Source organism: Reyranella massiliensis 521 (assembly GCF_000312425.1).
In the GTDB taxonomy this organism is placed as follows: Bacteria; Pseudomonadota; Alphaproteobacteria; order Reyranellales; family Reyranellaceae; genus Reyranella; species Reyranella massiliensis.
Genome location: NZ_HE997181.1, coordinates 2424869 through 2482539, shown reverse-complemented (window position 1 = coordinate 2482539; position 57671 = coordinate 2424869). Strand labels below are relative to the sequence as shown.

The window sequence follows — 57671 nt, the reverse complement described above, 5'->3', positions numbered from 1 at the left end:
GCGGCGAATGGCGCACCGCGACGAAGCTGTTCGACGACGCGGTCGGCGCTGCGCTTGCCCTCGTCGGCGCCGTCGGCGCGATCCACCGGAATGAAGATTTCGGCCACGCGCGTTTCGGTCTTGCCGACATTGCCGCGCATGCGTGCCAGCGCGTCGTCGATCTCGCCTTCCGAGACATCGACCTGACTACGCACCTTGCGACGGATGATCTTGCCCCAGGCGATCTGCGCTTCGATCTGCTGCACGGCGATGTCGGGTGCGACGCCGACGCTCTGCAGATACTGACGGAACTGGCCGCGGCCCATGCCGGCGGAACGTTCGATCTCGGCAAAGCGATTCTGGATCTCGCCATCGGTGGGCTTAACGCCGAGTTTCTTGGAGTCCTGCACCTGCAGGCGTTCGTCGATCATCTGGCGCAGGATCTGCCCGGCCATGCGCTGGCGCAGGTCGGCGCTGTCGGCGAGGCCGCTCGTCCTGATCGCAAACAGCACGCGCTGCTGAAGATCGAAGTCGGTGATGGCGTCGTCGTTGACGCGGGCGACCACGCGCAGACTGTGAGTCGGCGCAGCCGCGCCGGCAGCGGGCTGCCGTTGAGCCGATGCCGCGGCGGGCAACAGCAGGAAGGCGATCGCAACAAAGGTGCGGAGGACAGACGCGGACATTTCACCGGCAGATTGAGAGAGGGACATCCATTATATTCCGTAGCAGGTCTGCTGCAACGCATCGACCTACGGGCAGACTATGGCAACACACAGGCATTGCTTGACGGTCGGCAGTGGGTGGTTTAGCCGAACACGGCACAGTGGGAGCGTAAAAATCGGCATGACGACGGCCCAAGGCCCGATCAGCATTGCCAGCACCTGGGACCGGGTGTGCTCCGGCGTGGGCTATCACCTCGACAATATGGGTCGTTGGTTGATTATCCACGCGCCGGCGATCGGTGTTGCCTATGCGGGCGTTCTGGCGCCGCGGCGGCCGAGCCTTGAGCCGCGCCCGGGGTGGCGCTTCGCCGAGGAATATTACGATCAGCGTCGCTGGCTGGCCTGCCGGCGCGGCGCCCTGTGGGAAGCGGCGCGCGAGAAGGACCTGGCCGTGCCGCTCACGGTGCGCTGGCACGGCGGCACCACGGTCGATTTGACGCTGGGCAACGACAACAGCCTCTGCCTCTACGTCTGCGGCTCGTTCGAGCCCAACGAATTCGCCTTCGTCGACCGCTTCCTGAAGCCGGGCATGGCGTTCGTCGATGTCGGCGCCAACGACGGCTACTACACGCTCTTCGCCGCCCGCCGCGTGGGCTCTCTCGGCAAGGTGATCGCCGTCGAGCCGAGTTCGCGCGAGAGGGCGCATCTGCAACGCAATCTCGGTCGCAACGGCCTCGACAATGTCCATGTCGTGGCGGCGGCGCTGGGCGCGACGGCGGGGGTCGTCGACCTGCATCTGGCCCATGGCGTCCACGCCGGACACAACACGCTGGGCGACTTCGCCCACGACGATGTCGTTCGCGCCAGTTCCGAACGCGTGCCGCTGGAGACGCTCGACTCGGTGGTCGCACGGCATGGCCTGTCTAAAGTTGACGTGGTCAAGATCGATGTCGAGGGCGGCGAGGCCGGCGTCGTTGCCGGTGCCAAGACCGTCCTGAAGTCGATGCGCCCGCTGCTGCTCATGGAGTTGAACGAGCGGGCGCTGCACGCCCAGCATCAGAGCGCTTCAGCCTTGCTGCAAACCCTGCGGAGCGATCTCTCCTACGAGGTCCTGGTGTTCTCGCACACAACGGGGCTGATCGAGCGCCCGCCCGCGGGTTCGGCCCTGTCGCCGAACGTGGTTGCCGTGCCGATGGAGCGGTTGGCGGAGTTCGTCAAGTAGCTGCCGGCGGCTTCGCCTTTGCCCTGACCGCCGACAGGGTGAAGGCTGTGCGCGTTCCCTCTGAAGCGACATTGCGGAACACCAGCGATTTCGCTTGAGCGGCCGGAGCGGCGACGACGACGCGCTGCCGGCCGGTCATGGCCGAGAGCGTGCGTTCGGGAGAAACGAACGTGGAGGGATCGGCGCCGGCAATGCCGATGCCGAGCTTGCCTTCGCTGACTTCGACGTCGATCTCGACCGCCAGCGATCCGCCCGCCGGCACGGTCGCTACTACGCCGGGGTCGAAAGCGAGCGACAGGGCGTAGCTCCATATCGACGGCGATGTTTCGATGGTGCGGCCGGTGAGGGCGGAGAATTCATGCCGCCCGGTACCGCTGCCGGCGGCACCCGAGATCAGCTTGCGCATGGCGCGCGAGACGGCGCCGACCAGCGACGTCGACGGACCGGCGTCGCGGTCGTTGCGGAACTTCGCCTCGTTCTGCAGTTCGCCGGTGGCCAGCGGCTGGTCGAGGATCGTTCCGGCGACGGCGTCGAGCGACTCCTCGAAGCGCATCGGCGGCGGGAAGACCAGCTCCAGCGTCGCGCCACCCGCGACCTTGAGCTGTTCGCGGTCCCGCTGGAGCACGAAGTTGTCGTTGTCCAGAACGAGCGCCTGGCGATAGCCGCGCTGCGCCAGCCAGGCCAGCGCCTCGCCGGCGCTCTGGTTGCGCTTGGCCAGCGCATGATTGAGTTCGACCACGATGACGGGATTGTGCCGGGCCAGTGTCTGCTCGGCGCCGCGCAGAACCTCGAAGTCGAAGCTGTCGACGTCGATCTTGATGCAGTCGACGCGGGCCGGCTTCTTCTCGGCGACGAAGTCGTCGAGCCGGTAGAACGGGTAGTCCTTCACGTCGCCGTCGCCGCCCCACATGCGGAAGATGCGGTCCTGATGCACGCCGGTCACGGCCCCGAGGGCGACGTCGTGGACCTCGGCATTGGCGATCCCGTTATGCTGCAGGTTCTCGCGCAGCATCGTCGCGGTCGAGGTCGGCTCGAAGGAGAGAACGCGGCCCTTGGGCGCCAGCTGGCCGAACAGGATGGAGTAGTAGCCGACGTTGGCGCCGATATCGAAGATCCACCAGTCCGGCTGCACGTTGTCGACGAACCAGCGCTTCGTCTCCAGTTCGCAGAGAGGATAGTAGCTGCGGAACTCCTCGTAGAAGGAAACCAGCTCGATGGCCGCCCGCCCCGGGATGACCGTCTCAATACGCTCTTTGATCGTCGTCCCTGGCATCGTCGTCCCTAGGTGAGTTGGCTGCTGGGCGTTGTCGGCATTCAGCTGGCGCCCGGTCATTTGGCGCTCGGTCACTTCGCGCCGAGCCCGACCAGGATCCAGCTCTTGCGAATCCAGAACAGCCGGTCGAAGCGCGCCCGCCAGGCGTCGAAGTTTTCGACCACGGCCTGGACGACGCCGAGAGGCGCCAGGTTTCGGCTGAGCGTGTCGGGGTCTGGACAGAAATCGTGCCAGACGCAGGTTCCGCCTTTCCTGACGACGCGCAGCGCCTTCTCGGTATCGCTGGCGACGACATCGGGCGTATGGCCGCCATCGATCAGCACGGTGTCGAAAGGCTCCCGCTCGAACGGCCGCGTATCGAAGTCGCGGCTGTCGCAGAGGACCTGGTGTACGCGCGACGCAAAGCCCGCCTCGCGATAGAGCCGGCCAATGAACTGGCCCGAATCGGTGGAGGAATAGAGCGTCTCGCCGTCGGCGCCGGTCTCGCCTTCGGGAAGGTTCAGCGTCCAGATCTCCGCGTCGGTAACGCGCGCGACGAGCGTCGCGCCGAAGCCTTCCCAGGTCCCGAATTCGAGATGGCGGCGCGGCGCGACGGCACGCCAGAGCTGTTCGAGGATGGGGGCGTCGTCGGCCTCCATCTTCCAGTCGGCCAGCGCCTTGCCGTTGGCGGCAATCGGCTGGGCCTGGCCCGCGACGCCAAGCACCGAAGGAAGGTCTGCGGTATCGACGATCTCGAGCGAGGCGGATGTGGCGGCGAGCGGACGTGCAGGGAAGGGCTGGTCCCACGTCGTCCCGGCCCAGGCGAGTGCGCGGCCAAGCTCGGCGAGCGGGATGCTGCGGCTCTCGGGGGAGGACCAGGAGGCCTGGAAGTTCCTGCCGCCCGGCATCCTATGCGCGCGCAGGCCCAGGATGGCGAAGCGGGTTGCCGTCCCGTCGGATGCAGCGTTGCGGAACAGGAGGTGACTCGCCTTGCCAGGATCGCGCAGCCACACCCGAACGGTTACCGGGGCCGCGTTCGCGCGCACCGTTCGCTCGCGAGAGGCAAAGGACGAATAGTCGGCGCCGATCGCGACAATGCCCAGGTCGCCTTCATGCACCCGCACCCGGCATTCGATGATCAGCGCGTCGTCGGGCGCAAGGCCTTGCAGCGACTCTTCGTGCAACGGGTACGAGAGGGCATAGCTCCACTGTTCGGGAGCCGTCGTCGCCTCGATGAGGGCAATATCTGTGTTCCAGGGAACGACGTTGCGAAGGACACGAGAGACGCCGGAAGGGACCCTGACCGGCGAGTCGTTGTGAACGTTCGGCCGGTCCTGGATTAGTCCTCTGATCTGCTGGGGCATCTTTGCGTTGAACTGGGTGGCGCTGCGGGCGATATCAATCATCGCCCGGGCCTGCCGTCAAACATTGACCGGCTTTGGGGCGCGAGTGATGATCCGCTGTATTCGGGGCGGTGGATAAGTGTCTTGCACACTATGTCGGAAGGAAACAACGCCTGATGATCGACCGGCTGGCCGGACTGTGGCGCACGACGCGGCGCCCCATGGGTGCTGAGGATACGGAAACCGATGGTTTCGAGCTGAGTCGATACACGCTCCACGGCGACACCAGGACTGCAATCGAAAGGCCGCCGCGTTTCACCGCGTCCACGCAGGCATGGTCCTATCTCGCGAGCTGGCCAAACCAATGGCCTGTCGGCCACGCCATCAACCGCGGCCTGAAAGTGGAAGTCGACGTTCGCCTGCTGGCCGGCCGGGCCGAGGTCGGATTGGTTGCCGGCGATCGGGAGACGTTCGTCAGTCGGGCGGAACTCGCCGACGGGGCGCAGAAAGTCGTCCTCGAAGCGCCCGACGCCACGGCCGTGGCGGCTCTGGTCATCCGCAGCAGCGCGGAGGGCCGGGTCGCGGTGGAAGTGGTCGGGCTGGGCAGCACGATGACGGCGACGGCCAAGGTTCGGGAGAGAGGCTTCCTCAACAAGAACGCGACCGACGATCTGGTCGCGCGGCTTGCGGGGCCGACGCCCGTCATCGTCGATGTCGGCGCCAACAAGGGCGATACGGTCGCCCGGTTCATCGAGACGTTTCCAACCGCCGAGGTCTGGGCGCTGGAGCCGCATCCGGACACCTTCGCCGGCATGGCGCAGCGCTTTGCCGGGAGCCCGCGCGTGCGGCCGCGCCGGCTGGCGCTCAGCAGCCGGGCCGGCACCTCGACCATGCACAGCTACACCAACGCCGCCATCAATGCCCTCTCGCCGATCGCGCAGGGTGCCGAGGGGCTGATCGACGGTTCGGTCGTGGCCTCGGCGGCGGTCGAGGTGGAACTTCAGTCCCTGCGGCAGTTCTGCGCCAACGAAGGGCTGGAGCAGATCGACATCCTCAAGCTCGACACTCAGGGCCACGAGCTGGAAATTCTGCAGGGGGAAAGAGAGCTTTTGCGCAGCGGCAAGGTCCGCTTTATTTTGGTCGAGCTGCTTTTTTCGCCGCTCTATGCAACGCAGGCCAGGGCTGGAGAGGTTATAGGACTGCTCGAGAGTTGCGGTTTCAAACTGTTCGATTTCTATGACTTCGTCTACGACGAGCGGAGCGGTCTCAAATGGGGGGATGCGCTCCTGGAGTTTGCCTCTGCGTCGTGAACTTGTGAGGGGCTGTGCGCAATAATGTTGCGTAACTGCTTGACGGCAGTCGGTCGGTACGTTAGCGGGGCGCGTCTGGACCTGCCCGGCAGAGATGAGACTTTACGCCAAGACCTCCATAAGGGTTTACGCATCGATTCTCTCGGCGACCCGCCACAGGGGTCATTACGGTTGGGAGCATTCGTGTGAGTGACGTAGGTATCTTGTCGAAACTGTCGGAATCCCTTCGAGTTAAATGGCGAGAGCGCGGCGGTCCGAACCGGATCCCGGCCGCAGCGAAGCCGAATGCCGATACGGAAGCCGACCAGCTCTATCTCCGGGCGCGCGTGATGGCGCGCGGCGGCGATGCCGAGATGGCGGTGCGCCTGTTCGAGGAAGCCACGGCGATCGCGCCTCAGTTCGATGCCGCCGTCGAGGCCCAGGCCGAACTGCTCGACATGATCGGCCGCAGCGAGGCGGCGCAGGCGAAGTACGCCCAGGCGCGCAATATCCGGGCGGCCACCCGGCCGGGCCCGCCGGATCGGCCGTTCGCCGTCCGCCAGCGCGGCAATTTCCGGTCGGAGATCAACGCCTACGATACGGTCCTGCGGTCCCTCAAGAAGAACGCGCTGCCCTACATCGCGCGCGGCAATGCCTATCTGGCCAGCGGCAAGCCCGCCCAGGCGCTGGCCGACTACGAGCGTGCGCTCAAGCTCAAGCCCGGCCTGCTGGATGTGCAGGCGATCAAGGCCGAAGCGCTGGCCGCCATGGGCAAGTACGACGAAGCGTTGACGACGATCGAGGCCGTTGTGACGGCGCGTCCGTCGGACGCCGAGGCGCTCAGCACCCGTAGCGTCATCCTGATGGGCCTTGGCCGTCCCGACGATGCCAATGCCGATCTCAACCGGCAGCTCGCCCTGCTGCCGACCAGCCAGGCCGCCGCCCGCGCCTGCATCGCGCTGCGCCTGGCCGCCTACGAACTGGCCTTCGCCGAACTCGACAGCGTGATCGCCCGGCAACCGCACGATCCTTACTGGCGCCTCTATCAGGCGACCGCGCGTCTGCGCCTCGGCCAGCCGCCGGCTTCCGTTCAGGCGGCGGAGCAGGGCGCGTGGCCCGCGATCCTTCTGGCGCTCCATGCCGGCCATGCCACCGAGCAGGAAGTGATGGCCCAGGCCGACACCGATTGCCGTCGTGCCGAAGCGTGGTTCCAGCTCGGCGCGCTCGCCGTCGCGCGGGACCCCGAAGGTGCCAAGCGTCACTGGCGGCAGGTCGTCGACCATGCGTCGCCGTCCCTGATCGAGCATGCCGCCGCCCGCAACGAGCTGAAGCGGATCGGCGCCTAAACGGTTCTTCGCAGTCACATCATCTGGACGAGGCTTCGATGTTCTCGGTTATCCTGTACGGCCGCAACGACAGCCACGGCTACAACCTCCACAAGCGCGCGGCGATCAGCTTCAACGCGCTGGCCGAGGTGATGTCCGATCCCGACGACGAGATCCTGTTCGTCGACTACAACACGCCGGAAGATCATCCGACCTTCCCGGAGGCGATCCACGATACGCTGACCGAGAAGGCGAAGAAGGTCATGCGCGTCCTGCGGGTGCGCCCCGAGCAGCACGCCCATCTCAAGTCGAAGACCCATCTGGTCGCGCTGGAATGCCAGTCGCGCAACGTGGCATTGCGGCGGTCCAATCCGAACAACCGCTGGATCCTCTACACCAACACCGACATGCTGCTGGTGCCGCGCACCGAGGGCGAGTCGCTGAGCGACATCCTGGGCGCCGTGCCCGACGGCTTCTACCAGATCCCGCGCTTCGAGCTGCCCGAGATGCTGTGGGAGGCGGCCTTCGACCGCCGCGATCCGGCCGAGAACCTGCGCAAGCTGCGCGACTGGTCGGTGCGCTTCCACCTGAACCAGGTGGTGCACAACTTCATGCCGATGAAGTACGACGCGCTGGGCGACTTCCAGGCGGCGCTGCGCGAGGACATGTTCGCCATCCACGGCTTCGACGAGGAGATGATCCTCGGCTGGCACTGCGACTCGAACCTCGCGGCGCGTCTCGCGCTCTATCGCGGCCGGGTCGATACGCTGATCGACAAGCTGTTCGGCTATCATTGCGACCACACCCGCGTCGCGGCGGCCAACAACAAGGGCCGGCAGACCAAGATGAACGACCAGGATCGTTACATCTGGGACGTGTCGACGCCCTACCTGCCGGCGCAGGCCGAGACCTGGGGCTGGCCGGACGTCACCATCGAGGAAGTGCGGCTTGACCGCGACACCTCCTACCAGCGCTTCACGGCCGGCCTCGACGCCGCCATGGAGCCGGCGACCGTGCCGTACACGACGACGAGCCTCGAATGGCAGCTCTACGACGATCTGAGCTACGACCTGCCGCACACGCTGCCGTTCGTCTGCGATCAGGTCGTGACCTTCCCGCGTTCGACGTCGGTGATGATCGTGGCGACGCGCGCCGAGTTCGTGACCCGCTTCGCCAAGGCGTGGCAGGGCATGGGCTTCGTTGGCCCCCTGCTGGTGCCCGACGAGTGCGAGGGCCTGCCGACCGACCTGCCGGGCGTGAAGCGGGGACCGTTCAAGGAGCTGATCGGCCAGGCGCACATGTTCATTTTCGAGTTCGGTCTGGCGACGCAGCGTCCCGATGAGCCGGTGCGCCGCGGCCGGCTGGCGAGCGCCGTCGACGAGAAGCGGCTGAAGGCGGTCGCCAAGCTGTTCCGCCAGACTGCCTCGACCGAGCACGAGACACGCCCCGCAGGCCGTCGCCTGCCGCGCCGCTTCATCGGCGTGAACGTGATCTACAACAAGTACTGGCCGCTGTTCACCGACCACATCGGCGCCAACATCAACCCGTTCTGCAGCCAGGTGCTGGCCGGCATCCCGCGCGAAGATCCGTCGCTGCGCGGCAAGGTGCTGCGCTTCCGCGGCCGCCACGCGGTCTGATCCGACGGTCGACCCGGCAGGCGCCGCAGCCCGCGGCGCCTATTCGTCGCCCAGGACGACGTTGTCCGGGTTGCGGAAGGACTGCAGCGCTGCCCGCAGGCGGCGTCCCAGTGTGCGCGGCGGCGGGGGCGGCGGCGGTGGTTCGGGCGGCGGCGGATAGAAGGCCGGCGTGTCGGCCTCGTAGGAGGCAATGTACTCGGCGTAGCTCAGCGCCGGCTCGACCTCTCCCTGCGTCTGCCTGGCAAGCATTTCCAGTCCGTTCTGGACGTCGATGACGGTGCCGAGCTTGTCGGGATAGGCGAGCAGCAATTCGGCGGCGGCGTCGGGTTGCTGCCAGATCGAGAAGATCGCCGCGAGCTTCGCCATTTTTTCCGCCGGCATGGCGTCGCCCATCGCCCGTTGCTGCGGCGAGGCCGGATCGCGCGCATAGAGCGCATCGGCCTGGACGGGCCTGCCGGTGACGGTCTGGGCCGGCGACGTAATGGCAAACGGCGAGGGCAGGGCAGCCATCGCGTAGGTGCGGACGTCGAGGCCCAGCAGCTCGAAGCCGCGGTCGCGCATGAAGCGATCGGTATTGTGGAAGACGTGCTCGGTATCGTCCGTGCCGCCGTAGAAGTTCACTTCCAGACGGGCCGCCAGCAGGCCGAGGTCGTCGAACTGGCCGTCGAAGGAATTCAGGACCTGATAGTCCGGGCCGTCGATGTCGATCTTGAGCAGGTCGACGTCGCTCCAGCCCAGTTCCTTCAGCACGTCGGGCACGACCACCGGCTTCTCGGGATCGGCGAGCTTGGTCAGGCTCCACAGATTGTCGCGAAGCTTTTCCTCGAGGCTGGCCGCTTCGAGCCGCGCCTTCCTGAGCTGCAGCGTCCGCCACGCGCTCGTGCGGAAGATCGGATTGACCGTGAAGAGGGGCTTGCCGGCGGCACGGCGGGCGAAGGGATGGTCGGGCGACAGGCCGACGAAGCCGCCGATGTATTTGATGTCGGCGTGCGTTTCCTCGCGCGCAAGGCGCTCGCATTCGTCGAGGCTGGCGTCGAAGGCGACCGCACGCAGCCGCGGACCGAACACCCGCCAGACCGGATCGATGCCGCCGGAACACCCTACATCGATGAGCGTGAACAGCTCTGACTTGAGACTGTCGCTGACATATGCCGCAAAGGCGGTGCTCATGTCCGGATAGATATCTGTCGTTGAGCGGAGCGTCAATTTGCCGGCAGCGCGCAGCCGCAGCGCTCCGCAGACAAGCAAAAAGCCCGCTGGCGCGGGCTTTTCACGATGTTTCGGAAGGGAGGCGCGGTCCTAGCGGCCCGAGCCGAGATAGAGGATGTCGGCCACGTCGGCGAACTTGTCGGCCGGCAGCGTGCGCCACAGGTCGAGCACGGTGAGGCGCTGGCCGTTGTTGCGCTTGCACCAGGCCGAATCGATGTCCTTGTACTCGGGCCAGCCGGTGGCGACGATCAGCAGGTCGCTTTCGCGCACCGCGCCCTCGATCGAGGAGGCGCCGACCACCTTGTCGCCCAGCACGGCGAGTGCGGCATCCTGCGCCAGCGGATCGTGCACGGCCACGACATAGCCCGCATCGGCGAGCTTGGCGGCGAGCTTCACGCTGTGGCTTTCCTCGACCACCGGCGTCTGCGGCTTGTAGGAGAGGCCGAGTATGGCGATGCGCGTGCCGGCCTTGGCGAACTTGGCGACCAGGTTCGTCAGGCGCTCGACCTGGAAGTTGTTGATGCGGTCCGTCGCCTCGGCCACGTCGGCGCGGGCGCCGAGTTTGCGGGCCAGTGCGGCGAAGGCCACGTTGTCGCGCGGGAAGCAGGGGCCGCCATAGCCCATCGCGCCCTTGAGGTACTTCGCGCCGATGCGGGTGTCGGCGCCCAGCGCCTTGGTCACGACATCGACGTCGGCGCCCGGCAGGCGGTCGCAGATGTCGGCCAGCATGTTGGCGTAGGAGATCTTGGTGGTGACGTAGGTGTTGACCGAGATCTTCGTCAGCTCGGCGCTCACCCAGTTCATGCGCTGCACCGGCGGCTTCTTCTCGCACATCTGCAGGTAGATGGTCTGCAGCATGTCGCCGGCCTTGCTGTCGCTCTCGCCGATCAGGATCGAGTCGGGGAACAGCATGTCGCGCACGACCGAGCCCAGCGCGATGAATTCCGGATTGTAGCAGAGGCCGAGGTCGGGACCGACCTTGCGGCCCGAGGCGGCTTCGAGGGCGGCCTTGATCTCGCTGCCCGTCGAGCCCGGCATCACCGTCGAGGTGATGACCACCATATGGTAGCCCTTCTTGTTCTTCAGCGCCTTGCCCAGCGTCTCCATCGCCTGCAGCACGAAGCGGTTGGAGAAGAAGCCGGTGCTGTCCGACGGCGTCGGCACGATCACGAAGCTGGCGTCGCTCTTCTGGACCGCCTCGTTGGCGTCCATGGTCGCCGTGAGGCGCTCCCGGTTTGCGGCGATCAGCTCGTTGAGTTGCGGCTCGACGATCGGCATCTTGCCGGCGTTCATCGCATCCACGAACGTCTTGTTCACATCAAGGCCGATGACAGAGAAGCCGCGGCTGGCGAGAACCGCCGCGAGGGGGGCTCCAAGCTTGCCAAGACCAACGACCGAGACGCGAGGCAGAGTTCCTGTGGTCATTTCCATGTCCGTTTTGAGGGCCGGTACTGATACTGGCGCAGGCGTTCGGACGCCACCCCGAATTTGCACTCTGGCGCCGGCGAAACATCGCTTGCGCCGTCCCGTCGCAGGGGCGAAAAATCGGCGCCAAACACGCGCCAGGAGCGAGGGAATCGAATGAAAGTAGAGTTTTCGGCCTTTCCAAAGGCCTTTTCCGGCAATGTTGCGGTCTTCGTTGCAGCCGATAAGCAACTCCTGGCGTCGGCCCAGGCCGCAGACAAGAAGTCCGGCGGTACCCTGACGCGCGCCATGGCGGCGGGGCGTTTCACCGGCGCCAAGGGCCAGACGCTGACCGTCCTCGGCAATACCGGCGGCGCCGACCGCCTGCTGCTGCTGGGCGTGGGCAAGGGCCAGGAGCTCGACGCTCGCGCCGCGGAAGGGCTGGGCGGGGTCATCGCGGCCGAAGCCAATGCCGCGGGCCACAAGGCCGTCACGGTGGTCGTCGATCCCGTGAAGGGCAGCCGCCTGTCGCCGGGCGAGATCGCCGCCCGCATCGCGCTGGGCGCGCGCCTGCGCAACTACCGCTTCGACAAGTACAAGACCAAGGACAAGCCCGAGCAGAAGCTCTCGCTGACCAAGCTCACCGTCGCGGTGAGCGGCGGCCCCGCCGAGGCTCGCAGGGCCTATGCCCAGCTCGAACCTACGGTCGATGCCGTGTTCTTCGCGCGCGACCTGGTGAGCGAGCCGGCCAACGTGCTCTATCCCGTCGAGTTCGCCCGCCGCGCCAAGGAGCTGACCAAGCTCGGCGTCAAGGTCGAGATCCTGGGCGAAGCCGAGATGAAGAGGCTCGGCATGCATGTACTGCTGGGCGTCGGGCAGGGCAGCGAGCGCGAGTCGCAGCTCCTCGTCATGCGCTGGATGAACGGCCCCAAGACCCAGGCCCCGGTCGCGCTGATCGGCAAGGGTGTGTGCTTCGACACCGGCGGCATCTCGCTGAAGCCGGCCGGCGGCATGGAAGACATGAAGTGGGACATGGGCGGCGCCGGCGCCGTCGTGGGCGCGATGAAGGCGATTGCCGGTCGCAAGGCCAAGGCGAACGTGGTCGCCGTCTGCGCGCTGGTCGAGAACATGCCGGACGGCAATGCGCAGCGGCCGGGCGATGTCGTGAAGTCGATGTCGGGCCAGACGGTCGAGGTCATCAACACCGACGCCGAGGGCCGGCTGATCCTGTGCGACGCCATGTGGTACGCGCAGGAGAAGTTCAAGCCGCAGGCGATGGTCGAGCTGTCGACCCTGACCGGCGCGATCATCGTGTCGCTGGGCCACGAGCGCGCGGGCCTCTTCTCCAACAACACGCCGCTGTCGGACAAGCTCCGCGACGCCGGCTCGCAGATCGGCGAGAAGCTGTGGCGCATGCCGCTCGGGCCGAAGTACGACAAGCTGATCGATTCCGAAATCGCCGACATGAAGAACGTCAGCAACGGCCGCGACGGCGGGTCGATCACGGCTGCGCAATTCCTGCAGCGTTTCGTGAAGGAGGGCGTGGCCTGGGCGCATATCGACATCGCCGGCGTGGCCTGGTCGAGCAAGGGCGACAGCACGACGCCCAAGGGCGCCACGGCCTACGGCGTGCGCCTGCTCGACAAGCTGATCGCCGACAACTACGAGCGCTGAGGGCGAGAGGAAGAGGGGCCATGGCGACCGAGGTCAACTTCTATCACCTGACCCGTTCGTCGCTCGAAGACGCCTTGCCCCGCCTGCTGGTGAAGACCCTGCAGGCGGGCGAGCGCGCTGTCGTGATGCTGGGCTCGGCCGAGCGGGTCGACTCCCTCAACACGCATCTGTGGACCTACGATCCCAACGGCTTCCTGCCGCACGGCTCGGCCCGTGACGGCGAAGCCGACCGCCAGCCGGTGTGGCTGACGCATCTCGACGAGAATCCGAACGGCGCGTCGTTCCTGTTCGTGGCCGACCGCGCGCGTTCGGACAAAGTGGGCGACTACAAGCGCTGCTTCGAGCTGTTCGACGGGCGCGACGACACCGCCGTCGCCGACGCCCGCGAACGCTGGAAGACCTACAAGTCCGCCGGCCATGCCGTCGTCTACTGGCAACAGACACAGACCGGCAGCTGGGAGAAGAAGGCTTAGCCCGAGCGCCCGTCGCCTATCTTTCGCTGGCAGGCGGGAACTTCCACTTGCCGTCGCGAATCGGCAGGAAGTGGCCGTTGTCTTCGCCGACTTCTTCCGCGATGCGCCGGTTGGCTTCCTGGTTCAGTGCCACGATCAGATCGCCGTTCTTCTTCCGGTCGACGGCGAGATTGTTCATCTCCTCGGGATCCTCGCGGCGGTCGTAGACCTCCACGTCGTTCATGGCGAAGAGTTCTTCCAGCGACTTCGGCGTGTTGAAGCGGACCGGCGAGAAGTAGCGCGAGAAGCGATAGCGGCCGTCCCAGATGCTGCGGATCGCGACCCTGTTGAGGAAGTTGGGGGGATTTCCGGCCAGCGCCGCGAGCTGCTTCTCCGGTGTGTCGGCGCGATAGGCGCGGGTGTCGACGGTCATCGCTGCCCACTTGGGATCCTGGAACGACAGCATGTCGAAATTGTAGAGGGAGGAGGGCCGGATCGAGTGCACGCCCGCCTGCGCCGGGTTGCGCAGCCACGACGAGAAGTCCTTGCCCTTCAGGCCCTCGGACGCCCGCGTCCGTGCCACCGAATCCTTGCCGGTCAGGCCGATGATGGTGGGCGTGAGGTCGAGCTGCGAGGTGACGGCCTGGCACTCGGTGCCGCCCTGGAAGGCGGGATGATGGATCATCAGCGGCAGGTGGTTCTGCTGCCAGTAGGCGTTGGTTCCTTTGCCGCGCATCTGATGGCCACCGCCCATCTCGCCGTGATCGGCGGTGAAGACCACAATGGTGTTCTTGTCCATGCCGTTGTTGCGCAGCGCGTCGAGCAGCAGCTCGACCTTGCGGTCGCAATCGCGGATGGCGTTGAAGTAGTAGTCGCGCAGCGCCCGCCAGCGGCGATCCTCGTCCGGCCACTTGCCGACCTGCAGATCCAGAATCTGCTGGTAGATCTTCTGGGCGACGGGCCGGCCGGGACTGTCGAACGATTGGTGCCGGTTGGCGGGCAACGGCGAGTTGTCCCAGGTCGCGCGGTAGAGTTCGTCGTCGGGCGCACGTGCGATGGGCATGGCATGGCTGGCGCTCTGGATGTTCTCCGTCGGCAGGTCGGAGTTGAAGTACATCACGTCGTGCGGATTGACGAAGTTGACGGCGAGATACCAGGGCTGCCCTTTGGTGCGCAGCGTCTCCGCTTCCGTCCGCAGCCAGGTGATCGCCGAGGCCAGCGTCGTGTCGTCGTACTTGTAGCCGCCCAAGGTGAGGTCGATCAGGTCGCCGACGCCGAAGAAGTCCTTGAAGCCGTAGGACGCGATGGTTTCGCGATACTTGGCAAGCGGCGCATCGATCGCCTTGTCCGTGAGATCGAGATTGGCCGAGAGGTGCCACTTGCCCTGGTAGGCGGCGTGGTAGCCGAGCTCGGTCAGGCGGTGGCCGATGGTCTTGATGTTGGTCGGCAGATCGCGCTGCCAGGCATAGTTCAGATTGTCGGCGATGGTGGTGTGCTGGATGTGCTGTCCCGTATAGACCACGGACCGGGCCGAGGAGCACACGCACGAGGCCGCCTGATGATTGAGGAAGGTGACGGCCTTCTTCTTGATGGCCTCGCGCGCCGGCACCGGGAAGGGCCACTTCGGAAAGAAATGCTCCTGGTCGACCAGCACGAACAGGATGTTGTAGCCCGCCGGCATGGCGTCGTTCGCCGGTGTCGAAGCCGGCGCTCCAGCGGTCTGGGCGTGGGCCGACATGCCGCCGAGGAGCGTGGAGCCGAGCAGGGCTGCACCTGAAGCCATCGCCAGCCGGCGCGAAGCATTGGGAGGATCGTCTTCGGTACCTGACATGCGATGAATTCCTCTCTTCACGACGGTCTTGCTCTCTCTCGCGATAATGGTGGCATTCGGTTTTCACCTCCATCGTTCTTTGAAGATCCGCCACGCGGCATGGCCGAATTTGCAACTTCGGCGTAACCCAGAGCCGCAAACGGCTTGAGTCTCTCTTCTGATCGACGCCTGCTTGGAGCTGCGCTACCTACGATGGTCGAGACTGGATCACCCGGGGGAGCATGATCATGGCCATACGGCGCATTGCGGTGGAAGAAGCCTTCGTGACCCCCGAGATCATGGCGCAATGGCATGTCCTGCTGGCCGGCGGCAACGTCGAGCCGGGCTTCGCCAAGATGGGTGAAACGATCCTGGCGCAGACCCCTGCAAACAAGCCGCTGGACGATCGCCTACTCGATATCGGCGCCGGCCGCATTGCTCACATGGATTCGCTCGGCATCGACATGCATATCCTGTCGATCACCTCGCCGGGCGTGCAGGTGTTCGAGACAGCGTTGGCGACACGGCTGGCGGCGGAGTCGAACGATGCGCTGGCGGCGGCGGTGAAAGCCCATCCGACCCGCTTCGCCGGCCTGGCGGCGATCGCGCCGCAGGATCCGGCGGCCGCGGCGCGCGAGATCGAGCGCGCCGCCCGCAAGCTCGGCCTCTGCGGCCTGATCATCAACTCCCATACGATGGGCGAGTATCTCGACGCCCCCAAATACCGGCCCATCTTCGAGGCGGCCGAGGCATTCGACATGCCGATTTACCTGCATCCGCGCGAGCCCGCGCCGTCGATGGTGGCGCCGTATCTCGACTACGCCCTCTACTTCGCCGGCTGGGGGTTCGCCGCCGAGACCGGGCTGCATGCCATGCGCCTGATCATGTCGGGCACGTTCGATCGTTTTCCCAAGCTCAAGATCGTGCTCGGCCACATGGGCGAGGGCATACCGTTCTGGCTGCAGCGCATCGACAACCGCTATCTGCTCGAAGTGAAGATCGGCGCCGTCGACAAGTTGCCCAAGCTGCCAAGCCAGTACTTCCTCGATAATTTCGTCATCACGACCTCGGGCGTGACCTCGATGCCGGCGCTGCGGCTCTCGCTCGACGTGCTCGGCGTCGAACGCATCCTGTTCGCTGCCGATTTCCCCTACGAGGACGATGCCGAGGCGGTGCGCTTCATGGATGGCGCGGCCGTGACCGAGGCCGAGCGTAAGCAGATCTACGAGACGAACGCGCAGCGGGTGTTCAAGCTGAAAGCGTAGCCCAAGGGGCTGCTCGGTCAGTTCTCCGGCGGAATCGGCCGAGCCTCTTTCAGGTAGCGTTCGACGGGGGCGAGGGCCTCGATGCGTGGCATGCCCGCTATAACCTCGCCGGGCGTGCACCAGGGATAGGGCAGGCGGCCAACCCAGTTCATGACGCTGCCGAGTTCGTCTGCCGGCAAGACCTGCATCACGTCGATGGTGATGACCAGCTTCTCGACGAGGCCCGGCGCGTCGGGCGAGAAATACCAGTCGTAACGTCCGCTCCCGACCCGGACCGCACCTCCGTTCCTGGCCGACATGGCGACCAGCCAGTGACAGGGAAAATGACGTCGATGGGCCGCCGTCGGGCGCGCAAGGCCGAAGGTGTAGACGTTCTCGAAATCGGTCGCGATGCGACGAACGAGAACCTCCTCGATCTCGGCCAGTCCGTTGGCCGAACTCGGAAAAGAGATCGCCTCGGTCTTCACGATCATTTCCAGGCGAATGTCTTCGGCAAAGGCCTGGCGCATCAGGAAGGGACGGTTTCCGTCCTTTGCATGGAAGTATGTGGTGACGGCTTCCAGTGGGCTCGGCACGGGCGATGCTCCTTCTTGCAGACGTCGACGGGCCGGCGCGCTCCGTCCGGCTATCGCTTCGACCGTGGCGACAGGTAGGCGCGCCATGCGGCCTTCAGGCGCTCGCCGAGAGGGATCGGTCCTTCGGGCCGGTAGAAATCCGGCGGATCGGTTTCGAACCTCGCCATGTAATCGCGGTAGCCGAGCGGCCGTGCGCGTTCGGGCTGGGCCTGGGCAGCCAGGAGATCGAGGCCGCGGTGGACGTCGAACGTTGCAGCGAGCTTTTCGCGATAGTGCAGCAGCAGTTCGGCGGCGGCGTCGGGGACATCCCAGGCTGAGAGGATTGCCGCGAGCTTGGCGATCTTCTCGACGGACATGGACTCGGATCCCGAGGCGCCGATAAGGCGAATGAGGTCCAGCGCGTAATAGGCCTCGCCCTGGAACGGACGGCCCGAGTGCGTCTCGGCCGGCGTCGGCCAGATGTAGGGTGCGGGCAGGGCGCGCGTGGAATAGTTGCGCACGTCCAGCCGGAACAGGTCGAAGCCCTGGCGGCGCATGAAGCGGTCGGTGTTGTGGAAGGCGTGTTCCTCGGCCGAACCGTCGCCGATGAAGTTCACTTCGAGCTGGACGGCGAGCAGATGGAGCGGCGCCAGACGGCCGTCGAACGATTGCAGGATCTCCCAATCGATGCCGTCGGTGTCGATCTTGAGATAGTCGAGATCGGTCCAGCCCTTGCTGGCCAGCAGGTCGGGCACGACGACAGGCTTGGTCGGATCGGCAAGCCCGGTCATCTCCCAGGCATTGTGGCGGAACTGCTCCTCGGCCGAAGCGGTCTTCAGCCGCTCCTCGCGGATCTCGCGCGTGCGCATGAAGCTCATGCGATCGCGCATCTTCATGATGTGCGGCGCCGCCGGGCCGGCCGAGAGATCGACCGGCTTGTCGGCGCGCGGACTGACGAAGGCCGCGACGTATTCGACGTCGGGATTGCTTTCGGCGGCCGCCAGCCGCTGGCACTCGCTGGCGCTGGCATCGATGCCGAGCGCGCGCAGGCGCGCCCCGAACGCCCGCCACTTGGGATCGAGGCCGCCCGAGCAGCCCACATCCACAAGCGCGAAGCGTTCGGCTTTGAGACCCTGCGCGACGAGTGTCGAGAGCGATGGGGCAGCCACGATGGTCAGACGGTCGCGACGGGAGTCGCGGGCGAACCGACGGCGCCGGGCAGGCGCAGCGGCGGCGCCGTCAGCAGGAAGCGCGACCGCTTCTTGTCGCGCAGCCACAGTGCCAGGTCCTTCAGCCACCAGATCTCGCCCAGGTTCAGGCCGAGCTTGAAGAGGCAGTGATTGTGGAGCGGCAGCGACGGATGCTCGGCGCCTTCCGGGCCGGGCAGGGCGGGGACCGCCTCGACGCCGTAATTGTCGGCGATCAGCGCGGAGATCTGGCTGTCGGTGATCCACTGCAGCAGCCGCTTGTCGCGGCCGTCGAGCACGCAGCACATCGCATGCGCGCGGGCCGGATCGACCTTCTTGTCCATCTTCACGATCTCGTCGGTGAAGCCGGTGTAGAGCAGCAGCATGTCGCCCGGTTCGACCACCACCTTGTCGGCGTCGAGGACGCGCTTGAAGTCGTCGTAGTTCACGTACTTGTGGTCGCGACCGTAGTGCTTCTCGAGATCGACGAGGACGGCGCGGCCCTGGATCGCCTTGGCCGCCATGTTCTCGACGCCGAGCTTGTGGGCATAGGAGAGATGGCCGCAGCCGTCGCGGCCGGCATCGGGCTGCGGGCCGACCACATCGGAGCCCGCCTTGTAGCCGTTGTAGTAGAGCGGCTCGGGTACGCCGTCGCCGTCGGCGTCGAACATGCCGCCGACATGGGCGAGCGTGTCCCACTGTGTCGAATACTGCAGCGTCAGGATCACGCGGTCGTCGCTCGCCACGTCCACGAACATCGGGTTGAGGGTGTTCGTCAGGAAGTTGAAGCGCCAGCCATTCTCGTCGCCGGTGGGCGACAGGACGGGCGGCAGTCGGCGCGCGTTGAGCACGTTGCCGCCGGGAAAATCGAGAGGAAGGCTCAGGCAGAACGACATGCCTTCCTTCACCTCGGCGATGCCTTCGAGCACTTTCTTCGGGGTGATCAGGTTAAGGCGACCGAGCTGATCGTCGTCGCCCCAATCGCCCCAGGTCGAGCCTTCCGGACGGTGCTTCCATCTTTTCATACGCTTCTCCCTAATGCCGGCGCGGACACTAGCAAGCGATATTGCATCGCGTCATCACGAGCGCATGGCTCCCCCGCAGATTTCCGGAGAACGTTCGCGCAGCGGATCGCCTAGTATCGCCGCCAAGAGGTGTCGATGTCTGCAACCACCGCCGAGCCGTTTCGGCACGATGTCCGCGTGATCAGTCTGATCGGCGTCGCCCATGGCGCCAGCCACTACTATCAGCTCGCCTTTGCGACGATGCTGCTGATCGTTCGACAGGAAGTGGGCCTCAGCTATGCCGATGTCGGCCTGCTGGCCGGCATCTTCTACGGCGTTTCCGGCGTGGCGCAGACCGCGGCAGGCTTCGCGGTCGACCGCTTCGGCGCGCGGCCGATCCTGGCCGGTGGCCTGTTCGTCGTCGGCGTCGGCCTGGGGCTGATCTCCTTCGCCCATTCGTTCCCGGCCTTCGCCGCCATCGCCGTCGTTGCGGGGCTCGGCAATTCGGTCTTTCATCCGGCCGACTTCGCACTGCTCAACTCGTCCGTCACGCAAAGCAGGCTCGGCCGCGCCTACAGCATCCACGGCCTCGGCGGCTCGCTGGGATGGGCGGCGGCGCCGGTCATGTACTTCCTCGACAGCCTGTTCGGCTGGATCGGCGCGGCGCTGATCGGCGCGCTGCCGGGCATCATCCTGTCGTTCCTGGTGCTCATCCATCGTCGCGAGCTGGTCGATCATCGCATCAAGGAACGTGCGGCCGCCGCGCAGCACGGCACGACGCCGGCGCTGACGCTCTTCCTGCAGCCGACCTTGCTGCTCTGTCTCGTCTACTTCGCGTTGCTCGCGGCCAACACGGTCGGCATCCAGCAGTTTGCGGTGCCGGCCTGGGGCAGCATGTTCGGCGTCACCGAAACCTATGCCGCCTTCTGCCTGATCGTGTTCATCGTGGGCTCGGCGGCGGGCATGCTGGTGGGTGGTCTCTTTGCCGACCGCGTGCGCCGCCACGATCGCGTCGCGGCCATCGGGTTGATCGTTGCGGCGGCCTTCACGGTGCCGATCGCCATGCAAGCGGTGTCGCCGGCGCTGCTGCCGATCGTGCTGGCGCTGGCCGGCGCGGCGGGCGGGGCGACCAACCCGTCGCGCGACATGATCGTGCGCAACGCCACGCCACCCGGCGCCACCGGCAAGGTGTTCGGCTTCGTCTATTCCGGGCTCGACATCGGCTCGTTCCTGGCGCCGCCGCTGTTCGGCTATCTCATGAACCTGGGACTGCCCGCCGTTATCTTCTGGATCGCGATCGGTCTCTACGTGGCGAATGTCGGCATCGTGATGTCGCTCCGCCAGAGCGTCACGCATAAGGCGGCACCCGCCGCGGCAGACTAAGGATCAGGCCGCCTCGAAGGCTTCCTGCGCGACCATCCACTCGTGCTCGGCATGCGCCAGCTCGCGCTCCAGCCGCAGCTTTTCCTTCTGCAGCTCGGCGGCGACAGTCGGCGGGCCTGAGTAGGTCGCGGGATCGGCGAGCTTGGCCTCGATGTCGTTGCGCTGCTTGGTGAGCGTCGCGATGCTCTTTTCGGCGGCTTCCAGGGCGCGCTTCAAGGGCCCGCGCTTCACCTTCTCGGAGGGTGCCGGTGCGGGAGCGGGCGCAGACGCGGCCTTCTCCTTCTTCTCTTTCTTATCCTTCTTGCCCTTGCCTTCCTTGGCAGGTCGGCCGCTGCGTTCGCGCAGCAGCCGCGCCTGGTAGTCGTCGATATCGCCGTCGAAGGGCACGACATTGCCGTTGGCCACGACCCAGAGCTGGTCGGCCACCATCTTCACCAGATGCGTATCGTGGCTCACCAGCACGACGGCGCCCTCGAAGTCGTTGATGGCGTCGACCAGCGAGGCGCGCGCATCCATGTCGAGATGGTTGGTCGGCTCGTCGAGCAGCAGCATGTGCGGCGCGTTGCGGGTGGCCAGCGCCAGCAGCAGGCGTGTCTTCTCGCCGCCGGACAGCACGCCGACCTTGAGGTTGGCGCGGTCGCGCGAGAAGCCGAAGCGGCCGAGCTGGGCGCGCACCTTGGCCTCGCCGCTGCCCGGACCCAGCGCGCGGTTCATGTGGTCGAACGGCGTCGCCTCGTAGTCGAGGCTCTCTTCCTGGTCCTGCGAGAAGTAGCCGACACGCAGCTTGGGCGTGCGCTTGATGCGGCCCTCGCGCGGCTGCAGCCGGTCGGACAGGACGCGGATGAAGGTCGACTTGCCGTTGCCGTTCTGGCCGAGCAGGGCGATGCGGTCGTCCATGTCGATGCGCAAGTCGAGGTTGCGCAGGATCGGCGGCCCGTCGGGATAGCCCACCGTCACGCCGTCCAGGGTCTCGATCGGCGAGGCGAGGATGTCGGGCGAGGGGAAGTTGAAGGCGATCCTCTCCTCGATGGGCACCGAGGCGACGGGGCCCAGCTTCTCGATCATCTTCATGCGCGACTGCGCCTGACGCGCCTTGCTGGCCTTGGCCTTGAAGCGGTCGACGAAGGCTTGCATGTGCTTGCGCTGCGCGGCCACCTTGGCCTGCTGCGCGGCATCGTTGGCCAGTCGCTCGGCGCGCGTGCGCTCGAAGAAGTCGTAGTTGCCGGTGTAGGGCACGAGCTTCTGCTGGTCGATATGTACGATGTGGTCGCACACGTCGTTCAGCAGGTCGCGGTCGTGGCTGACCATCAGGAGCGTGTTGCGGAATTTCCGCAGATGCTCGGTCAGCCACATCATGGCTTCGATATCGAGATGGTTCGACGGTTCGTCGAGGATCAACAGGTCGGGATCGCTGAACAGCGTGCCGGCCAGCGCGACGCGCATGCGCCAGCCGCCGGAGAACTCGCCGCACGGCCGCGACTGGGCATCGTTGTCGAAACCGAGGCCGCTCAGGATCGCGGCGGCGCGCGAGGGTGCGGAAGCAGCGCCGATCTCGTCGAGCCGCATGTGGATCTCGGCAAGCCGTATGCCGTCGTGGCTGGTTTCGGCTTCCGCCATCAGCGCGGTGCGCTCGACGTCGGCCGCCAGCACGGCGTCGAGGACGGGAATGTCACCGCCCGGCGGATCCTGCGGCACCGAGCCGATACGGGTGCGGCCCATCAGGTTGATCTCGCCCGCGTCCGCCTCGATCTGGCCCTGGATAATGCGCAGCAGGGTTGATTTGCCCGCGCCGTTGCGGCCGACCAGGCCGACCTTCCAGCCATCGGAGAAAGCCACCGACGCGCGGTCGAAGAGAACGCGTTCGCCGTGACGAAAGGACAGGTCGCTGACATGAAGCATGGGGTGGCGGCGTTTAGCATGCGGGGGAGGCCGGTCCAACCGGCTTGCCGCACCGGGACCCCGCGTTTATAAGGCGCGCCCACATGCCAAATGCATACGGGCAAGAGGAAAACATGGCCGTCGAACGCACTTTCTCGATCATCAAGCCGGACGCGACCCGCCGGAACCTGACCGGCAAGATCAACGCCCGGTTCGAGGAAAAGGGTCTGCGCATCGTCGCCCAGCGGCGCATCTGGATGAGCCGCCAGCAGGCCGAGCAGTTCTACGGCGTGCACAAGGCGCGTCCGTTCTTCAACGACCTGTGCACCTTCATGACGTCGGGCCCCGTCGTCGTGCAGGTTCTGGAAGGCGAGAACGCCGTCGCCAAGAACCGCGAGATCATGGGTGCCACCAACCCGGCCAACGCCGATGCCGGCACCATCCGCAAGGATTTTGCCGAATCGATCGAAGCCAACTCGGTGCACGGTTCGGATTCGCCGGAAAATGCCGCGATCGAGATCGCTTATTTCTTCGCAGGCTCCGAGATCGTCGGCTGAAGCCGGCCTCTCGAAACGAAAAAAAGCGGCCCGAGAGGGCCGCTTTTCTTTTGTCTGCGTTCTGCCGGAGCGTCAGCTCAAGACGGCAAAACCGATCAGCAGGGCGATCGAACCGCCGACGCCCAGGAGCAGGCCAAGGATCGACAGGCCGCCCACGATGCCCAGCGCCATCGACGCCAGGATCACCACGATCCACAACAGCGAGAAGGTCACGAGCTTGCTGAAGCCCTCGTAAGTCTGCTGGTGTTCCCGGTAGTCGTCCTGCGCCTCTGCCATATCTCGTCCCCAATGAAAAGCGTTGGCCACTATATACAGAACTAGTGTTCAGGGGAGAAGAGGAGCGTCGCCGCGGGCGGAACGCCGTTCACCGCGACCTTTTCGCCCTCGACCACGATCCGGCCCTCGGCAAACCAGCGCACCACCAGCGGATAGAGCCGATGCTCCTGCCGCAGGATGCGTGCTGAAAGTGTCTCCTCGGTGTCGTCCGCCAGTACCGGCACGGCCGCCTGCGCGATGATCGGCCCGGAATCGAGGTCGGGCGTCACGAGATGCGCGGTGCAGCCGCTCAGCCGCACGCCGGCGTCGAGCGCCTGGCGATGGACGTGCATGCCCTTGAAGGCCGGCAGCAGGGACGGGTGGATGTTGATCAGCCGTCCGGCCCAGCGCGTGGGGAACCAGGGGCTGAAGATGCGCATGAAGCCCGCCAGCACCACGAAGCCCACGCCATGGCGTTCCAGCTCCGCGGAGACCGCACGATCGAACGCCTCGCGGTCAGGATGGTCGCGATGGGAGACAACCGCCGTCGGCACGCCTGCGGCCGCCGCGATCGCAAGGCCCGGCGCGTCGGCCTTGTTGCTCACGACGCAGGCGATCTCGGCGGGATAGTCGGCGGCTTCGGCGGCGCGGATCAGCGCCGCCATGTTGCTGCCGCGTCCCGAGATCAGAACGCCGACCTTCAGCTTCGCCATAGAGTGTCGGCGTGGTCCACGACGCAGTCGGCTTCGTCGGTCGGCGCGCGCTCGATGGTGCCGACGTGATGCACCGTCTCGCCGGCGTCGGTCAGCGCCTTGGCCACGCGCTCGGCATCGGCGGCTGCCGTCACGACGATCATGCCGAGACCACAGTTGAAGGTGCGCAGCATGTCGTCGGTCGGCACCTGGCCTACCTCATGCAGCCAGCGGAACACGGCGGGCGCCGTCCAGCGCCGCGCGTCGAGGCGGGCGCGCAGACCGTCCGGCAGGCAGCGCGGCACGTTGCCCGGCAAGCCGCCGCCGGTGATATGAGCCAGGCCCTTGATCGCGCCGGTCGCGTGCACTGCCTGCAGCACCTGCTTCACATAGATGCGCGTCGGCTCCAGCAGCGCCTCGCCCAGCGACGTGCCGGCGAAGGGCGCCTTGTCGGAATACTTCAGCCCGCTGCGCTCGACGACGCGACGGACCAGCGAATAGCCGTTGGAATGCGGGCCGCTCGACGCGAGACCCAGCACGACGTCGCCGACCGCAATGTCGGCACGCGGCAGCAGCGCGTCGCGCTCGGCGGCGCCCACGGAAAAGCCCGCGAGGTCGTAGTCGCCGTCGGCGTACATGCCGGGCATCTCGGCCGTCTCGCCGCCGACCAGCGCGCAGCCCGCACGCCGGCAGCCCTCGGCGATGCCTGCGACGAGGCGGCGGCCGACATCGACGTCGAGCCGGCCGCTCGCATAGTAGTCGAGGAAGAAGAGCGGCTCGGCGCCCTGCACGACGATGTCGTTCACGCACATCGCCACGAGGTCGATGCCGACCGTATCGGGCACCGCCGCTTCGATGGCGACCTTGAGCTTGGTGCCGACGCCGTCGGTGCCGGACACCAGGATGGGATCCTTGAAGCCCGCGGCCTTGAGATCGAACAGGCCGCCGAAGCCGCCGAGCCCGCCCATGACGCCGGGACGATTCGTGCTGCGTGCGAGCGGTTTGATGTGCTCGACCAGCGCGTCGCCTGCATCGATATCGACGCCCGCATCCTTGTAGGTCAGAGGCGGTCGATTGTGGCCGCGCGCTTCGGCGGCGGCGTCGGGAGAATCGTCGTGAGGGGCGTCGGGCTTCAAGCCGGGCTCATTCATGCTAAACAGGTGGCGCGAACATAGCCAAAAACCGGACCCCCGCAATGCCGATAGGACGCTGGTTCTCCACGATTGTCGCCGCGCTCCTCGCGGCCTTTGCTGCCGGCATCCTGTCGGGAGCCGCCCTGGCGCAGGCTCCAAATGCGTATACCGTCGAGGGCGTCGATGTCGACGCCACGGGCCCCGACCCCATAAAGGCGCGCGACCAGGGCATCCGCGATGCCCGCCGCAAGGCCCTGCAGATGCTTGTGGATCGTATGGTGGCGCCGGAGGACCGCGCCCGCTTGCCGCAGGTCGGCGAGGCGCAGCTCGACAGCATGGTGCGCGGCGTCGAATTCGTGCGCGAGCGTTCCGCGCCCGGCCGCTATATCGGCACGCTGACCGTCGTCTTCGCGCCCGACCAGGTGAAGGCGTGGATGAGCGGGGCCGGCGCCAAGACCGTCGAGACGGTCCAGAAGCCGGCGCTGATCGTGCCGTTGTGGAAGGGCCGGGACGGCCTCCAGCCCCTGGACGACCGCAATCCCTGGCGCGACGCCTGGCAGCAGCTCGACGGCGCGAACAGCGGCGCCAACAGCGCGGTGCCCGTTACCGTGATGCGCGGCGACCAGACCGACCAGGGCGCGATGTCGCCCGAGGAAGCCTATGTCGGCGACATCTCGGCCCTCTCGCGGCTCAATGCGCGCTATCGCATGCCGACCATCATCGTGGTGACGGTCGAAGGCGACAAGGCGTCCGGGCCGCTCACCGTGAGCGGCATGCGCTACGACACGCAGACCGGCCAGCGCACCGAGATCGCCAAGACGTCGCTGGCCGACGCCGCGCAGCTCGGCGATGCAGCCAAGAAGGTGCATGCCAAGGTCGAAGAGGACTGGCGCGGCATTGCGACCGTGCGGCGCGACTCGCAGGACTCGCTCGATGTCGTCGTGCCGATCCGCGCGCTGGGCGACTGGGTGCAGGTTCGCCAGCGGCTGGGCTCGGTGCCGGCGGTCAAGAACGTGGCCGTGAAGCAACTCGAATCGGATCGCGCCGAACTGCGCCTCGACTATTTCGGCACGCCCGAAGAACTGCAGCGCATCCTGGCGCAGGCGGGCCTGCAGCTCGACAAGGACGCCGACCAGTGGCGCCTGCAGCCTCGGTGACTTCCTCGGGCCGCTGGCGTTTCTGGGTCATTGCGGCCGCCGCCTTCCTGCTGATCCTGTGGTTGCTGAACGACATCCTGCTGCCGTTCGTCGTCGGCATGGTGGTGGCCTACTTCCTTGACCCCGTCGTCCTGCGCCTGCAGCGGATGGGCTTGTCTCGCACCATGGCGACGACGGCCGTGACGATCGTGGCGGCGTTGATCGCCGTGGGCTTCTTCATGGCGATCCTGCCGCCGCTGTTCGGCCAGCTGCAGGCGCTGATCGTCAAGACGCCGGAATATATCGTGAAGGTGGCGGAGCGCATCCAGCCGCTGGTCGAACCGTTGCGCGAGAGATTCGGCCTGTCGCCGCTCACCCTGAGCGATCTTCAGACCGAGGCCACGCAATGGGCCGGCAAGGCGTTCGCGGTCGCGGGCGGCATTGCCGGTACCGTCGCGCAGCGCGGCGTCGCCATCATCAACCTGCTGGGCCTGCTGTTCATCACGCCGGTCGTGACCTTCTACCTGTTGCGCGACTGGGAGAAGGTGCTGGCGGCCATCGACAGCGCCCTGCCGCGCGACCATGCCGATACGATCCGCAAGCTGGCTCGTGAATCGAACGCGGCGATTGCGGGCTATGTGCGTGGCCAGGCGTTGGTCTGCCTGGCATTGGGCTCGATCTACGCAATCGGCCTGTCGCTGGTCGGCCTGCAGTTCGGCCTGGTCATCGGGCTCATCGCCGGCGCGATCTCGTTCATTCCCTTTGTCGGCACGTTCGTCGGCGCGGTGATGGCGCTCGGCATGGCGCTGGCGCAATTTCCGCCGGACTGGATGGGCGTCGCGAAGGTCGCGGCGGTGTTCCTGGTGGGCCAGACGCTGGAAGGCAACGTGCTCTCGCCCAAGCTGGTGGGGGATAGGGTCGGGCTGCATCCGGTGTGGATCATGTTCGCGCTGCTGGCGGGCGGCTCGCTGTTCGGCTTCGTCGGCGTCCTGGTGGCCGTTCCGGTGGCCGCTGTGGCCGGCGTGATCGTGCGCCATCTCCTGGCGCGCTACCGCGAGAGCGACATCTACCGCGGGACCGCGAGCTGATCGGCCAGCCGGAACGTCATGGCGAACCAACTCACCTTCGATCTCGCGCTTCCACCGCCGACCTATGCGCGCGAGGACTTCGTCGTGGCCGACGGCAATCGCGAGGCGCTGGCCTGGATCGATCGCTGGCCCGACTGGCCCGCGCCGGCTCTGTCGCTGAGTGGCCCCACGGGCTGCGGCAAGACCCATCTCGGCCGTATCTGGGCCGTGCAGAGCGGGGCGGTCGCGATGGAAGGCACCGACCTCGACGGCAAGAGCGTCGCCGACCTGACCGAGCTGGCCGCCGCATCGCCCGCCATCGTGATCGAGGAGGCGCAGCGCGCGCCGGAGCGGGCGCTCTTCCACCTCTACAATCTGATGCGCGAGCGGCGGGGCTCGCTGCTGCTGATCTCGCCGGAGCCGCCGGCGCGCTGGGCCATCGCCCTGCCGGATCTGGCGTCGCGGTTGCGGGCCGCACCGGCCGTTGCCGTCGCGCCGCCCGACGACGATCTGCTGGGCTCGATCATCCTGAAGCAACTCGCCGACCGGCAATTGCACGCCGGCGCGGGTGTCGTGCAGTATCTCGTGTCGCGCATGGAACGCTCGGCCGAAGCGGCCCGCCGTGTCGTCGCCGCGCTCGACCGGCGTGCGCTGGCAGAACGGCGCGAGATCGACCGCCGGCTGGCCATCGACGTGCTGGCCGAAATCGGCGGAGCGTCGTGAGGGGGAGGAAGACGATGAAGAAGACGTTGGTTCTGGCTACAGTATTGGGCCTGTTGGCGTCGACAGCTTCGGCGCAGCAGGGTGTGGCCGGCACGTGGCTCACCGCGTCGGGCGTGGCGCAGGTCAAGATCGGGCCATGCCCCGATGCCGCGAACGGCCCGATCTGCGGTTTCGTTGCCGGCCTCATCGATCCCAAGGGGCCGGACAAGAAGGTCGTCGCACCCGACGCCGCCACCGACTATCGCAACGAGAACCCGGCGCTGCGCGGCCGCAAGGTGCTCGGCATGCCGCTCATCTGGGGCTTCAAGGCCACGTCCGATCCCAACGCCTTCGAGGACGGCAAGATCTACAACGGCGAGAACGGCAAGACCTACAACGCCAACATCACCCTGCAACCCGACGGCAAGCTGCGCCTGCGCGGCTATGTCGGCACGCCGATGTTCGGCGAAACGCAGCTCTGGACGCGCGTGAACTGAAGCGGCGCCCCCGTCATCCTGAGCGCAGCGAAGGATCTCATGGCGTTGGCAACGGAGAACTCCTGTCGCGTGCGGCGATGAGGTCCTTCGCTGCGCTCAGGACGACAGTAAGAATCCGATTACTTTCGAGAGGAACACGTCATGGATATGGGTATCAGAGGCCGCAAGGCGATCGTGTGTGCGGCCAGCAAGGGACTGGGCAAGGGCTGCGCGATGGCGCTGGCGGAAGAGGGCGTCGATCTGGTGATCAACGCCCGCACCAAGTCGGAACTCGATGCGACGGCCGACGAGATCGCCAGGAAGTTCGGCGTCAAGGTGACGGCGGTCGCCGTCGACGTGACGACGGAAGCCGGCCGCAACCAGGTCCTCGCGGCCTGCCCCGAGCCCGACATCATCGTGAACAATGCCGGCGGCCCGCCGCCGGGCGACTTCCGCGACTGGAACCGCGACGACTGGATCAAGGCGATCGACGCCAACATGCTGACGCCCATCGAGTTCATCAAGGCGTCGGTCGACGGCATGATGAAGCGCGGCTTCGGTCGCATCGTCAACATCACGTCGAGTTCGGTGAAGGCGCCCATCGACATTCTCGGTCTCAGCAACGGCGCGCGATCCGGCCTCACGGGCTTCGTCGCCGGCGTGGCGCGCAAGACCATCCGTAACGGCGTCACGATCAACGGCCTGCTGCCGGGCCCCTTCGATACCGACCGCCTGCGCGGCACGATGCGCGTGCGCGCCTCCAAGGCCGGGGTCAAGTTCGAGGAGGAGTATGCGGCAAACGCTAAGGCCCATCCCGCCGGCCGCTTCGGTACCGCCGAGGAATTCGGCAAGATGTGTGCCTTCCTCTGCAGCGTCCACGCCGGCTACATGACCGGCCAGAACATCCTGATGGATGGCGGCCAGTACCCCGGCACCTACTGAGCGGCAACAAATCTAACCGCCCTAGTTGCATCGGGCGAGACATATTACAGTTGATGTGCTAGAGGGACTCCCAAGGCCTGTGGTGGGGTTTGGGGGCGGTGGGAATGCGTAGCGTGAAGATGGCGCGCACGGCGCGGTTGGCTGTTGCGTGTCTTTTGGGCGCTACGGCGCTGACGCCGTTGGACGCAGTCGCTCAAACCTGGGTGGGGACAACCTCCGACTACACCCTGGCGAGCAACTGGAATCCGGCGTCGGTACCTGGATCCTCCAGCACAGCAACATTCTCCGGCACGACGGCCTCTGCCATCGTCGATATCTCGAACATTCAAAATGTCGGAGCGTTCGTCTTCGACAGCGACGCCAAAGCCTACACGGTCAATGTGACAGGCGCTCTTTTCTTTCGGGGCACTGGTATCACCAACAATTCGGCGCAAGTGCAGACGCTCACGTCATCGACGTCCGGCAGCAACATCTCCTTCTTCAACTCGGCAGGCGCTGGGAATGCCCGCTTCGAAATCACGGACGGCGGCAATCTTTTCTTCAACGGGTCATCGACGGCGGCAAACGCCACGGTCGTCGCCACCGGCGACGTCGACATAGCTGCTAGCCATACCGCTTCGCTCGGCAATGCAACAATTACCTTGAGCGGCAGCAGTGCCTACATCACCCTCTGGGATACCTCGAGGGGAGATCAGGCCAGACTCACGCTAAATTCCGGTTCGAGACTGGTCGTCACCACGACAGCCAACACGGACATGGGGTCCATTGCAGGAAGCGGAATTGTCTCCTTCAACTCAGCCGTTCAGCTTGCGGTCGGTGGCAACGGAGAGTCCACTACCTTCAGCGGCAGCATAGCCGGCGGCGGTTCGATCCTGAAAACGGGCGCCGGCACCTGGACGCTGTCGGGCTCCAACTCCTATTCCGGCGGAACGACGATCAACGCCGGCACGATCTCGATCTCGGCAAACAACGGTCTCGGAAGCACAAACGGCGGCCTCACCTTCGGCGGCGGCACGCTGCAGACTACGGCAACGTTCACCATGTTGCGTTCGACGACGCTGAATGCGGGCGGCGGAACCTTCGAGGTGGCGAACGGAACGACACTCACACAAAGCGGACTGATTACCGGTGCGGGCGACCTGACCAAGTCCGGCGGCGGTACGCTCATCCTGAGCGGCAACAACGACTATACCGGCGACACGAATGTGAACGCGGGCACGTTGGCACTGTCGGGTTCCGGCAGCATCGCCTCGTCGGCCGTCATCTTCCTGGGCGGGTCGGGCACAGTGTTCGACATCTCGCTGACCGCGGGCGGCGCCACCGTCTCCAGTATCGCGGATGCCCCGTTGACGGGCAGCGTGATCGCGCTGGGTTCGAAGACGCTCACCATCACGGGCATCGGGGACTACTACGGCAACATCCAGGACGGCGGTCTCGGTGGCGGCACGGGCGGCGGGATCACCCTGGCGTCGGGCGCCGCGTTGATACTTTCCGGCGTGAATACCTACACTGGCGCCACCACGATCAACGAAAATGCCGTGCTGGAACTGGACGACAACTCGGCGATTTCCAGTTCGAGTATCGTGAATCTGGCCGGCAACGGCGCCGTCTTCGACATCTCCTGCGGTTGCCTCAACCAGCAGATGATCAACGATCTCCAGGGCGTCGCCGGTTCAACGGTCCGCCTCGGCGACAACAGCCTGATCGTGGGGACGGCCAACTCGACGACCTTCGCCGGCGTCATCGACGATTTCGGCGGCAACGGCGGGTTGATCAAGCAGGGTACCGGCACGCTGACCTTGACCGGTGCCAACACCTATACGGGTGGCACGGCGATCATCGGCGGCCTGATCAACTTCACGACGCTCGACAATTTCGGCACCGGCAACGTCACCCTGAGCGGCGGCGGCGTGCAGTGGGCGACCGGCAACACGATCGACATTTCGCCACGGCTGGAAGCGATCGGTATCAACGGCGGCACTTTCGATACCAACGGCAACGACGTCACGCTGGCGACGGCGATCTCGGGTCTCGGCGGCATCACCAAGGCAGGCAGCGGCACGCTCACCTTCACCGCCGTCAATACCTATGCCGGCCTGACAACCGTCAATGGCGGCACGCTGGCGCTTTCCGGCAGCGGCAGCGTCGCGTCGTCGAGCGGCGTCGATCTCGCGGCCGCCGGTGCCACGTTCGACATCGCGGGCAGCGCCGGCAACCAGACGATCCAGGACCTCAGCGGTGTCGCGGGCAGTATCGTGGCGCTGGGCAACCGGACACTGACCGCGGGGACGGCGAACTCGACCACCTTCAGCGGCGTCATCGCCGACAACGGGCTGGGCGGGGCGCTGGGTGGGTCCTTCATCAAGGTCGGCAGCGGTGTCCTGACCCTCGAAGGCGTGAACACTTATACCGGCGCCACCACGATCAGCGCCGGTACTCTGGCGCTGGCGAACGGCGGCCGGATTTCGGAGTCCGCCGTGGTGACGGTCGCCAGCGGCGCCACCTTCGACATCAGCAACAACGTCTTCAACAACAACATCCGGACACTGGCGGGGGCCGGCACGGTCCAGCTCGGTGCCAATGTCTTGCGGATCACAGACGGTTCGACCGAGTTCTCCGGCACGATCGACGATGGCGGCAATTTTGGCGGCATCCAGATCCGGGGCGGCACGCTCACTTTGTCGGGCACCTCGACCTTCAGCGGCCCGGCAGAAATCCGCGGCGGCGGCACGCTGGCCCTCAAGGGCGCGGGCTCGATGGTCAACGCCGGTGTGAACTTCGTCGGCGGCCTGGGGACAGGGGCTTTCGACATCTCCCAGACGAATTCGGGTGCTTCCATCCTCGGTCTGATCGATACCGGCGGTAACGGCGGCATCGTTGCCCTGGGTGCGAAGGAACTCACGATCACGGTTGGTTCGCCCTTCTTCGGCGGGGTGATCCAGGACGGCGGCATCGGCGGCGGGACAGGCGGCAGCCTCCGCATTGCAAGCCTTGCGCTCCAGATCCTGAACGGCGTGAACACCTACACGGGCGCCACGACCATCGAGGGCAATGCGGCGCTGATCCTCGAAGGCAATGGCAGCATCGCCACGTCGAGCAGTCTCAATCTCACCGGCGCGAACGCATTCTTCGACATCGGCTGCAGCTGCGTCTCGTCGGTGACCGTGCAGAACCTGAGCGGTGTCGATTCGTCGTACATTCTTCTCGGCGCCAACACCCTGACCGTCGTCTCTTCCGTCAACACGACCTTCGCCGGCATCATCGAGCCTCTTGGAGATACGGGCGGATTGACCAAGACGGGCAGCGCGACGTTGACCCTCTCGGGAACCAACCTCTACGCCGGCGCCACTACGATCGCTTCTGGTACGCTGGCGCTGGCCGGAACGGGCAGCATCGCGGCGTCGAGCGGCGTCGCACTCGCAGCCGCCGGTGTCACCTTCGACATCTCCGCCAGCAGCGGCGGCCAGACGATCCAGGACCTGAGCGGTGTCGCCGGTACGTTCATCGTGCTGGGCGGCAATACGCTGACGGTGGGTACGGCAAACTCGACGACCTTCAGCGGCAGCATCTCGGGCAGCGGCGGATTGACCAAGCAGGGCAGTGGGACGCTGACCCTTGAAAGCATAAGCGGCTTTAGCGGTGCGACGACGATCTCCAGCGGCACCCTGGCGCTGGTCGGCTCGGGCATTATCTCCTACTCGAGCGTCACGGTGGCGAGCGGCGCGACCTTCGACGTCAGCGGCACCAGCAGCTCCGCCAGCCTGATCACGGACCTGGCCGGTAGTGGCACGGTGAAGCTCGGCAGCATCGAGCTGGTGTTGGACAACGCCACGGGCACGTTCTCGGGAACGATCGTCGATGCCGGGCCCGGCGTCACGCGGGGCGCGCTGACGATCATCGAAGGCAGCCTGACGCTGTCGGGCGTGTCGACCTATGGAGGTGTCACGCAGATCTACCAGGGGGCGAGCCTGACTCTGACCGGCGCGGGCTCGATCGCCGACACGCTTTACGTCGCCTTCTCGCCGAGCTTCGCGGGCGGCGTGGCGACCTTCGACATCTCGGGAACGACCGACGGCGCCACGGTCGGCGGCCTGCGCGGCTCGAGCGGCAGCGGCCTCAGCGTCGTGCTGGGCAACCAGACGCTCACCATCACCGGCACCACGGGAGGCTTCACCGGCGTCATCTCGGGCAGCGGCGGGCTCGTCCTGGCGGCCAATGCCGCGCAGGGGCTGGCCGGCGACAACAGCTATACCGGCGCCACGATGGTCGGGGCGGGCGCGACGCTGGTGCTCTACGACAACGGCAGTGTCGCTACGTCGAGTGGGGTGAACCTCGCGGGCGCCGGCGCGAGCCTCGACCTCTCCGGCGCCAGCGGTGGCCGCACGATCCAGGATCTCGCCGGTGTCGCTGGCTCGAAGATCTCGCTGGGCAGCAACAGCCTGACGGTCGGCACGGCCAACGACACGACCTTTGCCGGCGTGATCGCCGACGGCGGCCAGGAGGGCGGCTATGAGGGTTCGCTGGTCAAGCAGGGCAGCGGCACCCTGATCCTGACCGGCGCCAACACCTATACGGGCGGCACGACGGTGCTGGGCGGCACGCTGCAGGGCACGACGACGAGCCTGCAGGGCAACATCGTCAACAACGCGACCGTGACCTTCAATCAGAGCACGGACGGCACCTATTTCGGCACGATGTCGGGCAGCGGCCGCCTCACTCTGACAGGCTCCGGCAACGTGACCCTGAGAGGCGCCAACACCTACAGCGGCGGCACCGTGGTGTCGGACGGCACGCTGACCGGCACGACGACGAGCCTGCAGGGCGCCATCGAGAACAATGCGCGCGTGGTCTTCGACCAGGCGACCGACGGCACCTATGCGGGCGTCATGTCGGGCGACGGCGTGCTTACCAAGACCGGCTTCGGCACGTTGATCCTGACGGCGAACAACACCTACAGCGGCGGCACGATCATCTCGGGCGGCATCCTGCAGCTCGGCAATGGCGGTACCACCGGCATGATCGCGGGCGACGTCTTCAACGAGGGGACGCTCGCCTTCAACCGTTCCGACGATATCGTCTTTGCCGGCAACATCAGCGGCAGCGGCGACATCGCCTATATGGGCCCCGGCACCGTGACCCTGACAGGCACCAACACCTACAGCGGCGGCACGGCCATCACCGGCGGCACCGTGCAGGCCGGTTCCGACAGCGCCTTCGGTGCAGCCGGTACGCGGCTGACTCTGATCAACGGCACGCTGCAGGCGACGGCAAGCTTCACCATCGCGCGGCCGATCACGTTGAGCGCCCCCGGCGGCACGTTCGACACCAACGGCAATCAACTCACCCTGCAGGGCGCGATCTCGGGATCGGGCGCGTTGACCAAGACCGGCGCGGGGACGCTCATCCTCGACGGCGTCAACACCTACAGGGGCGGCACGACCGTATCGGGCGGCATCCTGCAGGGCACGACGAGCAGCCTGCAGCGCAACATCGTCAACAATGCCAGCGTCGTGTTCAGCCAGAGCACGGACGGCACCTATGGCGGCAACATGTCCGGTACGGGTGGCCTGACCAAGAGTGGTTCCGGCAACGTCACCCTGACGGGAAGCAACAGCTACACAGGCGGCACGACCGTGTCGGGCGGCACGCTCACGGGCACGACGACGAGCCTGCAGGGCAACATCCTGAACAACGCCGCGGTGGTGTTCAGCCAAGGCACCGACGGCACTTATGCCGGCGTCATGTCCGGCACGGGCGGGCTCACCAAGAGTGGCACTGGCAATCTGACCTTGACCGGCGCCAACAGCTACGGCGGCGGCACGACCGTGTCGGGTGGTACCCTCACGGGCAACACGACCAGCCTGCAAGGCAACATCGCGAACAACGCCGCGGTGGTGTTCAGCCAGAGCACCGACGGGACCTATGCCGGCAACATGTCGGGCACAGGCGGGTTCACCAAGAGCGGTGCCGGCAATCTGACGCTGACGGGCGCCAATACCTATAGCGGCGGCACTGTGGTGTCGGGCGGCACACTGACCGGCAACTCGGCCAGCCTGCAGGGCAACATCGCGAACAATGCCGCGGTGGTGTTCAGCCAGAGCGTCGACGGGACCTACGCCGGCAACATGTCGGGCACGGGCGGGTTCACCAAGAACGGCGCCGGCAATCTGACGCTGACCGGGACCAACAGCTACGCCGGCGGCACTGTGGTGTCGGGCGGCACGCTGACCGGCAACTCGGCCAGCCTGCAGGGCAACATTGTGAACAACGCCGCCCTCGTGTTCGACCAGACGACGAACGGGACCTATGCCGGTGCGATTTCCGGCACGGGCAGCCTGACCAAGACCGGCGCCGGACAGCTTATCCTCACCGGCAACAATGTCGTGGGCGGCGGCGCGACGGTGTCGGCTGGCCTCCTGACGGTGAACGGCAGCCTGACCGGCAACGTCGCGATCGGGGCGGGCGGCATGCTCGGCGGCAGCGGCACGCTCATCGGGCAGCTCACCTCCAACGGCGGTGTCCTGGCGCCCGGCAACTCGATCGGCACGCTGAACGTTACCGGCAACTTCGTACAGACCGGCGGCGTCTATCAGGTCGAGGTCAACAGCGGCGGCCAGAACGACAAGATCGTCGCCACCGGCACAGCCGCGATCGGCGGCGGCGCCACGGTGCAGGTGCTGGCGGCATCGGGCACCTATCAGCGCAACACCACCTACACCATCGTCACGGCCACCGGCGGCCTGACGGGCACCTATAGCGGTGTCACGAGCAATCTCGCCTTCCTGACGCCCAGCCTCAGCTACGACGCCAACAACGTGTATCTGCTGCTGTTCCAGACGGCGAGCGCCTTCGCCTCGGGCGCGCAGACGCGCAACCAGTATGCCGTCGGCACGGCGCTGGACATCGCCTCGCCGACGGCGACCGGGGACTTCAACACGGTGCTGAATGCCCTGGCCGGGCTCGACACCCAGCAGGGACCGGCGGCGCTCGATGCGATCAGCGGCCAGCCCTATACCGGCTTCGGCACGGTGAACATCGGCGCCTCGCTGGTGTTCATGAACACGCTGGGCCAGCAGGTGGGGCAGGCCCGCAACGGCAACGGCGCCGGCACCACGCGCGTGGCGCTGGCCGAGGCCTGCACGGTCGCCTGCGACACCCAGGACCTGCCCAAGTGGGGAGCCTGGATGAGCGGCCTCGGCGGCTTCGGCAGCGTCGGCGGCAACACCAACGCGGGCACGCTCACTTACAATCTCGGCGGCGCCGCCATCGGCGTCGACTATCGCCTCGACCCGCGCTTCCTGGTGGGCCTTGCCGTCGGCTACTCGAGCGGCCGGCAGTGGGTGAACGGCTTCATGGGCAACGGCAACGCCGACACCTACAGCGCCGCGCTCTACGCCTCGTTCAACCAGGGCGGTCTCTATGTCGACGCGCTGGCAGGCTACGCCTACAGCGACAACCGGATGCAGCGGGTGATGGCGATCCCGGGCCTGGCCACCCGCATCGCCAGCGGCCAGACCGGCGCCAACCAGTTCCTGGGCCAGATCGAGGCGGGCTACCGGATCGGCCTCCTCGAAGCGGCGCAGGCGACGATCACACCTTTCGCCCGCTTCCAGACCGTGGCGGTGTCGCAGAACCCCTTCACCGAGTCTGGCGCCCAGTCGCTGAACCTCGGCGTGGCGCAGCAGAACACCACCTCGGTGCGCACGATCATCGGTGCCGATCTCGGCGCCAACATCCCGGTGGGGATGGAACGGCCGCTGGGCGTGACGATCCGGCTGGGCTGGGCGCACGAATATGCCGACACGTCGCGGCCCATCACGGCGGCCTTCGCCGGTGCACCGGCCGTGCCCTTCACCGTCTACGGCGCTCAGCCCCTGCGCGACGCGGCCGTGGTCGGCCTCGGCCTCAACACGCAGATCGGCGCTTCGACCTCGATCTACGCCCGCTACGACGGCGAGATCACCGGCCGCGACGACACCCACGCGATCTCCGCCGGGCTGCGCATGACCTGGTAGGGCACTCCCTGCCAGGAACCGCCTCGTGCAATCGATTGCATGAGGGCGTTATCCAGCGCGCTCGATCAAGTCTTCGAGCAGTCGTTTGAGCTGGGCGGTCGCCTTACCGCCGTAGTTCTTGGCGATGTGCGCTTCCTGGCCGAGGGCCAGCGGCGCCAGGCGCTTCGCCAGCTCCTTGCCGCGGTCCGAACAGAAGATCAGGACCTTGCGGCGATCCGCAGGATCGGAAATGCGATAGACGAGCGAGTCGGCGACCATGCGGTCGATGGTCTTGGTGAGCGTCGGATGGTTGAGCAGGGCCGCTTCGGCCAGATCGCCCATGGACCGTCCGTTGCCATCCGACAGCACCTTGAGGATGCGCCATTGCTCGACGGGCACGCCCTCGGCGCGCAATCGTGCGTCGAGCTGGCGGTTGATCTCGCGATTCGCTTGAGCAAGCAGATAGGCCAGATGCACGGTGATAGGTGAATCGGCGGAAGAAGAATTTGACACGGGCGACCTCGGAACCTGCCAAAGGCACGGAACATGCATGCTCGACGATGCGCCTTTATATGTGCTTCAATTGTTGAAAATTCAACAATATTTGGCGGCAGCCTGTCCGGGCAGCGGGGGAAGCGGTTGACGGTTTCGGACGCGTGGCCGGGGGCTCATGATGGCAGGATACGGAGGCTGACATGCGGCGATCTCCCTTGAGTCTTGTCGACGAGGCTGCGGACCCGTGCTGATGCTCGAGGCGCCATATTCGGCCCTTGGGTCCGGTGGAGGCGCGCCCATTGCCGGCGCCTTGCTTCCCGGCCTGCCGAAAACGCTCCGGCGGGACAAATCCAAGTTACGGGTCGCGCACTTCGTCACGATGACCGGCACAGCGGGTATCTGGGGGCCGTCGTCGCTCAACTGCGCCGTTCTCGCCGCCCATCAGATCAATGCGCGCGGCGGGATCCTGGGACGCGAACTGGAACTCACCGTCGTCGATAGCGGCGCGGCGATCGAGAAGGTGACGCGCGACGCCGAAGACATCGTCGAGTTCGATGGCGCCGATGTCATCGTCGGCAACCATATCAGTGCGGTTCGCATGTCGTTGCGCGGGACATTCGCCGGCCATCTCCCCTACATCTATCCCTCGATCTACGAAGGCGGCGAACGAACGCCCGGCCTGTTCGCCATCGGCGAGACCCCGCCGCAACAGGCGCGCCCGGCGATTGCCTGGCTGGCCGAGCGCAAGCATGCCCGACGCTGGTATCTGATCGGCAGCGACTATGTCTGGCCCTGGCTCTCGCATCGCGAGGTCAAGAGCTACATCGCCGAGACCGGAGGCAGGGTCGTGGGCGAGGATTTCGTCCCGCTGGGCAACGACGACCATCATCGCTATGTCGAGCGCATACGGGCGCTGCAACCCGATGTCGTCTTCATCTCGCTCATCGGCCTCGACGGCATTCTCTTCAACCGGCTGTTCGCCGAATACGGTCTCAGCGAGAAGGTGTTGCGGCTGGCAAACTGCATCGACGAAACCGTCCTTTTGGGAATCGGCGCCGACAACACGACGAACTTGTTCGCGGCCTTCGGCTACTTCGCCAGCGTGAGAACCGCATCCAACGAAGCGTTCCTCGCCGCCTACCAGAAGGCGTTCGGAGCCTCTGCGCCGGTTCCGGGCGCCGTGGCACAGGCGAACTACGAAGCGCTCTATTTCCTGGAGGCGCTGGCGCGCAAGTCCGAGACGCTGCACCTGCCCAGCCTGACCAGCAGTGCGTCGAACATGGTCTATCGCGGAGGGCGGGGGCCCGTCGGGCTGCGTCACCGGCGCGCCGAGATGCCGATCTACTTTGCGGAAGCCGACGGCTTCGACTTCAAGTTGCTCGAAAAGTTCTGACGCTTGGGCGCCGAACTTAAACTATTTGAAAAGTGAAAATTTTCTGTTTTAAATACATGGGGTGTGCGGTTCTCGCGTAGCCAACGCGTCGGGCCGCAGTGGCTGCGATCGCATGCGGTGACCATGGGTATCGAAATCAAGCTTGTGTTCGATCTGCTCGCCTTCATGTCGGTGATGGTGCTGATCGTGCTGGGGCTTGGAATCATCGCCAGCATGATGGGCATCTTCAATTTTGCCCACGGCGAGTTCGTCCTTCTCGGCGCCTACACCGTCTACGTCTTCGAAAGCAGCGGCCTGTCGGCCTGGGCCGGCATCCTGGCCGCGCCACTGGTGCTGGCGCTGATCGGCCTCGTCCTCGAACGGCTGGTCATCCGGCGCTTCTATGCCTCGCCCATCATCGCGATGCTGGGAACCTACGCGGTCGGCCTGGTCATTCGCGAGATCGTGCGCGGGCTGCTGGGCGGCCACTACAAGTCGATCTCCGAACCGCTGCCGGGCGCCTTCACGGTCTTCGGCGTCGACTTTTCCATCTGGCGCACCGTCATCGTCGTCGTTACGGCGTGCGTCATCGCCGGGACGTGGCTGTTTCTGGCGCGCACTTCGGTCGGCCTGCAGGTGCGCGGGTCGCTTGAAAATCCCAACCTTGCGAGAGCCTGCGGGATTTCGACGTCGCGGCTCTACGCCTTCACCTTCGCCTTCGGCGCAGCTCTCGCCGGATTGGCCGGCGCGCTCATCGTGCCGCTCTACCAGCTCTCGGCGGATATCGGCACGCGCTTCCTGGTGCAGGCGTTCCTGTCGGTGATGCTGGGAGGTGTCGGAACTTTCGAAGGGCCTGTCCTGGGGGCCGCAGTCGTCGGCGGCATGGCAGCGGGCCTGCCCTGGCTCGTCATGCCGGTGCTCGCCGATCCGCTGGTTTTCATCATCGCGTTGGTAATCGTGAAGTTCCGTCCACAAGGATTCATTACGCAGGGGAGGCTCTGAACATGAGCGACAAGGTGCATTCTCTGGGTCGTCGACGTCTCTTGGGCGCCGGGGCGCTTGGTGCCGCCGGCTGGATCGCCGGGGGTGGCGGCTGGATGCTGGCGCCAAAGGGCGCCTTTGCCGCCGATCCCATCCGCATGGGCATCGCCACCGACATCACGGGCGCCATCGCGCCGTCCGGCAACGCCAACTGGCAGGTGGCGCAGTTCACGGTGGAACAGATCAACAAGAGCGGCGGGGTCGCCGGCCGGCCGATCGAGCTTTTCCTCGAAGACACGGCGTCCGATCCCAAGATCGCCGTCGGCAACGTGCGCAAGCTTATCCAGGAGCGGAAGGTCAATGTCGTGCTGGGCGGCATCACCTCGGCGATGCGGCAGGCGATCAAGGACCCGATCGTCAATCGCGGCCGCACGCTCTACATCTATCCGCAGCTCTACGAAGGGCAGGAGTGCACCAAGTCGCTCTACTGCACGGGGCCGACGCCGGCGCAGCAGTGCGACAAGCTCATTCCCTATCTGATCAAGACGGCCGGCAAGAAGCGCTTTGCCCTGCCGTCGGCCAACTATGTCTGGCCGCAGCTCCTGAACAAGTATGCCCGCAAGGTCATCGAGGCCAACGGCGGGGAGGTCGTGTTCGAGGAATACTATCCGCTCGACCAGGCCGAATACTCGGCGACCATCGGCAAGATCCGCGATGGCAAGGTCGACTGTGTCTTCAACACCGTCATTCCGCCGGGCCTGCAGCCCTTCGTGAAGCAGCTCTACGAATCGGGCTTTCAGAAGAACGGCGGCGTCCTGAGCTGCGTCTACTACGACGAGAACCTGCTGAACTATCACCCGGCCCAGGAGATGGACGGGCTCTATAGCTGTCTCGACTACTTCCAGTCGGTCGACGATCCGTTCAGCAAGCAGCTCCAGGCCGACTACTCCAAGCGCTTCCCCGACACCAAGTATCTGTTCACGGCAGGCTCCGCCTCGACCGGCATGTATCGCGGCATCAAGCTCTACGAGGCGGCGGTCAAGGCAACGAACGGCGACCTGGCGCGCGATCCGGTGTCGGCCGCCATGGACAAGGCCAAGATCGACCAGGGACCCGGCGGCGGCGCCGAGATGGTACCCGGCAAGATGCACTGCCGGATGAACATGTACATCGCGCAGTGCAAAGTCGATGCCGGCAAGACGCGCTACGCGGTGATCGAAAGCGACAAGATGGTCGATCCCAAGGAATGCTGACCAGGGAAGCGTCCGGATGGCCGTGGTAGCCGAGCGTGTGTCCGAACGCCGGGGAACACGCTCCCCTGCGTTCCGTCGAGTCCTTCCCTACATCGAGGGAGGTGCGCTGGTCGTCGCGTTGATCGTGCCGATGGTGTTGAGCGAGCGGACGGACCTCATCACCCTTGCGACCAATGTCCTGATCCTCTCGCTGCTCGCGATCAGCTTCGACCTGTGCTGGGGCCTCTCGGGCATCATGAGTTTCGGCCAGGCGCTCTTCTTCGGCGTCGCGGGCTATGCCATCGCGCTGGTCGGGCGCGATCTGGAGTTCAGCGAACTCTGGGGGACGCTGCCGCTCGCCATGCTGGTCGGCCTGCTGCTGGCGGCCCTGTTCGCGGCCTTCCTGCTGCTGGGCCGCAAGCCGCCGACCACGATCTTCGTGGCGCTCGGTACGCTCACGGGCGCGTATGCCGCCGAGCGTCTGGTGTCGGGCTGGCAGTATGTCGGCGCGGGCAATGGCCTGTCCTCGGTGAAGCTGCTGAAGATCGGCGCTTACGAATTCGTCGAAGGGGTGGCCTTCTACTTCCTCGCCCTGGCGCTCTTGATCCTGATCTATGTCGGGGCGCGCTTCCTCAAACGGTCCCAGCTTGGGCTGGTGCTGGCCGGCATGCGCCAGAACGAGGAACGGCTGGCCTTCTTCGGCTATCGCGTGCAGCTCTTCAAGGCGGTGGTCTTCTCCCTGGCCGGTCTGGTCGCTGGCCTCGGCGGCGCGCTCTACAGCTACCACCAGGGCTTCATCGGTCCCGGCAACATGGGGCCGGGCCTTTCGACGACGGCGGTGCTGTACAGCCTGCTGGGCGGATCGGGCACGCTGATCGGTCCCGTGTTCGGGGCGGTGACGGTCGAGGTTCTGTCGTACGTGCTGTCCGACATCGACGCGATCAAGCCGATCTGGCCGGTGATCCTCGGGCTCATTCTGCTGGGCGTCGTGATGTTCCAGCCCAAGGGCATCCTCGGCCTCTTCGTGTCGGACCGCGAGCGCATCGGCTCCTACGGCCGGCGCCGGCGGGACGGGTGAGGCCGCCATGGCGCTCCTCGAAATCCGCAACGTCAGCAAGACGTTCCGTTCCCTGAAGGCGCTGGATGGCGTCGACATCGACGTGCAGGCGGGGACGTTTCATGGACTGATCGGCCCCAACGGTTCGGGCAAGAGCACGTTGCTCAAGGCGATCGCCGGTGCGCATTTCGCCGATAGCGGCACCGTCGTGTTCGACGGCCACGACATCACGCGCGCCACGCCTTATGAGCGTGCACGTGCCGGTCTCAGCCTCAAGTTCCAGATCACCGCCGTGCTCCCGGAACTCTCGGTCTACGACAATGTGCTGCTGGCAATGCAGTCGACCGAGAGCCTGTCGCGGCTGCTGCTCTCGCTGTCGCGCCGTGCGCTTGACGCCGACGTCACGAGTCTGCTCGAACGCTTCCGGCTCATCGATCGTGCCGACGACCTGGCAGGCGAGCTGAGCCACGGCCAGCAGCAGTGGCTGGAGATCGCCATGGCGCTGGCGCTGCGGCCGAAGCTGTTGCTGCTCGACGAGCCGACCGGCGGCATGAGCCCGGAAGAGCGGCGCGTCACCGGCGAGCTCCTGGCGCCGATCAAGGCCCATTGCTCCCTGATCATCGTCGAGCACGATCTGCATTTCATCCGCGACATCTGCGACCGGCTGACCGTGCTCGACCAGGGCAAGGTGCTGGACCAGGGCGATGTCGAGGCGATCCAGCGCTCTTCCAAGGTCCAGCAGGTGTTTACGACCCGTGTCTGACTCAAGCCTCCTGCAGGTCGATGGCCTCTGCGCCGGCTATGGCCGCAGCCAGGCGCTGTTCGGCGTCTCGATCGAGGCGCCGGCGCGCGGCGCCGTCGCCGTGCTGGGCCGCAACGGTGCGGGCAAGTCGACCCTCCTGAAGGCGCTGTTCGGCGAACTGCCGCCCATGTCCGGAAGGATTCGCTTCGATGGCGCCGCTGTAGAGCGGGAAGTGGCGGAGCGCCGGGTGCGGCGCGGCATCGGCTACGTGCCGCAGGAGCACGGCATCTTCACCAAGCTGACGGTGCGCGAGAACCTGCTGCTGGGCTGCGTACGCCAGCCCGATCGCTCGGGCATGGATTACGTGCTCGATTTCTTTCCCAAGCTGGCGCAACGCCTGTCGCAGACGGCCGGCACCTTGTCGGGCGGCGAGCGCAAGATGCTGGCGATCGGCCGCGCCGTGCTGGGCAGGCCGAAGCTCATCATGCTGGACGAGCCGACCGAGGGCGTGTGGGTCGGGGTGATCGAGGAGATCGCCGACCGCCTGAAGCAGCTCTCGCGCGAGATGGCGGTCATCCTCGTCGAGCAGCATATCGAGCTGGCCCTCGAAGTCGCCAGCTACGCCTATGTGATGGATCGCGGCCAGGTCGCCCTCGAAGGTGCGGCTGCCGCCGTGAAGTCAGATCCGCAACTGATGCGGCATCTCGCACCCTGAATCCGGTATCGACTGAAAGAGGAGGAAGCCATGGCCGTTCAAGTTCCGACCGAAGAGCAACTGCGCGAGGTGGCAGCCGATGTCGGCCTGTCGCTGACCGATGCCGACGTGAAGTCCTACATCGACCTCATGCGGGGGAGCGTGGCGGCCTACAACGTCGTCGATGCGATGCCTGACAACCTGCCGCGCGTGAAGTATCCGCGCACGCCGGGCTATCGGCCGACCGGCGACGAGAACAAGCACAATGCCTGGTACGTCAAAACGAAGGTTGAAGGCGCCGCCCGCGGCAAGCTGAAGGGCAAGACCGTGGTGCTGAAGGACAACATCATGCTGGCTGGCGTGCCGATGATGAACGGCGCCGCGACACTGGAAGGCTATGTGCCCGACATCGACGCGACGGTCGTGCAGCGCGTGCTCGATGCGGGGGCCACGATCGTGGGCAAGGCGCATTGCGAGAACTTCTGCCTGTCCGGCGGCAGCCACACCAATGCGACGGGGCCGGTGCACAATCCGCACAAGATGGGCTACTCGGCCGGAGGTTCGTCGTCGGGCAGCGCGGTGCTGGTCGCGCTGGGCGAGGCGGACATGGCTTTGGGCGGCGACCAGGGTGGGTCGATCCGCATGCCGTCGTCCTTCTCCGGCACCTACGGCATGAAGCCGACCCATGGGCTGGTGCCTTATACCGGCATCATGCCGATCGAGATCTACGTCGATCATACCGGCCCGATGACCGCCAATGTCAGCGACAATGCCCTCCTGCTGGAGGTGCTGGCCGGCCCCGACGGCTACGATTCGCGCCAGATCAACGTCAAGACGCACCCCTACACCAAGGCGCTTCAGGGCGACATCAAGGGCATGAAGATCGGCCTCGTGACGGAAGGCTTCGCCCAGGCCAACGCCGAGAAGGACGTGAACGCCAAGGTCCGGGCGGCGGCCAAGAAGTACGAAGCGCTGGGGGCCGAGGTCAGTGAGGTCTCGATCCCCATGCATATGGTCGCGCCGGCGCTCTGGATGCCCATCGGCACCGAGGGCCTGACCCAGACCATGATGTGGGGCGACGGCTACGGCGTCAGCCGGCCCGATCTCTATGTCACCAGCCTGATGGACTTCCATCGCAACTGGCGCAATCGGGCCAATGAGATGTCGGACACGACCAAGCTGTTCACCATGTTCGGCACCTATATCCGCCGCTATTACGGCAGCCGCTACTACGGCAAGGCGATGAACCAGACGCGGCTGCTGACCGCGGCCTACGACAAGGCGCTCGACGACTTCGACCTGCTGATGATGCCGACGACGCCGCTGAAGGCGACGCCGTTGCCGCCCGCCGACGCGCCGCGCGAACTCTATGTCGAGCGCGCGCTCAACATGATTTCCAACACGGCGCCGTTCGACATCACCCATCATCCCGCCATGGCCGTGCCCTGCGGCATGTCGGATGGTCTGCCGGTTTCGCTGATGCTGGTCGGCAAGCACTTCGATGAGCCCACGATCTACAAGGCGGCGTTTGCCTTCGAGCAGTCGGGCGACTGGAAGAAGATGTAAGGCAGCCGTTGCCGCGGTCCTTCGGGCCCCTGAAGCCCGGAGGACCCTGCGGACGGGGCGGCTCTCGTACGGAACCGAAGCCATCGCACGGCAATCCCTGCTGCGCCTATCGCAGAGTAGTTGCAGGGCGGCACAAGCGGCGCCAATGCGTTTGCATTCGGTGCGGCGGTGGCCAAACTCGGCGTCTCGCAAGCAAGGGATTCGAGATGGCCAAACGTGTTGCAGGAAAGATCGCCGTCGTCGTCGGCGCCGGACAGACGCCGGGTGAAACGATTGGCAATGGCGCCGCCATTGCGCAGTTGCTCGCCCGCGAGGGGGCGACCGTGCTCTGCGTGGACAGGATTGCCGAGCGGGCGCAGAAGACGGCCGATCAGATCGCATCCGACGAGATCGCGCGCGAAACTTCCGCGGCGTCTGCCGTATCCTCTCTGGCCGCCGACATCACGAATGCCGCCGACTGCGCGCGCATCGTCGAGCAGGCGCTCGCACGCCATGGCCGTCTGGACATTCTCGTCAACAACGTCGGTATCGGCGGCGGCGGCGATGCTCCCGCCCATCGCCTCGAAGAGGCGGTGTTCGACCGGATCCTGGACGTGAACCTCAAGGGCATGTGGCAGACGATCAAGGCGGCCCTTCCGGCGATGCGCGAACGGCAGGGCGGGGCGATCGTCAACATCTCCTCGCTGGCGGCGACCAGCGGCGCGACGCAGCTTGCCTACGAAGTTTCCAAGGCGGCGGTGAACAGGCTGACGACGCACGTTGCCCAGTCCAACGCTCGCCACGGCATCAGGGCCAACGCCATCATGATGGGCTTCATGGACACGCCGATGGCGGTATCCGGAATTGCCCAGGCGACGGGCCGCTCGACGGCCGAGGTTCGCGCCGCGCGCGATGCGCAGGTTCCCCTGCGCGGCAAGATGGGGACGGGCTACGACACGGCTTATGCCGCCTTGTATCTGGCTTCAGACGAAGCCCAGTTCGTCACGGGCCAGATTCTCCGCGTTGACGGCGGCATGGGCCTCGGCCTCGCGTAAGGCACCGCGATGGACCGCCTTTGTCGTCGTGGCGCAGCCGTGACGAACGCAGATCACTTGAGGGTGATTGCAGGATAGCCCGGCAGGTTGGCGGGCAGTCCCGTCGTGAGGCCCGGTATGTCGACCGCAGCCGGATCCCAGTTCTTCCGGCCAAGCTCGTTTACCATCCAGAAGGCGACCGTGTTGGACAGCATCTCGCGCGAGTCCCGCAGCGAGTGCTTGAGACGGATCATGAACTGGTCGATCGCGTCGGCTGACGTGATGCCTGGGTCGCCCGGCAGCGCCGGCCGGCCGGGTAGGTAGATAGTGGGGATGTTGGAGAAGACGCGATCGGCGATCAGTTCGCGGTAGTAGAGCGGCCCCCAGACCTGCCTCGTGTAGTAGTTGAGACTATCCGCCGCTAGCTGCGCGTCGCCGAGGCCGGGGCGTATCTCCATGTAGGGCGCGATCTTTATCCGCTGGCCGGGGAGGGTAAAGCCCGATGCCGCCTGCAGGAAGCTCACCAGCCAATTGGTTCCGTCGGTCAGGCCCGCGGAAACGTTGCTGCCGGCCCGGCTGCTCACCAGCACAAGGGCGTTGGGCCAGTCGAGTTTTGCCTGCGCCAATGCGCGCTGCACTTCGGTCGCGGTGCGCACGGTGTCGAGCATGAACGTGGCGATCATGACGTTGCGGAACGGGATCGGGTACGCGGCCGATTTGCCGTTGAAGAAGTCGTCATTCACGTTCGCGACGGTAAAGCGGGTACCGTCGCCGAGCGAACCGGCATAGTCGATGGCGCGCGCGCAGGCATAGTCGACCATGGCGCGGATCTGGTCCTTGTGGGTTCGCCAGGAGGGGGGATCGAGCCGGTCGAGCCAGTTGTCCGCCGCGCGGCTGTTGAGTGCACGCACCTTGCGGACGTGGTCGACCAGCGATGCCAGACGCTCCTTCCAGCGCGGGTCGCCATCGGCTTTGATCTGGGCGAGGTAGGCCATTGCCGGGCCGATGTGACTGATCGCCGTTATCTCGAAAAACCCGCTATTGCGGTCTGCCCGGAAGCGCGCCTGCGCCAGCCGCGCGCCGCTGCCGCTGTCATAGACGTGGATGTCGGAACCGACGACCAGGATCAGAGGCGGCGGTGCCGCGTGGCTGCGCAGCAGGCCAAGCTCGGCCTCGCTCAGCATCTGGCCGATCGTCGGCCGGCCGGCGGGATAGTCGCGCTCCTCGTTGCCACTGAAGTCGAAGAACAGCTCCATGAACGGCGCGGGAGTCGTGTAGGCGCCGTCTCGCTGAGCCTGCGCCTGACTGCTGGCGATCAACGACAAGACCAATGCAAGGATGCCGGCTGGGCGCATGTCAGGTCTCCTGAGGTCTCGCGATGCACCGCGCTCTCGTGCCGGCGACGCAGCAGCAAATCTAGAGATCAGGCTGAGCACGAGGAAGATCACAAACTGCCCTGATCGCCCCCTAATCGCCCTTGAACAGCTTCTCCGTGGCCCGGACCTTTCCGCTTTCGATATCCCGCACGTTCACCATCGGGTAGCCGACCGGCGTGTCGGCGCTGGAGAGCCAGGCGTCCACGATCATGTTGCGCAATGCCGTGGCGCCGGCGGCAAGCCGGTCGGTCGCAAAGGCAATGCCCTGCGGGCCGCCGGGCTTGAGGTCGCCGTCCTTTTCGAGCGTGTAGAGCGGCTCGACCTGGGCCAGCGTGGCGAGCAGCAACGCCTTCGTCTGCGCCTCGATCGAGCAATCGCACGAACGATAGGGCCCGACCTTCGCGGCTATCGCGGCGCGCGAGAGATTGTCCCTGACGAACTCTCCCTCGAAATAGGCGTCGATGTCCTTGGTCGTGTAGCCGTGGGGATTGGGATAGTTCCCCCAGCCTTCGTAGTGCACGGAGACGTGCAGGGGCTGCGAGGCGTCGGCCACGTAGTGGCTCCACACGCCGAGGTCGCGCAGGGTGAGCATCTCCCGCAGTCGAAGATCGGATTCGAACCAGGCGCGCTCCTCGGGCGAGGAGGCGGTCTCGATTCCTTTCTTGGCGGCGCGCCAGTAGGCGAAATCCTTGCGGAGCTGCTGCCAGCCGTCGACGATCGCATAGGGCAGGTAGCCGGCCTTGTACTGGGTAAAGCCCTTGGCCCGCAGCAGCGTGTCGTAGTCCTCGCGCGTCTCCGGCAGGTCGGCCAGCGGCAGGACGCCGACGACCGAGCCGTCGTCGGCCAGCGACACCCAATGGCCCGGGTTGCGCTCGGCGTCGTGCGTGCGGCCGGCGCCCTTGGAGCGGTCCAGTTCGCGCCCCATGACGGCGATCTCGGCGATGGCTTCGGGCGTCCGCACGAAGACGGGGATCGAGTCCGGCAGTTTCTCGATCGCGATCCCGCTGATCCATTCGTGGCCGGTGGCTCCCCATGCCCAGCAGGGCAGGGGCCCGGCGACGGCGACTAGGCCGACGAACAGCGCGGCGAGCCATCCACCCCTGCGATTCATCGGACGTCAGCTCCTGTCGAGATCGCGCGGCCTGACGAAGGATTGAAGCTCGCAGGCTTCCGGGGCCAGGGCGCTCCACGGGCCGCGGGGCAGGCGCAGCGTCGCCAGCGCCCCCGTCGGATATTTTTCCCGCAGTTCGGACAGGGCCGGTTCAGGTCCATGACCGGCCAGCATCGCGGCCAGCTGGCCGATCCCGTCGTTATGGCCGATCAGCAGGACGGTCTTCACCTCGTCCGCCAACCTCTGCAATCGCCGGAGCAGTGCATCCTCGGAGGCGAGATAGAGTTCCTTCTCCAGGGAGATCGGCGGTGCGGGGAGGCCCAGGGCTTTCACGAGCGGCGCCAGGGTCTGGCGCGTCCGCATCGCCGTCGAGCAGAGGATCAGGTCGGGGCGGGGGCCCTCGGCCGCCAGATGATCGGCCATGACGGCGGCCGAGCGCTCGCCCCGCCGGTTCAGCGGGCGGTCGTGGTCGCTCAGGGCGGCGTTGTCCCAGGCCGATTTCGCATGCCGCAGGAGGAGGACTGTCTTCATGCGATAGACCGGAAAGAACCTTTCAGATCAATGGATTACTGAATTGCCATGACATGGTCATGTAGAGACGATACCGTTTCAATGAACCTTAGGGAGAGTACCCCGCTTGGGGTCCACATGGACGCGCTCAACACAACGGCGGATCAGACGCCGGCCCCCGAAATAGCATCCGACAGTCCCCGCCGCTTCATCAATCGCGAACTGTCGTGGCTGGCCTTCAACACCCGGGTCCTCGAAGAGGCCAGCAACCCGCGCCATCCGCTCCTGGAGCGGGTGCGCTTCCTGTCGATATCGGCAGCCAATCTCGACGAATTCTACATGGTTCGCGTCGCGGGTCTTGTCGACATGCTGCAGACCCGCTCGACGCAGTTGAGCGACGACGGCATGACGCCGTCCGAGCAGCTCTCGGCCATCCGCGACCGCGCCTCCATCCTGATGGCACATCAGCAGGATGTCTGGGCGGCGCTGCAGGGGGAGCTGCGCGAGGCGGGGATTGCCGTGCTGGATGCCGGCGAGCTGACCGGCGACGAACGCAACTGGCTCGACCAGTATTTCATCGACCAGGTGTTCCCGATCCTGACGCCGCTGGCGATCGATCCGGCGCATCCGTTCCCGTTCATTCCCAATGGCGGCTTCTCGGGCATCCTGAAGTTGCACCGCAAGGACGACCGCCGCCCGCTGATGGCGCTGCTGCCGCTGCCGCCGCAGGTCGATCGCTTCGTGCGGCTGCCCGGGCCGGAGATCCGCCTCCTGCCGCTCGAAGATCTGATCGACATCTACCTGCCGCGTCTGTTTCCCGGCTACGAGGTGATCGAGCGCGCCTTCTTCCGTGTGATCCGCGACAGCGACGTCGAGATCAACGAGGAGGCCGAGGATCTCGTGCTGCTCTACGAGAGCGCGCTGAAGCGCCGCCGTCGCGGCGACCTGATCTCGATTTCGGTCAATAGCGCCATGCCGGCCGAGCTGCGCGACTTCCTGTTCGACCAGCTCGAAATTCCCGTGCAGACGCAGACCGTGCACGTCTTCCATCTCGATCTGATGCTCAACATCGGCGACGTGAAGGCGATCATCGTCGACGATCGGCCCGACCTCAAGTTCGCGCCGTACAATGCCCGTTTCCCCGAACGCATCCGCGACTTCGGCGGCGACTGCTTTGCCGCCATCCGCGCCAAGGACATCGTCGTTCACCATCCCTACGAGAGCTTCGACGTCGTGGTGCAGTTCCTGCGCCAGGCTGCGCGCGATCCGGCAGTGGTGGCCATCAAGCAGACGCTCTACCGCACCAGTGCCGACTCGCCGATCGTCAAGGAGCTGATCGCGGCGGCCGAGGCCGGCAAGACGGTGACGGCGCTGGTCGAACTCAAGGCGCGCTTCGACGAGGAAGCCAATATCCGCTGGGCGCGCGATCTCGAACGTGCGGGTGTGCAGGTCGTCTACGGCTTCATCGATCTCAAGACCCACGCCAAGGTCTCGATGGTGGTGCGGCGCGAGGCGCAGGCGACGCGGACCTACGTCCACTTCGGCACGGGCAACTACCACCCGATCACGGCGCGCATCTATACCGACCTTTCGTTCTTCACCTGCGATCCCGCGATGGGTCGCGACGCCGCGCGTCTGTTCAACTATATGACGGGCTATGCGCGGCCGGAGCAGATGGAGAAGATCGCCTTCGCGCCGGTGACCCTGCGTCCGACGCTGATCAGCCTGATCGACGTCGAGATCGCCAATGCCAAGGCGGGCCGTCCGGCGGCGATCTGGGCCAAGTTGAACTCGCTGGTCGATGCCAAGCTGATCGACCATCTCTACGCCGCCTCGCAGGCCGGCGTGCAGATCGATCTGGTGATCCGCGGCATCTGCTGTCTGCGGGCCGGCGTCCCGGGGCTGAGCGAGCATATCCGCGTCAAGAGCATGATCGGGCGCTTCCTCGAACATGCGCGCATCGTCTGCTTTGGCAACGGCAAGGCCTTGCCGTCGCTCGACGCCAAGGTATTCATCTCCTCGGCCGACTGGATGCCGCGCAACCTCGACCGCCGCGTCGAGCTGCTGTGTCCCGTCGAGAACCAGACGGTGCGCGAGCAGGTGCTCGACCAGATCATGGTCGCGAACCTGAAGGATGACGGGCAGAGCTGGCTGATGGCGCCGGACGGCGAATACCGCCGGCCCCGTGCAGCAAAGGAACCCTTCATCGCGCATCACTATTTCATGACGAACCCGTCTCTCTCGGGCCGGGGCAGCGCCCTGAAGCTGAGTGGTGCTGTACCGCGCCTTGTCCTGAGTTCGTGACCGGGGAGCGGCGTCGGGTCGCGCCCCGCGAAGGGCTGCAATCCGGCGCTGCAATCTCGATCTGTTTCGGCTAGACGGAGCGCGCATGGACGGCGAACGCACCGCAGGCGCCCCCGAGATACGTGACCCCCTTGATCGGGGCCGCGTCGGGATCATCGACGTCGGCTCGAACTCCATTCGTCTGGTCGTCTATGAACGGGCGAGCCGGGCGCCCCTGCCTGTCTTCAACGAAAAGGTGCTTTGCGGTCTCGCCCGCGGCCTCGACGCGACGGGGCGGTTGAATCCGGAAGGCGTCGAGATGGCATTGGCCAATATCGACCGCTTCATGACTCTCGCACATAACATGAAGGTGACGTCGCTCGATCTGCTGGCGACGGCTGCGGTGCGCGACGCCGCCGATGGCGCAGACTTCATGCACGAAATCACCAGCCGGTCCGGCATCGTGGCGCATACCGTCAGCGGGCAGGACGAGGCGCGTTTCTCGGGCAACGGCGTCATTTGCGGCATGCCCGATGCCGACGGCGTCATGGGCGATCTGGGCGGCGGCAGCCTCGAACTGGCGGTTCTCGGCAACGGCCGGCTGGGCGCGTCGAGCACGCTGCCGGTCGGTCCGCTGCGGCTGATGTCGTCGGGGCGCGGCGATCCGAAGAAGGCCATCGTCGAGGCCATCGAAAGCGTACGCTGGCTACGCGAGGAGCAGGGCAAGACCTTCTATGCCGTGGGCGGCGCGTGGCGTGCCTTCGCCCGGCTGCATATGGAGCAGGCGGGCTATCCGCTGCACATCATCCATCAGTACGAAATTCCGGCCGACGAGGCGCGCGCGGTGGCGCGGCTGATCGCGGTGCAGAGCGCCAAGTCGCTGGAGAAGATGCCGGGCGTGTCGCGCCGTCGTGTCGAGACGCTGCCTCTGGCCTGCCTGGCGCTCGACCGGCTGCTCGGCGCCCTGAAGCCGCGCAATGTCGTCTTCTCGGCCTTCGGTCTGCGCGAGGGCTTCTACTATTCGCGGCTGAGCGCTGCCGAGCGCGCGCGCCATCCGCTGATCGCCTTTGCCGAGGAGCAGGGCGCCGGCTGGCGTCGCTTCGATCTCTCGCCGCAGGAAATCTTCGACTGGCTGACGCCCGCCTTCGCCGGCGAGAGCGAGACCGACCGCGTGCTGCGCACCGCAGCCTGCCATCTCAGCGACATCTCCTGGGACGACCATCCGGACTATCGGGCCGACCAGGCCTATTTCCGCGTGCTGCATCTGCCGTCGCCGGGAATGAACCATCGCGAGCGGGCCGTGCTCGCGATGGCGCTGACCTACCGCTACAAGAGCGATCCCAAGTCGGCGATGATCGATACGGCGCTTCGGCTGTCGGATGGCCGCGGTCGCGCCTATGCCAAGCGCCTCGGCGCGTGTCTGCGGCTCGCCTACAATCTGAGCGGCGGGGCACCCGGTCTGCTGCCGCAGCTCCAGCTGCGCCGCAGCGAGCGCGAATTGCGTCTGCTGGTGCCGTCGAACCTGCGCCGCAGCCTGGGCGACGTGACCGCCCGCCGGCTCGAGACCGCGGCCGAGGCCTTCGATCTCAAGCCGATGATCGTTGTCACCTAAGCTTCTACTTCTGCTTCTGCGTCGGCCGGGATCGGGATCAGCTTGGCGTGCTCGCCCGACAGCGCCAGGGCGAGCCTGCCTTCGATCAGATCGACTGCATCGGCGCCGAACACCTCGCGCCGCCAGCCCTTCAGGGCCGGGACATCGCGCTTGCCGGCGGCAATGCGATCCAGCTCGTCGGCGTTCGCGACAAGGCGGCCCGCCACGCCGGCCTGCTCGGCCTTCAACCGCAACAGGGTGCGCAGCAGATCGACGACCGCGCCGGGCGCGCGAATCTGTTCGGCCGGACGCTCGCGCGCGGGCAACTCGGACTCGGGCAGGGCACGGGCCCGGTCGACCGCCTCGATCAGCTCGCGTCCCTGCCAGCCCTCGGCGAACCCGCGGCCGAGGCCGCGCGTCATGGCCAGCTCCTCGACCGTCTTGGGCGCGTGGCTGGCGATTTCCAGCAGCTGCTCGTCGCGCAGGAGACGTTGCCGTGGGATGTCGATCCGCTGTGCGGTGCGCTCGCGCCAGGCCGCCACTTCCTTGAGGATCGCCAGCAGGCGGGGCGAGGAACCGCGGGGCTTCAGCCGCCGCCAGGCCAGTTCGGGGTCGCCGCGATAGGTCGCGGGATCGTTCAGGACCGCCATTTCCTCGGCAATCCAGGAGAAGCGGCCGGACTTGTCGAGCTGGCGTTTCAGCTTCTCGTAGACCACGCGCAGGTGCGTCACGTCAGAGAGTGCGTAGGTGATCTGCCGTTCGCTGAGTGGCCGGCGGCTCCAGTCGGTGAAGCGGCTGGATTTGTCGATCTTGGCCTTGGCGAGCTTGGTGGCGAGCGATTCGTAGGAGGCGGCTTCGCCGTGGCCGCAGACCATGGCGGCGACCTGGGTATCGAACAGCGGACCCGGCACCTGGTTCAGGCGCAAATGGAAGATTTCGAGATCCTGGCGGGCGGCGTGAAAGACCTTCAGGACCTTGGGGTTTGCCATCAGTTCGTCGAGGGGGGCGAGGTCGATGCCATCGGCCAGCGCGTCGATTGCCGCCGCGTCCTCGGGGCCGGCGACCTGGGCCAGGCAGAGCTTGGGCCAGTAGGTCCGCTCACGCATGAACTCGGTGTCGACGGTGATGAACTCGGTATCGGCCAGCGGCTTGCAGAAAGCCGCCAATTCATCGGTCGTGGTTATGAGCTTCATTAAGAGCGTTCTATAGCGGGCGGCGCGGCGAGGGGCAAAGGCCCCTGCGGAAAGGCTGCCTTCCCTTGACTTAAAGGCGCTTTCCGTGCCTCTTGCCGGGCTTCTAAAACCCGGAAAATACGTAATGTCTTCTGTCTACCGAACCCATACGTGCGGCCAGTTGCGGCCGGAGCATGTCGGCCAGCAGGCCCGTCTGTCGGGCTGGGTGCAGCGCAAGCGCGACCACGGCAATCTGCTGTTCATCGACCTGCGCGACCACTATGGCGTGACCCAGGTGGTGGTGGACGCGAGCAGCCCCGTCTTCAAGGCGGCCGAAGGCGTGCGCAACGAGAGCGTGATCACGGTGACCGGCAAGGTGCTGGCCCGCGAACCTTCCACGGTCAACCCGCGGCTGGCGACCGGCGCGGTCGAGCTGGATGCGGCGGAGATGGTCGTGCAGGCGATGGCCGATCCGCTGCCCATCCCGGTCTACCAGGAAAACGACACGACGCCGGAGGAATTGCGCCTCAAGTACCGCTTCCTCGATCTGCGCAAGGACAAGCTGCACAAGAACATCATGCTGCGCAGCCAGGTCATCGCCTCCCTGCGCCGGCGCATGATCGACCAGGGTTTCATGGAGTTCCAGACACCGATCTTGACAGCGGACAGTCCGGAAGGCGCGCGCTCCTACGTGGTGCCGAGCCGGCTGCACCCCGGCAAGTTCTATGCGCTGCCGCAGGCGCCGCAGATGTTCAAGCAGTTGCTGATGGTGTCGGGCTTCGATCGCTACTTCCAGATCGCGCCCTGCTTCCGCGACGAGGATGCGCGCGCCGACCGCGCCCCCGGCGAGTTCTATCAGCTCGACTTCGAGATGAGTTTCGTCACGCAAGACGACGTCTTCGCCGCCATCGAGCCGGTGCTGGGCGGCGTGTTCGAGGAGTTCGCGAGCTTCGGCCGGGAGACGCCGCGCAAGGTGACGCCGTTCCCGTTCCCGCGCATTCCCTATGCAGAAGCGCTGCTGACCTACGGCACCGACAAGCCCGACCTGCGCAACCCGCTGCGCATCGTTGATGCCGGCGAGGTCTTCGCGGGCTCCGACTTCAAGGTCTTCGCCAGCATCGTGGCCGCGGGCGGCGTCGTGCGCGCCCTGCGGGCACCGGGAGCCGCCGCCCAGCCGCGCAGCTTCTTCGACAAGCTGAACTCCTGGGCCCAGTCCGAGGGCAAGCCTGGTCTCGGCTACATCGTGCTCGAAGCCGGTGCAGGGAAGGGGCCAATCGCCAAGTTCGTGACGGGCGACCGCCTCGCCAAGCTGAAGGCGCTGACCGGGGCAGAGGACGGCGATGCGGTGTTCTTCGTCGCCGACAAGCCGGAAGCCGCCTGGAAGTTCGCAGGTCAGGTGCGCATCAAGGTCGGCCAGGAACTGGGCGTCATTGCCGAGGACGAGTTCCGCTTCTGCTGGATCGTCGACTTCCCGATGTTCGAGTACGACGAGAAGGCCAAGAAGATCGACTTCAGCCACAACCCCTTCTCGATGCCACAAGGTGGACTCGAGGCGCTGGAGACGCAGGACCCGCTGACCATCAAGGCGTGGCAGTACGACATCGTCTGCAACGGCATAGAGCTTTGCTCGGGCGCGATCCGGAACCATCGCCCGGAGATCATGTACAAGGCGTTCGGCATTGCCGGGTACAGCAATGCAGACGTCGAAGCGCGCTTCGGCGGCATGCTCAACGCCTTCAAGTTCGGCGCACCGCCGCACGGTGGCGCCGCGCCGGGCGTCGACCGTATCGTCATGCTGCTGGCCGACGAGCCCAACATCCGCGAGGTCATCTGCTTTCCGATGAACCAGCAGGCGGTCGACCTGATGATGGAGGCGCCGACCGAACTGCCTGCCGAAAAGCTGCGTGAGCTGCACATCGGGTTGCGTCTGCCGCCCCCCAAGAAGGACTAGGACTGGTAGGTCTGGCCTAAATTGACCGGCTAGGAAAAAACATTACCTTCAAGAGGTTATAGTCTTTTCATTAAGAAGATTATGAGCTCTTTCAGGCTCTCCATTTATTTCGTCCTGCCCGTGGCGTTGGGGTTGTCCCTGCTGACCGGCGCCTGTGGTGTGCCGGTTGCCGTGTCGGCGGCGAGCTACGCTGCCGACGGCGGATTCATCGTCGCCTCGGACAAGACCTCGACCGACCATCTGGCCTCGGTCGTCACCAAGAAGGATTGCGCCATGTGGCGCATCTTCCGTGGTCGCCAGATCTGTACGGAGCGTGCCGAAGGCGAAGATCCGTACGACGTCGACTACAACGAGCCGCAGCGTCAGGTCTCCGAGGATGGTGTCCAGTACAGCCCGCCGCTGCGCTCCGGTGCGGATGCACCGGCTGCGAGCTGGGACGAGGCCGCCTACAAGACGGCGCCGCAACCTGCGCCAGTCACCACCGAAGCGCCCGTGGTGGTGCAAGAGCCTGTGACAGCCGCCCCGGCGCCTGTCCCGGTTGCAGCCAAGACCACGGCCGCGCCGGCCAAGCCTGCCACCAAGAAGGTCAAGAGCGCGTCGCGCTCCCCGAAGAAGCCTAAACCTTCACAAGGTCGGGCGGCGCCTGCTTCCTGAGCAGGAAGGCTTCGAGGTTGTCGAGTGCCTTGAAGCCCATGGCGTTGCGCGTCTCGACCGTCGCCGAGCCCATGTGCGGCAGCAGGAACGCGTTGGTGAGATCGTAGTAGCCCTGGTGCAGCTTGGGCTCGCCATCGAAGACGTCGAGGCCGGCCGAAGCGAGGTGGCCGCTCTTGAGCGCGGCGATCAGGGCGTCGTCGTCGACCACGCCACCGCGCGCGGTGTTGACCACGATGGCCCCCTTGGGCAGGCGGGCGATGCGCTCGGCATTCACCCACTTGCGGGTCTGCGGCGTCATCGGCGCGTTGATCGAGAGGAAGTCGCAGTGGGGCAGCATGTCGTCGGGATCGGCATGGAAGATCGCGCCCTTTTCGAGATCGGGCGCCAG

Annotated in this window: 46 protein-coding genes (2 of these 46 running past the window's edge); 27 read left to right on the top strand and 19 right to left on the bottom strand. The window is 66.1% G+C overall.

All coding sequences use genetic code 11. The features are described 5' to 3' along the window. Nucleotides 1–662: the 5' portion of a peptidylprolyl isomerase gene (locus BN60_RS12210; RefSeq protein WP_020696335.1), read on the bottom strand. 637 nt of this gene lie to the left of the window's left edge; 662 of the gene's 1299 nt are visible here — the first part of the coding sequence; its start codon is at nucleotides 660–662; the stop codon falls past the left edge of the window. Nucleotides 663–822: 160 nt separating this feature from the next. Here BN60_RS12210 and BN60_RS28825 point away from each other — a divergent pair, with 160 nt between their 5' ends. After that, the gene (locus BN60_RS28825) at nucleotides 823–1863 is read left to right on the top strand and encodes an FkbM family methyltransferase (protein ID WP_020696334.1); all 1041 of its coding nucleotides are present in this window, start codon (nucleotides 823–825) and stop codon (nucleotides 1861–1863) included. Here the strand turns inward: BN60_RS28825 and BN60_RS12200 are convergent. Next, nucleotides 1856–3196 (bottom strand): FkbM family methyltransferase, encoded by a 1341-nt coding sequence (locus BN60_RS12200; RefSeq protein ID WP_020696333.1) that lies wholly within the window; start codon nucleotides 3194–3196, stop codon nucleotides 1856–1858. The genes BN60_RS28825 and BN60_RS12200 overlap by 8 nt on opposite strands. 11 nt (nucleotides 3197–3207) lie before the next feature. Then, nucleotides 3208–4521 (bottom strand): class I SAM-dependent methyltransferase, encoded by a 1314-nt coding sequence (locus BN60_RS12195; RefSeq protein WP_020696332.1) that lies wholly within the window; start codon nucleotides 4519–4521, stop codon nucleotides 3208–3210. A 113-nt stretch (nucleotides 4522–4634) separates the two neighbouring features. Between BN60_RS12195 and BN60_RS12190 the strand changes: the two genes are divergently transcribed. The 3 genes from BN60_RS12190 to BN60_RS12180 all read left to right on the top strand — a co-directional run bounded on the left by BN60_RS12190 (nucleotide 4635) and on the right by BN60_RS12180 (nucleotide 8709). Beyond that, on the top strand, nucleotides 4635–5768 hold the full coding sequence (locus tag BN60_RS12190) for an FkbM family methyltransferase (protein ID WP_020696331.1): 1134 nt from the start codon (nucleotides 4635–4637) through the stop codon (nucleotides 5766–5768). 185 nt (nucleotides 5769–5953) lie between these two features. Then, nucleotides 5954–7093 (top strand): tetratricopeptide repeat protein, encoded by a 1140-nt coding sequence (locus BN60_RS12185; RefSeq protein WP_148283386.1) that lies wholly within the window; start codon nucleotides 5954–5956, stop codon nucleotides 7091–7093. 38 nt (nucleotides 7094–7131) lie between these two features. Further along, entirely contained in the window at nucleotides 7132–8709 is a 1578-nt protein-coding gene (locus BN60_RS12180; RefSeq protein WP_020696329.1) for a hypothetical protein, read from the top strand. Between the two features lie 39 nt (nucleotides 8710–8748). On the opposite strand, the gene BN60_RS12175 is transcribed toward BN60_RS12180, so the two are convergent. Both BN60_RS12175 and BN60_RS12170 read right to left on the bottom strand, forming a co-directional pair. Beyond that, the gene (locus BN60_RS12175; RefSeq protein ID WP_148283385.1) at nucleotides 8749–9879 is read right to left on the bottom strand and encodes an FkbM family methyltransferase; all 1131 of its coding nucleotides are present in this window, start codon (nucleotides 9877–9879) and stop codon (nucleotides 8749–8751) included. A gap of 129 nt (nucleotides 9880–10008) precedes the next feature. Then, nucleotides 10009–11343 (bottom strand): UDP-glucose dehydrogenase family protein, encoded by a 1335-nt coding sequence (locus BN60_RS12170; protein WP_043285442.1) that lies wholly within the window; start codon nucleotides 11341–11343, stop codon nucleotides 10009–10011. Between the two features lie 156 nt (nucleotides 11344–11499). Here BN60_RS12170 and BN60_RS12165 point away from each other — a divergent pair, with 156 nt between their 5' ends. Both BN60_RS12165 and BN60_RS12160 read left to right on the top strand, forming a co-directional pair. After that, nucleotides 11500–12996: a leucyl aminopeptidase gene (locus BN60_RS12165; RefSeq protein WP_020696326.1), complete on the top strand. Its 1497-nt coding sequence runs from the start codon at nucleotides 11500–11502 to the stop codon at nucleotides 12994–12996. 20 nt (nucleotides 12997–13016) lie between these two features. After that, nucleotides 13017–13469 carry a DNA polymerase III subunit chi gene (locus BN60_RS12160; RefSeq protein WP_020696325.1) on the top strand — a complete coding sequence of 151 codons (453 nt, stop codon included), beginning with the start codon at nucleotides 13017–13019 and terminating at the stop codon, nucleotides 13467–13469. Between the two features lie 16 nt (nucleotides 13470–13485). On the opposite strand, the gene BN60_RS12155 is transcribed toward BN60_RS12160, so the two are convergent. After that, nucleotides 13486–15279, bottom strand: a complete 1794-nt coding sequence (locus BN60_RS12155) for a sulfatase family protein (RefSeq protein ID WP_020696324.1) — start codon at nucleotides 15277–15279, stop codon at nucleotides 13486–13488. 227 nt (nucleotides 15280–15506) lie between these two features. Between BN60_RS12155 and BN60_RS12150 the strand changes: the two genes are divergently transcribed. Continuing rightward, nucleotides 15507–16523 carry an amidohydrolase family protein gene (locus BN60_RS12150; protein WP_043283870.1) on the top strand — a complete coding sequence of 339 codons (1017 nt, stop codon included), beginning with the start codon at nucleotides 15507–15509 and terminating at the stop codon, nucleotides 16521–16523. A 17-nt stretch (nucleotides 16524–16540) separates the two neighbouring features. Here the strand turns inward: BN60_RS12150 and BN60_RS12145 are convergent, their stop codons facing one another. Genes BN60_RS12145 through BN60_RS12135 form a run of 3 tightly spaced genes read right to left on the bottom strand, consistent with a single transcriptional unit; the run spans nucleotide 16541 to nucleotide 19289 of the window. After that, nucleotides 16541–17098 carry a hypothetical protein gene (locus BN60_RS12145; protein WP_043283868.1) on the bottom strand — a complete coding sequence of 186 codons (558 nt, stop codon included), beginning with the start codon at nucleotides 17096–17098 and terminating at the stop codon, nucleotides 16541–16543. Nucleotides 17099–17148: 50 nt separating this feature from the next. Next, complete coding sequence (locus BN60_RS12140; RefSeq protein ID WP_148283384.1) at nucleotides 17149–18246, bottom strand: class I SAM-dependent methyltransferase; 1098 nt, start codon at nucleotides 18244–18246, stop codon at nucleotides 17149–17151. Between the two features lie 5 nt (nucleotides 18247–18251). Then, nucleotides 18252–19289 carry a cyclase family protein gene (locus BN60_RS12135; protein WP_020696320.1) on the bottom strand — a complete coding sequence of 346 codons (1038 nt, stop codon included), beginning with the start codon at nucleotides 19287–19289 and terminating at the stop codon, nucleotides 18252–18254. A 135-nt stretch (nucleotides 19290–19424) separates the two neighbouring features. On the opposite strand from BN60_RS12135, the gene BN60_RS12130 reads away from it, so the two are divergent. After that, nucleotides 19425–20651 carry an MFS transporter gene (locus tag BN60_RS12130; protein ID WP_020696319.1) on the top strand — a complete coding sequence of 409 codons (1227 nt, stop codon included), beginning with the start codon at nucleotides 19425–19427 and terminating at the stop codon, nucleotides 20649–20651. 3 nt (nucleotides 20652–20654) lie between these two features. Here the strand turns inward: BN60_RS12130 and abc-f are convergent, their stop codons facing one another. Beyond that, on the bottom strand, nucleotides 20655–22550 hold the full coding sequence (gene abc-f, locus BN60_RS12125; RefSeq protein WP_020696318.1) for a ribosomal protection-like ABC-F family protein: 1896 nt from the start codon (nucleotides 22548–22550) through the stop codon (nucleotides 20655–20657). 113 nt (nucleotides 22551–22663) lie between these two features. Between abc-f and ndk the strand changes: the two genes are divergently transcribed. Continuing rightward, on the top strand, nucleotides 22664–23086 hold the full coding sequence (gene ndk, locus BN60_RS12120) for a nucleoside-diphosphate kinase (RefSeq protein ID WP_020696317.1): 423 nt from the start codon (nucleotides 22664–22666) through the stop codon (nucleotides 23084–23086). Between the two features lie 72 nt (nucleotides 23087–23158). On the opposite strand, the gene BN60_RS12115 is transcribed toward ndk, so the two are convergent. The 3 genes from BN60_RS12115 to purM are packed head-to-tail and all read right to left on the bottom strand — an operon-like array spanning nucleotide 23159 to nucleotide 25169. Continuing rightward, nucleotides 23159–23362 (bottom strand): aa3-type cytochrome c oxidase subunit IV, encoded by a 204-nt coding sequence (locus BN60_RS12115; RefSeq protein ID WP_020696316.1) that lies wholly within the window; start codon nucleotides 23360–23362, stop codon nucleotides 23159–23161. A 41-nt stretch (nucleotides 23363–23403) separates the two neighbouring features. Then, nucleotides 23404–24054 (bottom strand): phosphoribosylglycinamide formyltransferase, encoded by a 651-nt coding sequence (gene purN / locus BN60_RS12110; protein ID WP_020696315.1) that lies wholly within the window; start codon nucleotides 24052–24054, stop codon nucleotides 23404–23406. Next, entirely contained in the window at nucleotides 24042–25169 is a 1128-nt protein-coding gene (purM, locus tag BN60_RS12105) for a phosphoribosylformylglycinamidine cyclo-ligase (RefSeq protein ID WP_425357810.1), read from the bottom strand. Before purM ends, purN begins: the two co-directional genes overlap by 13 nt. A gap of 59 nt (nucleotides 25170–25228) precedes the next feature. On the opposite strand from purM, the gene BN60_RS12100 reads away from it, so the two are divergent. The 6 genes from BN60_RS12100 to BN60_RS30335 all read left to right on the top strand — a co-directional run bounded on the left by BN60_RS12100 (nucleotide 25229) and on the right by BN60_RS30335 (nucleotide 37504). Continuing rightward, complete coding sequence (locus tag BN60_RS12100) at nucleotides 25229–26323, top strand: DUF2066 domain-containing protein (RefSeq protein ID WP_020696313.1); 1095 nt, start codon at nucleotides 25229–25231, stop codon at nucleotides 26321–26323. Continuing rightward, on the top strand, nucleotides 26302–27390 hold the full coding sequence (locus tag BN60_RS12095) for an AI-2E family transporter (RefSeq protein WP_020696312.1): 1089 nt from the start codon (nucleotides 26302–26304) through the stop codon (nucleotides 27388–27390). Before BN60_RS12100 ends, BN60_RS12095 begins: the two co-directional genes overlap by 22 nt. A gap of 18 nt (nucleotides 27391–27408) precedes the next feature. Beyond that, on the top strand, nucleotides 27409–28092 hold the full coding sequence (locus BN60_RS12090; RefSeq protein ID WP_020696311.1) for a P-loop NTPase family protein: 684 nt from the start codon (nucleotides 27409–27411) through the stop codon (nucleotides 28090–28092). A gap of 14 nt (nucleotides 28093–28106) precedes the next feature. Next, nucleotides 28107–28568 (top strand): DUF2147 domain-containing protein, encoded by a 462-nt coding sequence (locus BN60_RS12085; protein ID WP_020696310.1) that lies wholly within the window; start codon nucleotides 28107–28109, stop codon nucleotides 28566–28568. Nucleotides 28569–28709: 141 nt separating this feature from the next. Further along, a complete protein-coding gene (locus BN60_RS12080; protein WP_020696309.1) occupies nucleotides 28710–29489 on the top strand; it encodes an SDR family oxidoreductase in 780 nt (259 codons plus the stop codon). Nucleotides 29490–29593: 104 nt separating this feature from the next. After that, nucleotides 29594–37504, top strand: a complete 7911-nt coding sequence (locus tag BN60_RS30335; RefSeq protein WP_043283866.1) for an autotransporter-associated beta strand repeat-containing protein — start codon at nucleotides 29594–29596, stop codon at nucleotides 37502–37504. Between the two features lie 48 nt (nucleotides 37505–37552). On the opposite strand, the gene BN60_RS12070 is transcribed toward BN60_RS30335, so the two are convergent. Continuing rightward, nucleotides 37553–37996, bottom strand: a complete 444-nt coding sequence (locus tag BN60_RS12070; RefSeq protein WP_043283863.1) for a MarR family winged helix-turn-helix transcriptional regulator — start codon at nucleotides 37994–37996, stop codon at nucleotides 37553–37555. Nucleotides 37997–38228: 232 nt separating this feature from the next. On the opposite strand from BN60_RS12070, the gene BN60_RS12065 reads away from it, so the two are divergent. The 8 genes from BN60_RS12065 to BN60_RS12030 all read left to right on the top strand — a co-directional run bounded on the left by BN60_RS12065 (nucleotide 38229) and on the right by BN60_RS12030 (nucleotide 46656). After that, nucleotides 38229–39371, top strand: a complete 1143-nt coding sequence (locus BN60_RS12065) for a substrate-binding domain-containing protein (RefSeq protein ID WP_083856377.1) — start codon at nucleotides 38229–38231, stop codon at nucleotides 39369–39371. Between the two features lie 123 nt (nucleotides 39372–39494). Next, nucleotides 39495–40352, top strand: coding sequence for a branched-chain amino acid ABC transporter permease (locus BN60_RS12060; protein WP_020696305.1), 858 nt, complete (start codon nucleotides 39495–39497; stop codon nucleotides 40350–40352). A 2-nt stretch (nucleotides 40353–40354) separates the two neighbouring features. Beyond that, nucleotides 40355–41584, top strand: a complete 1230-nt coding sequence (locus tag BN60_RS12055) for a substrate-binding protein (protein ID WP_020696304.1) — start codon at nucleotides 40355–40357, stop codon at nucleotides 41582–41584. A gap of 16 nt (nucleotides 41585–41600) precedes the next feature. Beyond that, on the top strand, nucleotides 41601–42641 hold the full coding sequence (locus BN60_RS12050) for a branched-chain amino acid ABC transporter permease (protein WP_020696303.1): 1041 nt from the start codon (nucleotides 41601–41603) through the stop codon (nucleotides 42639–42641). Between the two features lie 7 nt (nucleotides 42642–42648). Beyond that, a complete protein-coding gene (locus BN60_RS12045) occupies nucleotides 42649–43383 on the top strand; it encodes an ABC transporter ATP-binding protein (protein WP_020696302.1) in 735 nt (244 codons plus the stop codon). After that, complete coding sequence (locus tag BN60_RS30095; RefSeq protein WP_020696301.1) at nucleotides 43376–44077, top strand: ABC transporter ATP-binding protein; 702 nt, start codon at nucleotides 43376–43378, stop codon at nucleotides 44075–44077. Before BN60_RS12045 ends, BN60_RS30095 begins: the two co-directional genes overlap by 8 nt. A gap of 30 nt (nucleotides 44078–44107) precedes the next feature. Continuing rightward, nucleotides 44108–45622 (top strand): amidase, encoded by a 1515-nt coding sequence (locus BN60_RS12035; RefSeq protein ID WP_020696300.1) that lies wholly within the window; start codon nucleotides 44108–44110, stop codon nucleotides 45620–45622. A gap of 206 nt (nucleotides 45623–45828) precedes the next feature. Next, entirely contained in the window at nucleotides 45829–46656 is an 828-nt protein-coding gene (locus BN60_RS12030) for an SDR family NAD(P)-dependent oxidoreductase (protein ID WP_020696299.1), read from the top strand. 53 nt (nucleotides 46657–46709) lie between these two features. Here BN60_RS12030 and BN60_RS12025 read toward each other — a convergent pair whose 3' ends face one another. From BN60_RS12025 to BN60_RS12015, 3 genes are all read right to left on the bottom strand, one after another. Then, nucleotides 46710–47990, bottom strand: coding sequence for a DUF5624 domain-containing protein (locus BN60_RS12025; RefSeq protein WP_020696298.1), 1281 nt, complete (start codon nucleotides 47988–47990; stop codon nucleotides 46710–46712). Between the two features lie 112 nt (nucleotides 47991–48102). Continuing rightward, entirely contained in the window at nucleotides 48103–49122 is a 1020-nt protein-coding gene (locus BN60_RS12020) for a hypothetical protein (RefSeq protein WP_020696297.1), read from the bottom strand. A 6-nt stretch (nucleotides 49123–49128) separates the two neighbouring features. Continuing rightward, nucleotides 49129–49653, bottom strand: a complete 525-nt coding sequence (locus tag BN60_RS12015) for a SixA phosphatase family protein (protein ID WP_020696296.1) — start codon at nucleotides 49651–49653, stop codon at nucleotides 49129–49131. 117 nt (nucleotides 49654–49770) lie between these two features. On the opposite strand from BN60_RS12015, the gene BN60_RS12010 reads away from it, so the two are divergent. Both BN60_RS12010 and BN60_RS12005 read left to right on the top strand, forming a co-directional pair. Beyond that, nucleotides 49771–51936 (top strand): RNA degradosome polyphosphate kinase, encoded by a 2166-nt coding sequence (locus BN60_RS12010; RefSeq protein WP_020696295.1) that lies wholly within the window; start codon nucleotides 49771–49773, stop codon nucleotides 51934–51936. 85 nt (nucleotides 51937–52021) lie between these two features. Further along, nucleotides 52022–53527: a Ppx/GppA family phosphatase gene (locus tag BN60_RS12005; RefSeq protein WP_020696294.1), complete on the top strand. Its 1506-nt coding sequence runs from the start codon at nucleotides 52022–52024 to the stop codon at nucleotides 53525–53527. Here BN60_RS12005 and rnd read toward each other — a convergent pair. After that, complete coding sequence (gene rnd / locus BN60_RS12000; RefSeq protein ID WP_020696293.1) at nucleotides 53524–54699, bottom strand: ribonuclease D; 1176 nt, start codon at nucleotides 54697–54699, stop codon at nucleotides 53524–53526. The two genes, BN60_RS12005 and rnd, sit on opposite strands and share 4 nt — an antisense overlap. A gap of 124 nt (nucleotides 54700–54823) precedes the next feature. On the opposite strand from rnd, the gene aspS reads away from it, so the two are divergent. Together aspS and BN60_RS11990 are read left to right on the top strand one after the other, a co-directional pair. Then, nucleotides 54824–56629, top strand: coding sequence for an aspartate--tRNA ligase (gene aspS / locus BN60_RS11995; protein WP_020696292.1), 1806 nt, complete (start codon nucleotides 54824–54826; stop codon nucleotides 56627–56629). An 81-nt stretch (nucleotides 56630–56710) separates the two neighbouring features. Next, a complete protein-coding gene (locus BN60_RS11990; protein ID WP_020696291.1) occupies nucleotides 56711–57283 on the top strand; it encodes a hypothetical protein in 573 nt (190 codons plus the stop codon). Here the strand turns inward: BN60_RS11990 and BN60_RS11985 are convergent. Beyond that, a protein-coding gene (locus BN60_RS11985) for a 2-hydroxyacid dehydrogenase (protein ID WP_020696290.1) crosses the window boundary here: on the bottom strand, nucleotides 57246–57671 show its 3' end. The gene runs 549 nt beyond the window's last position; the window shows 426 of its 975 coding nt (coding positions 550–975); its start codon lies off the right edge, out of view — the gene reads right to left on this strand; it ends in the stop codon at nucleotides 57246–57248. The two genes, BN60_RS11990 and BN60_RS11985, sit on opposite strands and share 38 nt — an antisense overlap.

What these genes read in the sequence shown, in the direction of transcription:
- BN60_RS28825 (WP_020696334.1), top strand. Translation starts at nt 823, where the DNA reads ATGACGACGGCCCAAGGCCCGATCAGCATTGCCAGCACCTGGGACCGG.
- BN60_RS12200 (WP_020696333.1), bottom strand. Translation starts at nt 3,196, where the DNA reads ATGACCGGGCGCCAGCTGAATGCCGACAACGCCCAGCAGCCAACTCAC.
- BN60_RS12195 (WP_020696332.1), bottom strand. Translation starts at nt 4,521, where the DNA reads ATGATTGATATCGCCCGCAGCGCCACCCAGTTCAACGCAAAGATGCCC.
- BN60_RS12190 (WP_020696331.1), top strand. Translation starts at nt 4,635, where the DNA reads ATGATCGACCGGCTGGCCGGACTGTGGCGCACGACGCGGCGCCCCATG.
- BN60_RS12180 (WP_020696329.1), top strand. Translation starts at nt 7,132, where the DNA reads ATGTTCTCGGTTATCCTGTACGGCCGCAACGACAGCCACGGCTACAAC.
- BN60_RS12175 (WP_148283385.1), bottom strand. Translation starts at nt 9,879, where the DNA reads ATGAGCACCGCCTTTGCGGCATATGTCAGCGACAGTCTCAAGTCAGAG.
- BN60_RS12170 (WP_043285442.1), bottom strand. Translation starts at nt 11,343, where the DNA reads ATGACCACAGGAACTCTGCCTCGCGTCTCGGTCGTTGGTCTTGGCAAG.
- BN60_RS12165 (WP_020696326.1), top strand. Translation starts at nt 11,500, where the DNA reads ATGAAAGTAGAGTTTTCGGCCTTTCCAAAGGCCTTTTCCGGCAATGTT.
- BN60_RS12160 (WP_020696325.1), top strand. Translation starts at nt 13,017, where the DNA reads ATGGCGACCGAGGTCAACTTCTATCACCTGACCCGTTCGTCGCTCGAA.
- BN60_RS12155 (WP_020696324.1), bottom strand. Translation starts at nt 15,279, where the DNA reads ATGTCAGGTACCGAAGACGATCCTCCCAATGCTTCGCGCCGGCTGGCG.
- BN60_RS12150 (WP_043283870.1), top strand. Translation starts at nt 15,507, where the DNA reads ATGGCCATACGGCGCATTGCGGTGGAAGAAGCCTTCGTGACCCCCGAG.
- BN60_RS12135 (WP_020696320.1), bottom strand. Translation starts at nt 19,289, where the DNA reads ATGAAAAGATGGAAGCACCGTCCGGAAGGCTCGACCTGGGGCGATTGG.
- BN60_RS12130 (WP_020696319.1), top strand. Translation starts at nt 19,425, where the DNA reads ATGTCTGCAACCACCGCCGAGCCGTTTCGGCACGATGTCCGCGTGATC.
- abc-f (WP_020696318.1), bottom strand. Translation starts at nt 22,550, where the DNA reads ATGCTTCATGTCAGCGACCTGTCCTTTCGTCACGGCGAACGCGTTCTC.
- ndk (WP_020696317.1), top strand. Translation starts at nt 22,664, where the DNA reads ATGGCCGTCGAACGCACTTTCTCGATCATCAAGCCGGACGCGACCCGC.
- BN60_RS12115 (WP_020696316.1), bottom strand. Translation starts at nt 23,362, where the DNA reads ATGGCAGAGGCGCAGGACGACTACCGGGAACACCAGCAGACTTACGAG.
- purN (WP_020696315.1), bottom strand. Translation starts at nt 24,054, where the DNA reads ATGGCGAAGCTGAAGGTCGGCGTTCTGATCTCGGGACGCGGCAGCAAC.
- BN60_RS12100 (WP_020696313.1), top strand. Translation starts at nt 25,229, where the DNA reads ATGCCGATAGGACGCTGGTTCTCCACGATTGTCGCCGCGCTCCTCGCG.
- BN60_RS12090 (WP_020696311.1), top strand. Translation starts at nt 27,409, where the DNA reads ATGGCGAACCAACTCACCTTCGATCTCGCGCTTCCACCGCCGACCTAT.
- BN60_RS12085 (WP_020696310.1), top strand. Translation starts at nt 28,107, where the DNA reads ATGAAGAAGACGTTGGTTCTGGCTACAGTATTGGGCCTGTTGGCGTCG.
- BN60_RS12080 (WP_020696309.1), top strand. Translation starts at nt 28,710, where the DNA reads ATGGATATGGGTATCAGAGGCCGCAAGGCGATCGTGTGTGCGGCCAGC.
- BN60_RS30335 (WP_043283866.1), top strand. Translation starts at nt 29,594, where the DNA reads ATGCGTAGCGTGAAGATGGCGCGCACGGCGCGGTTGGCTGTTGCGTGT.
- BN60_RS12065 (WP_083856377.1), top strand. Translation starts at nt 38,229, where the DNA reads ATGCTCGAGGCGCCATATTCGGCCCTTGGGTCCGGTGGAGGCGCGCCC.
- BN60_RS12060 (WP_020696305.1), top strand. Translation starts at nt 39,495, where the DNA reads ATGGGTATCGAAATCAAGCTTGTGTTCGATCTGCTCGCCTTCATGTCG.
- BN60_RS12055 (WP_020696304.1), top strand. Translation starts at nt 40,355, where the DNA reads ATGAGCGACAAGGTGCATTCTCTGGGTCGTCGACGTCTCTTGGGCGCC.
- BN60_RS12050 (WP_020696303.1), top strand. Translation starts at nt 41,601, where the DNA reads ATGGCCGTGGTAGCCGAGCGTGTGTCCGAACGCCGGGGAACACGCTCC.
- BN60_RS12045 (WP_020696302.1), top strand. Translation starts at nt 42,649, where the DNA reads ATGGCGCTCCTCGAAATCCGCAACGTCAGCAAGACGTTCCGTTCCCTG.
- BN60_RS12035 (WP_020696300.1), top strand. Translation starts at nt 44,108, where the DNA reads ATGGCCGTTCAAGTTCCGACCGAAGAGCAACTGCGCGAGGTGGCAGCC.
- BN60_RS12030 (WP_020696299.1), top strand. Translation starts at nt 45,829, where the DNA reads ATGGCCAAACGTGTTGCAGGAAAGATCGCCGTCGTCGTCGGCGCCGGA.
- BN60_RS12025 (WP_020696298.1), bottom strand. Translation starts at nt 47,990, where the DNA reads ATGCGCCCAGCCGGCATCCTTGCATTGGTCTTGTCGTTGATCGCCAGC.
- BN60_RS12020 (WP_020696297.1), bottom strand. Translation starts at nt 49,122, where the DNA reads ATGAATCGCAGGGGTGGATGGCTCGCCGCGCTGTTCGTCGGCCTAGTC.
- BN60_RS12015 (WP_020696296.1), bottom strand. Translation starts at nt 49,653, where the DNA reads ATGAAGACAGTCCTCCTCCTGCGGCATGCGAAATCGGCCTGGGACAAC.
- BN60_RS12010 (WP_020696295.1), top strand. Translation starts at nt 49,771, where the DNA reads ATGGACGCGCTCAACACAACGGCGGATCAGACGCCGGCCCCCGAAATA.
- BN60_RS12005 (WP_020696294.1), top strand. Translation starts at nt 52,022, where the DNA reads ATGGACGGCGAACGCACCGCAGGCGCCCCCGAGATACGTGACCCCCTT.
- rnd (WP_020696293.1), bottom strand. Translation starts at nt 54,699, where the DNA reads ATGAAGCTCATAACCACGACCGATGAATTGGCGGCTTTCTGCAAGCCG.
- aspS (WP_020696292.1), top strand. Translation starts at nt 54,824, where the DNA reads ATGTCTTCTGTCTACCGAACCCATACGTGCGGCCAGTTGCGGCCGGAG.
- BN60_RS11990 (WP_020696291.1), top strand. Translation starts at nt 56,711, where the DNA reads ATGAGCTCTTTCAGGCTCTCCATTTATTTCGTCCTGCCCGTGGCGTTG.